General features: G+C 66.2%; 52 protein-coding genes. 31 read left to right on the top strand and 21 right to left on the bottom strand.

The window, feature by feature from the left end; genetic code table 11:
- Positions 1-590 precede the first annotated feature (590 nt).
- From FOZ70_RS04515 to FOZ70_RS04485, 7 genes are all read left to right on the top strand, one after another.
- Positions 591-932 (top strand): hypothetical protein, encoded by a 342-nt coding sequence (locus FOZ70_RS04515; RefSeq protein WP_124842488.1) that lies wholly within the window; start codon positions 591-593, stop codon positions 930-932.
- Between the two features lie 259 nt (positions 933-1,191).
- On the top strand, positions 1,192-1,515 hold the full coding sequence (locus FOZ70_RS04510) for a hypothetical protein (RefSeq protein ID WP_219705014.1): 324 nt from the start codon (positions 1,192-1,194) through the stop codon (positions 1,513-1,515).
- Positions 1,516-1,607: 92 nt separating this feature from the next.
- Positions 1,608-2,384, top strand: coding sequence for a hypothetical protein (locus FOZ70_RS04505; RefSeq protein ID WP_219705013.1), 777 nt, complete (start codon positions 1,608-1,610; stop codon positions 2,382-2,384).
- A gap of 103 nt (positions 2,385-2,487) precedes the next feature.
- On the top strand, positions 2,488-2,976 hold the full coding sequence (locus FOZ70_RS04500; protein WP_219705012.1) for a DUF4265 domain-containing protein: 489 nt from the start codon (positions 2,488-2,490) through the stop codon (positions 2,974-2,976).
- Between the two features lie 52 nt (positions 2,977-3,028).
- Positions 3,029-3,469, top strand: coding sequence for an SMI1/KNR4 family protein (locus FOZ70_RS04495; RefSeq protein WP_219705011.1), 441 nt, complete (start codon positions 3,029-3,031; stop codon positions 3,467-3,469).
- Entirely contained in the window at positions 3,466-3,831 is a 366-nt protein-coding gene (locus FOZ70_RS04490; protein WP_225723153.1) for a hypothetical protein, read from the top strand. Before FOZ70_RS04495 ends, FOZ70_RS04490 begins: the two co-directional genes overlap by 4 nt.
- Entirely contained in the window at positions 3,828-4,523 is a 696-nt protein-coding gene (locus FOZ70_RS04485; protein WP_219705010.1) for a hypothetical protein, read from the top strand. Before FOZ70_RS04490 ends, FOZ70_RS04485 begins: the two co-directional genes overlap by 4 nt.
- Positions 4,524-4,615: 92 nt before the next feature.
- On the opposite strand, the gene icmH is transcribed toward FOZ70_RS04485, so the two are convergent.
- The 3 genes from icmH to tssJ form a co-directional block, all read right to left on the bottom strand.
- Positions 4,616-5,398, bottom strand: a complete 783-nt coding sequence (gene icmH / locus FOZ70_RS04480; RefSeq protein WP_021161821.1) for a type IVB secretion system protein IcmH/DotU — start codon at positions 5,396-5,398, stop codon at positions 4,616-4,618.
- The gene (tssK, locus tag FOZ70_RS04475) at positions 5,395-6,741 is read right to left on the bottom strand and encodes a type VI secretion system baseplate subunit TssK (RefSeq protein WP_011350756.1); all 1,347 of its coding nucleotides are present in this window, start codon (positions 6,739-6,741) and stop codon (positions 5,395-5,397) included. The genes icmH and tssK overlap by 4 nt, the downstream gene beginning before the upstream one ends.
- Before the next feature lie 102 nt (positions 6,742-6,843).
- Positions 6,844-7,455: a type VI secretion system lipoprotein TssJ gene (gene tssJ, locus FOZ70_RS04470; protein WP_042976613.1), complete on the bottom strand. Its 612-nt coding sequence runs from the start codon at positions 7,453-7,455 to the stop codon at positions 6,844-6,846.
- Positions 7,456-7,828: 373 nt separating this feature from the next.
- On the opposite strand from tssJ, the gene FOZ70_RS04465 reads away from it, so the two are divergent.
- The 9 genes from FOZ70_RS04465 (at position 7,829) to tssA (ending at position 18,869) form a co-directional block, all read left to right on the top strand.
- Positions 7,829-8,467: a tetratricopeptide repeat protein gene (locus FOZ70_RS04465; RefSeq protein WP_042976611.1), complete on the top strand. Its 639-nt coding sequence runs from the start codon at positions 7,829-7,831 to the stop codon at positions 8,465-8,467.
- 46 nt (positions 8,468-8,513) lie between these two features.
- A complete protein-coding gene (gene tssB / locus FOZ70_RS04460) occupies positions 8,514-9,029 on the top strand; it encodes a type VI secretion system contractile sheath small subunit (protein ID WP_006484395.1) in 516 nt (171 codons plus the stop codon).
- A 15-nt stretch (positions 9,030-9,044) separates the two neighbouring features.
- Entirely contained in the window at positions 9,045-10,535 is a 1,491-nt protein-coding gene (tssC, locus tag FOZ70_RS04455; RefSeq protein WP_006477094.1) for a type VI secretion system contractile sheath large subunit, read from the top strand.
- A gap of 70 nt (positions 10,536-10,605) precedes the next feature.
- Positions 10,606-11,109, top strand: a complete 504-nt coding sequence (locus FOZ70_RS04450) for a type VI secretion system tube protein Hcp (protein ID WP_006477093.1) — start codon at positions 10,606-10,608, stop codon at positions 11,107-11,109.
- A gap of 62 nt (positions 11,110-11,171) precedes the next feature.
- Entirely contained in the window at positions 11,172-11,657 is a 486-nt protein-coding gene (gene tssE / locus FOZ70_RS04445) for a type VI secretion system baseplate subunit TssE (protein ID WP_021161818.1), read from the top strand.
- Positions 11,658-11,734: 77 nt separating this feature from the next.
- Entirely contained in the window at positions 11,735-13,570 is a 1,836-nt protein-coding gene (gene tssF, locus FOZ70_RS04440) for a type VI secretion system baseplate subunit TssF (RefSeq protein WP_021161817.1), read from the top strand.
- Positions 13,534-14,634 carry a type VI secretion system baseplate subunit TssG gene (gene tssG, locus FOZ70_RS04435; protein WP_021161816.1) on the top strand — a complete coding sequence of 367 codons (1,101 nt, stop codon included), beginning with the start codon at positions 13,534-13,536 and terminating at the stop codon, positions 14,632-14,634. Before tssF ends, tssG begins: the two co-directional genes overlap by 37 nt.
- 404 nt (positions 14,635-15,038) lie before the next feature.
- Positions 15,039-17,708 (top strand): type VI secretion system ATPase TssH, encoded by a 2,670-nt coding sequence (gene tssH, locus FOZ70_RS04430; protein WP_219705009.1) that lies wholly within the window; start codon positions 15,039-15,041, stop codon positions 17,706-17,708.
- A 39-nt stretch (positions 17,709-17,747) separates the two neighbouring features.
- Positions 17,748-18,869: a type VI secretion system protein TssA gene (gene tssA / locus FOZ70_RS04425; protein WP_021161813.1), complete on the top strand. Its 1,122-nt coding sequence runs from the start codon at positions 17,748-17,750 to the stop codon at positions 18,867-18,869.
- Between the two features lie 85 nt (positions 18,870-18,954).
- On the opposite strand, the gene FOZ70_RS04420 is transcribed toward tssA, so the two are convergent.
- The 4 genes from FOZ70_RS04420 to FOZ70_RS04405 form a co-directional block, all read right to left on the bottom strand.
- Positions 18,955-19,884, bottom strand: coding sequence for an OmpA family protein (locus tag FOZ70_RS04420; RefSeq protein WP_048023628.1), 930 nt, complete (start codon positions 19,882-19,884; stop codon positions 18,955-18,957).
- A gap of 4 nt (positions 19,885-19,888) precedes the next feature.
- Positions 19,889-20,878: a type VI secretion system-associated protein TagF gene (gene tagF, locus FOZ70_RS04415; protein WP_021161811.1), complete on the bottom strand. Its 990-nt coding sequence runs from the start codon at positions 20,876-20,878 to the stop codon at positions 19,889-19,891.
- Positions 20,875-24,819 carry a type VI secretion system membrane subunit TssM gene (gene tssM, locus FOZ70_RS04410; protein WP_059486504.1) on the bottom strand — a complete coding sequence of 1,315 codons (3,945 nt, stop codon included), beginning with the start codon at positions 24,817-24,819 and terminating at the stop codon, positions 20,875-20,877. Before tssM ends, tagF begins: the two co-directional genes overlap by 4 nt.
- 301 nt (positions 24,820-25,120) lie before the next feature.
- Positions 25,121-25,966 carry a M15 family metallopeptidase gene (locus FOZ70_RS04405; RefSeq protein WP_021161809.1) on the bottom strand — a complete coding sequence of 282 codons (846 nt, stop codon included), beginning with the start codon at positions 25,964-25,966 and terminating at the stop codon, positions 25,121-25,123.
- A gap of 121 nt (positions 25,967-26,087) precedes the next feature.
- Between FOZ70_RS04405 and FOZ70_RS04400 the strand changes: the two genes are divergently transcribed.
- Together FOZ70_RS04400 and FOZ70_RS04395 are read left to right on the top strand one after the other, a co-directional pair.
- Positions 26,088-27,053, top strand: coding sequence for a hypothetical protein (locus tag FOZ70_RS04400; protein WP_021161808.1), 966 nt, complete (start codon positions 26,088-26,090; stop codon positions 27,051-27,053).
- 206 nt (positions 27,054-27,259) lie between these two features.
- On the top strand, positions 27,260-28,285 hold the full coding sequence (locus FOZ70_RS04395) for a transporter (RefSeq protein ID WP_048023647.1): 1,026 nt from the start codon (positions 27,260-27,262) through the stop codon (positions 28,283-28,285).
- Positions 28,286-28,298: 13 nt separating this feature from the next.
- Here FOZ70_RS04395 and FOZ70_RS04390 read toward each other — a convergent pair whose 3' ends face one another.
- Positions 28,299-28,451 carry a DUF1427 family protein gene (locus FOZ70_RS04390; RefSeq protein ID WP_021161806.1) on the bottom strand — a complete coding sequence of 51 codons (153 nt, stop codon included), beginning with the start codon at positions 28,449-28,451 and terminating at the stop codon, positions 28,299-28,301.
- Positions 28,452-28,475: 24 nt separating this feature from the next.
- Positions 28,476-29,453 carry a zinc-binding alcohol dehydrogenase family protein gene (locus FOZ70_RS04385; protein ID WP_021161805.1) on the bottom strand — a complete coding sequence of 326 codons (978 nt, stop codon included), beginning with the start codon at positions 29,451-29,453 and terminating at the stop codon, positions 28,476-28,478.
- A gap of 161 nt (positions 29,454-29,614) precedes the next feature.
- Between FOZ70_RS04385 and FOZ70_RS04380 the strand changes: the two genes are divergently transcribed.
- Entirely contained in the window at positions 29,615-30,535 is a 921-nt protein-coding gene (locus tag FOZ70_RS04380; RefSeq protein ID WP_021161804.1) for a LysR family transcriptional regulator, read from the top strand.
- Positions 30,536-30,689: 154 nt separating this feature from the next.
- Here the strand turns inward: FOZ70_RS04380 and FOZ70_RS04375 are convergent, their stop codons facing one another.
- Positions 30,690-32,858 (bottom strand): M1 family metallopeptidase, encoded by a 2,169-nt coding sequence (locus tag FOZ70_RS04375; protein ID WP_021161803.1) that lies wholly within the window; start codon positions 32,856-32,858, stop codon positions 30,690-30,692.
- Positions 32,859-33,498: 640 nt separating this feature from the next.
- Between FOZ70_RS04375 and FOZ70_RS04370 the strand changes: the two genes are divergently transcribed.
- The 4 genes from FOZ70_RS04370 (at position 33,499) to FOZ70_RS04355 (ending at position 36,742) form a co-directional block, all read left to right on the top strand.
- A complete protein-coding gene (locus tag FOZ70_RS04370; protein WP_042976607.1) occupies positions 33,499-33,993 on the top strand; it encodes an LEA type 2 family protein in 495 nt (164 codons plus the stop codon).
- A 147-nt stretch (positions 33,994-34,140) separates the two neighbouring features.
- Positions 34,141-34,473 carry a YegP family protein gene (locus FOZ70_RS04365; RefSeq protein WP_021161801.1) on the top strand — a complete coding sequence of 111 codons (333 nt, stop codon included), beginning with the start codon at positions 34,141-34,143 and terminating at the stop codon, positions 34,471-34,473.
- 155 nt (positions 34,474-34,628) lie between these two features.
- Positions 34,629-35,762: a class I SAM-dependent methyltransferase gene (locus tag FOZ70_RS04360; protein WP_219705008.1), complete on the top strand. Its 1,134-nt coding sequence runs from the start codon at positions 34,629-34,631 to the stop codon at positions 35,760-35,762.
- An 89-nt stretch (positions 35,763-35,851) separates the two neighbouring features.
- Entirely contained in the window at positions 35,852-36,742 is an 891-nt protein-coding gene (locus tag FOZ70_RS04355; protein ID WP_219705007.1) for an SAM-dependent methyltransferase, read from the top strand.
- 61 nt (positions 36,743-36,803) lie between these two features.
- Here FOZ70_RS04355 and FOZ70_RS04350 read toward each other — a convergent pair whose 3' ends face one another.
- Complete coding sequence (locus tag FOZ70_RS04350) at positions 36,804-37,376, bottom strand: DUF1415 domain-containing protein (RefSeq protein WP_048023616.1); 573 nt, start codon at positions 37,374-37,376, stop codon at positions 36,804-36,806.
- A gap of 76 nt (positions 37,377-37,452) precedes the next feature.
- Complete coding sequence (locus FOZ70_RS04345) at positions 37,453-38,073, bottom strand: TetR/AcrR family transcriptional regulator (RefSeq protein WP_021161797.1); 621 nt, start codon at positions 38,071-38,073, stop codon at positions 37,453-37,455.
- A gap of 220 nt (positions 38,074-38,293) precedes the next feature.
- On the opposite strand from FOZ70_RS04345, the gene FOZ70_RS04340 reads away from it, so the two are divergent.
- From FOZ70_RS04340 to FOZ70_RS04330, 3 genes are all read left to right on the top strand, one after another.
- Positions 38,294-39,577, top strand: coding sequence for an MFS transporter (locus tag FOZ70_RS04340; protein ID WP_021161796.1), 1,284 nt, complete (start codon positions 38,294-38,296; stop codon positions 39,575-39,577).
- Between the two features lie 165 nt (positions 39,578-39,742).
- Positions 39,743-40,348 (top strand): nitroreductase family protein, encoded by a 606-nt coding sequence (locus FOZ70_RS04335; protein ID WP_021161795.1) that lies wholly within the window; start codon positions 39,743-39,745, stop codon positions 40,346-40,348.
- 186 nt (positions 40,349-40,534) lie between these two features.
- Positions 40,535-41,785, top strand: coding sequence for an Hsp70 family protein (locus tag FOZ70_RS04330; protein ID WP_021161794.1), 1,251 nt, complete (start codon positions 40,535-40,537; stop codon positions 41,783-41,785).
- Between the two features lie 99 nt (positions 41,786-41,884).
- On the opposite strand, the gene FOZ70_RS04325 is transcribed toward FOZ70_RS04330, so the two are convergent.
- Positions 41,885-42,088, bottom strand: coding sequence for a cold-shock protein (locus FOZ70_RS04325; RefSeq protein WP_006477070.1), 204 nt, complete (start codon positions 42,086-42,088; stop codon positions 41,885-41,887).
- Between the two features lie 420 nt (positions 42,089-42,508).
- On the opposite strand from FOZ70_RS04325, the gene FOZ70_RS04320 reads away from it, so the two are divergent.
- Positions 42,509-44,107: an APC family permease gene (locus FOZ70_RS04320; RefSeq protein WP_021161792.1), complete on the top strand. Its 1,599-nt coding sequence runs from the start codon at positions 42,509-42,511 to the stop codon at positions 44,105-44,107.
- A 111-nt stretch (positions 44,108-44,218) separates the two neighbouring features.
- On the opposite strand, the gene FOZ70_RS04315 is transcribed toward FOZ70_RS04320, so the two are convergent.
- From FOZ70_RS04315 to FOZ70_RS04285, 7 genes are all read right to left on the bottom strand, one after another.
- Entirely contained in the window at positions 44,219-45,010 is a 792-nt protein-coding gene (locus FOZ70_RS04315) for a class III extradiol ring-cleavage dioxygenase (RefSeq protein ID WP_042976606.1), read from the bottom strand.
- Positions 45,011-45,229: 219 nt separating this feature from the next.
- A complete protein-coding gene (locus FOZ70_RS04310) occupies positions 45,230-45,826 on the bottom strand; it encodes a UbiX family flavin prenyltransferase (protein WP_048023612.1) in 597 nt (198 codons plus the stop codon).
- A gap of 20 nt (positions 45,827-45,846) precedes the next feature.
- Positions 45,847-46,158 carry a Grx4 family monothiol glutaredoxin gene (gene grxD / locus FOZ70_RS04305; RefSeq protein ID WP_021161789.1) on the bottom strand — a complete coding sequence of 104 codons (312 nt, stop codon included), beginning with the start codon at positions 46,156-46,158 and terminating at the stop codon, positions 45,847-45,849.
- 67 nt (positions 46,159-46,225) lie between these two features.
- The gene (gene prmC / locus FOZ70_RS04300) at positions 46,226-47,068 is read right to left on the bottom strand and encodes a peptide chain release factor N(5)-glutamine methyltransferase (RefSeq protein ID WP_048023610.1); all 843 of its coding nucleotides are present in this window, start codon (positions 47,066-47,068) and stop codon (positions 46,226-46,228) included.
- A gap of 7 nt (positions 47,069-47,075) precedes the next feature.
- On the bottom strand, positions 47,076-48,158 hold the full coding sequence (gene prfA / locus FOZ70_RS04295; RefSeq protein WP_027788492.1) for a peptide chain release factor 1: 1,083 nt from the start codon (positions 48,156-48,158) through the stop codon (positions 47,076-47,078).
- A gap of 93 nt (positions 48,159-48,251) precedes the next feature.
- Positions 48,252-49,550, bottom strand: coding sequence for a glutamyl-tRNA reductase (gene hemA, locus FOZ70_RS04290; RefSeq protein ID WP_021161786.1), 1,299 nt, complete (start codon positions 49,548-49,550; stop codon positions 48,252-48,254).
- Between the two features lie 26 nt (positions 49,551-49,576).
- The gene (locus FOZ70_RS04285) at positions 49,577-50,338 is read right to left on the bottom strand and encodes a response regulator transcription factor (RefSeq protein WP_021161785.1); all 762 of its coding nucleotides are present in this window, start codon (positions 50,336-50,338) and stop codon (positions 49,577-49,579) included.
- Positions 50,339-50,509: 171 nt separating this feature from the next.
- Between FOZ70_RS04285 and FOZ70_RS04280 the strand changes: the two genes are divergently transcribed.
- The 4 genes from FOZ70_RS04280 (at position 50,510) to FOZ70_RS04265 (ending at position 53,846) form a co-directional block, all read left to right on the top strand.
- Positions 50,510-50,764, top strand: coding sequence for a hypothetical protein (locus FOZ70_RS04280; RefSeq protein ID WP_219705006.1), 255 nt, complete (start codon positions 50,510-50,512; stop codon positions 50,762-50,764).
- 18 nt (positions 50,765-50,782) lie between these two features.
- Complete coding sequence (locus FOZ70_RS04275) at positions 50,783-52,597, top strand: aminopeptidase P family protein (protein WP_059486488.1); 1,815 nt, start codon at positions 50,783-50,785, stop codon at positions 52,595-52,597.
- Positions 52,598-52,674: 77 nt separating this feature from the next.
- The gene (locus tag FOZ70_RS04270; protein WP_021161782.1) at positions 52,675-53,226 is read left to right on the top strand and encodes a cysteine hydrolase family protein; all 552 of its coding nucleotides are present in this window, start codon (positions 52,675-52,677) and stop codon (positions 53,224-53,226) included.
- The gene (locus FOZ70_RS04265) at positions 53,223-53,846 is read left to right on the top strand and encodes an HAD-IA family hydrolase (protein WP_021161781.1); all 624 of its coding nucleotides are present in this window, start codon (positions 53,223-53,225) and stop codon (positions 53,844-53,846) included. Before FOZ70_RS04270 ends, FOZ70_RS04265 begins: the two co-directional genes overlap by 4 nt.
- Before the next feature lie 136 nt (positions 53,847-53,982).
- Here FOZ70_RS04265 and ettA read toward each other — a convergent pair whose 3' ends face one another.
- Positions 53,983-55,650 (bottom strand): energy-dependent translational throttle protein EttA, encoded by a 1,668-nt coding sequence (ettA, locus tag FOZ70_RS04260; protein WP_039352138.1) that lies wholly within the window; start codon positions 55,648-55,650, stop codon positions 53,983-53,985.
- Positions 55,651-55,734: the final 84 nt, after the last annotated feature.

Raw genomic sequence — 55,734 nt, 5'->3', positions numbered from 1 at the left:
GCGTCGGACACGTTAACTGGCCGACAGCGCCGAGCCTCGAAGTATTGCCATCGAAGTGCTGCGGATTCCGGGTACCCGCCTGAAGCCGGAACTTAGCGCCGTCGGTCTCCTCGATCCGCAGTGAGTCGAAGGGCAATACCTGATGCATCGCGTCAAGCGGACGGTTCTGCCAACTCAGCGCTTTGGCGATCCCCCCTCAGTAACCGTGTCGATGAAGTCGGGTGATACATCGATGCCATAGTGCTCGGCCAGAGTCCTCTGGACCTCACGTACATTCATGTCGCATGCATACATCGCGAAGAAATTGGAACGCTTTCATTCCAATGAGTGAATTTTCATTTTTAGGCCTATGTGTCGCCTTGGGTCTCGCCGTCGCGTGGTCGATAATTTTTATCGGAAAAATTACGAGGCAAAAGAAAATCGCCTGGGGTGATGTCAAGACGTGGATCAGGAATGTCGTCGATTCGCTCTTTGGGATGGGATAGTGCGACTAGCGTGCCGACGGGGTGCTGCAGACCGTCGGCTTATACACGCCTCGCCTTAACCTGATGGTCGCGATCCGGCATTGCGAGCGCACATCTTTGAGATATATGACGACTCACTACCCATCCCTCGAAGCGGCTTTTCGGTATCGTCCGGTCCGGATTGCAGACTGGGGATACTTCGAATGCCGGGAGACAGACTTGATTGCATCGGGTGTCGAATTCTTCGACGACGTGGAAGACCCGGGGCCTTGTCGGCGCGCAGCGTTCGTGGGAAGCGGTGGGTGCCTCGTCGTGCTGACCGTCTACGGCGATCCCAACGTCAATCAAGTCGTGTTCGCGTGCGATGCAAAAATTGCCGGGAAAAGCGATTTGCTGAACGCGCTGCCGGAGCCATTCCATCGATGGGTCGACATGTTCGAGGTCGTTTATTTCGGTCAACCGGTCTAAGTGGCAGGCCGCAGCGGGCAGCCAACATGTTGTTCAATCGCCCCGGCAAAAAATGGTGGCAGGTTTCGCCTCCCGCATCATTGGCATAATCACGACCTTTTGCGGCATCATGCGCGAGCGCTGATGTCCGATTCCGTGATGCCGACGAACAACGTACGCGCTTTGCAGCGCCCACGTGAATTCATCGAAGCAATCGCACGTGCATGTCACGATGCCGTGCCATCCGCGCCTCCAAACGTTACTCCCACCCCTACAACCGATGCTCGCAACAACCGACCTGACGACCATAGTCAGCCTGAAGCAGATCCTCGAAACGCCCGGCGACTTCTCTGGGTGGCTCCATCTACCGCCGAAGCCGTGGACGCTCGATACAGAGGGCGCATTCTCGGCAGACGCGCAACATGCCGAAGACGATGCATCGTCCTCGATCGCGCTGCAACCCGGCTGGAGCATCACGCTGAACAGTGCGACGATCGAAGATATCGTGATCAACGCCCACGACCAAATCGACGAACCGAGCGTTTCGCAGTTGCTCGACGCATTCGTCTTTTACGTAGAGAACGATGAATTCATCCTGTTCTGACGACGTGGTTTGCCACACGTCGTCTTGAAATCCTGGCGGCACATCCTGATAGCAGCCAATCCGCTCGTTTGATTTCTCGAGGAGATTGCATTTTGGGCACCGCCTATCTCGGCCATCCAGCGGCCCATTACGTTGTCCGGGATGCGATGGTCGCAAGTCGTTTAGCGACCGATGACTCCATCGACGATTTCGGTGAATTCAAGTGCCGGCATGCGGCTGACAGAGAGACCCGAGACCGGTATCGTTCGCAATCGATTCGACAAGGCGCCATGTCGCCGGGAGGCACGATGCACAATCGGGATCTGAAGCAGTTCATCGTCGGAATTCGCGACACGGTGGGCGTGCACGCAAGCATCGGCGCACCTGTGCCCGATCATGTAATGCACGCGAGTTCCCTCTCCGTGAGCGATGAAATTGCCGCATGGTTCAGCGCGCTCGACGATGTCGATCTGTCGATTCCCTGGACCGCTGACGACCTCCTGTTGTACGGCAACCAGGCGAGTCTCGCGCGTGGCCAGGCCGGCTATCGTGTCGACGCATCTGGCCGGCGTCTGTCCGGATGGCACGACGACTGGATCGTGCTGGGTCAGATGGGCGGCGATCCCGTGATCGTCGTCCCGGGAGGCGATGTGCTGTTCGACCGCCACGGCGCGGGCTCCTGGGCACCATCGCGCGTTGCGTCATCCCTCACGCACTTCGCCCACGCGCTGTGTATCTGGTGCGAGTTGTACGTTGGAAGGTACTCACGCGATATCTTCGACGACACGTATGAAATCCGCCCGGCATTCCTTGCTGAAGTCCGGGCGCGGATTGGCGAGGCGCTGCCGGATGCGCAAGCGGCGGTGTTCATGGAGATGGTCGGCGGGTGAGTGCGGGCGAGCAGTCTCGAGCAATGCGCAGGCCAATACGCAGGCAGCCCAGGGTGACACAAGTGATTGACTGAAACACGGTCTTACTTACGGCGAGAACGAAATGCTTGACCCCGACCAGGATGACGACCTGATCCACGTCTACGCAGGCAGCTCCGGAGATGCACCGTTTCATGAAGAACTTCCCGCGCGTCAGATCGAGCCGGGCATCTACGAATTGCTGGCATCGCCCGGCCTGGCGCTGAATCTCGCGAAAGGCGATCTTGTCCGCATGGATGACCCCGATCGTCCTGCCACGGTACTGAAGCGCGGCGGAAACTACTGCATCCAGATCTATGGCGACGCGATTCCGGATCACGAGATCGACCGGCTTGCGAGCGAGGTCGAATCCGAACTGAGCGGTACGCTCGACGGTCGTTACGGCGGATCGCTCGCGCTATCGGTGCCGTCCGGTGCGGGAGGCGAGCGAATCCGTACTGTCTTCGACGGCTTCACGGCAAGAACCGGTCTTGCCTGGTATTACGCGAACATCTACCGGAACTTCGAGGATCCGGACGACGAAACGCTGCTCGACTGGTGGCTCGAGCCGTGACGCGCAACATCGAACACGTGTACGTCGGAGATACCGACAGGAAGATCAACCGATGACCCGCACACCGACCATCGGCACGACCGTGGCCGAAATCGAAGCAGCCGAAGCGTCACTCGGCCGCGCGTTGCCGCATTCGTTCGCGACATGGCTGCTGCTCAACAACGGCAGGTCGCTTGGCGGATTGTCCGTGTTCCCCGTCTTCGATGCGCGCAATCCGCGCAAGACCTGGAATTCGATCGTTCGGCACTACAGTGAAGGTCGGCGCGCGTGGCGAGACAACTTCGACCACACGGATGCCGATTTCTCGAATCTGTTGCCGTTTGCCGAGTTCGGGACGGGTGACTACTATTGCTTCGACTACGACCGGACAGGGGCATCGTGCGAACCGGCCGTCGTCCTTTGGTCGCACGAGACGGGCGAGACGACGCCGGTATCCGACAGTTTCACGGCTTTTCTGTCGATGCAGGACGGCATGGAGGGGAGCGGGAAATGAACCTGACGGATGATCCGGCGGGGTTACGTGAACGTCAGGAGGCCGTGTGTGCGCGATACGCTCTGCGTGCTGCCGAACCCGGGCACAAGGTTGCGGTCGCGATAGCGACGCTCGGGCGGATGCCTGTCTATGGCACGCGCATCGTGCTGTCGGAAGGCGATGACATCGGCTGGTTTTTCCACTGCGGCGAATATTCAGAGGCGCCCGACTTCTACCAGCCGCTGCACGCCGCACATCTGCCCACCTACCTGCCGCTGGTCTTGCCCTATTTGATGCTGCCGCCCGGCGCGCGTTTCATCATCGACGACGCCGGCTACGAAGACGTCTGGATGGATCTCCCCGGCAACGAGGCGTCGCGGTGAGTGCGCGGCAGACCTTTCGCAAGGCGCTGATGCTGCTCGATCATGGCATGACGGATCGGGGCGAAGCCGTGCTGCATCTTGCGCTGACCGGGGCCGAGCAGGAGGGCGATCGCGTTGTACTCGCCCAGTCGCTCGTCGCGCTGGGCGACCTGATGTGCGAGACGTCGCGCAGTGGATCGGCGCGTCCGTTCCTGGAGCGGGCGCTTGCGGCGGCACGAGACCTCGATGCCGGCCTGCTGGCGTGCGAGCGTGGCAGGGCCGAACGATTGCTGGCGCTTATCGAATGCGAGCGCATCGGATTGCAGATTCGCGGCCCGGAAGATTTCAAGAACAGGACATTCACGCTTGCCGACTTCATCGCGGTTGTGCGAGCGAAGGCCGAACGGCCGGAGAGCTACGATCCGGCGTGGCAATACGATGTGTACGGAAATGACGGCGATGCAGACTGGTGTCCTCGGCAGACGATCTATATCGGCGACAAGGTACAGGTCGACGACGACGATCGCGAGCGCTACCCCGAGCGGGTCACCGAGCTCGGTTACGTATTCCGCTACTCGTGCGAGCACTTCCAGGACGTCGTCGATCTGGCCTGTCGTCAGAAACCGGGCGCATCGATCGACGACCTCGTCCGCTGTCTCAACCACTTCGATCGCCATGACGACTTCCTCGATCTGGATTCGAACGGCGAGTAGCCGCGAGCACGACGAACGGGACGTCGCAACAAAAAAGGACCGCCGGGGCGGTCCTTTCTCATCGTGAAGCGAGGCAGAGAAGCCTCCGCTCCTCAAGGCAGCGAAATCGTCAAATTGGCCGATTCCGGCCCGACCTTGATGACCTGCGAATAAGGCGCCAACGCCTGCAGCGTCTTGTCCTTCAGATACGTATTGAGCCCGAGATACCCGAGCAGCGCCACCAGCGCAAAAACCGCCCCGATCGCCCAAACCGGCACTTCGCGTTTGAGTCGATGCGCGATCTGATCCGGCAACGGCCAATGCGGCGCGAACGGCGCCCGCTTGCCCTTCATATGCGCGATCTCGTCCCCCAGCCGCGCGGTGAGGTAAGCCAGTTTCTCCGGCCCTTCGAGCAGGTACTTGCCCTGGAACCCGAGCAGCAGGCACATATGAAACACCTCGAGCGACTGCAGCCGCGCCGCACCCTGCGCGCGGCACTCCTCGAGATACTGAAAGAACTTCTCCCCCGCGAGCTGCTCGCCGAACAGCACGAGCTGCAGCGGCCGGCGTTCCCAGTCCGCACGGATCTTGAACTGCGACGACAGCACCATCTCGTCGATGGCCGCGCAGAACGCGAACTTCGCGCCGTACACATCCTCGGCCGCGATATTCAGCTTCTTCGCGCCACGCTCGAAATCCGACAGGAATTCCTGGATCCGCGTGCTGAACTCGCTCGCGCTATCCGGCTCCCGCCTGTTCTTGAGCAGGAACAGCATGAAGAACCCGTCGTACAGCAGGTCGAGCAGCGAACGGGCCTGGAACGAGGCATCCGTCGACGCCGGGGTATGCAGGGGAGGCGGCGCGTTGTCGCCGAACAGGGAAGGCGCGTAGCTCATGATGTGACCGCGATCAGTTCGAACTTCAGGTCATTGATGCCAGTCGGCGCGTAGATCATCGCGGACTGGGCCTGCAGCATGCGCTCGTACAGCGCGCCGCGCGAATCGAGCGCGAAGTAGCAGGCGCCGGGGCGCACCGGAATCGCGGGCGGTACCTGCGGCGTGTACGACAGCCGCACGCCGGGCATGGCCGACAGCACGAGCTTGTCGACGTCGTCGGGCGCACCGACCTTGAAGCGGGCCGGCACCGCATCGACGAGCTCGACGCTCGGCATGTCCGCGGACACCGCGAGGTAGAACTCGGTCTTGTCGTCGATCTTGCCGGAATCGAGGCGGCCGAGGTGGAACGACGGGCGCACCTCGTCGAGCGTGATCGCGAAGTAGCGCGTCGAGATCACGGTGTCGAGCAGCTCGCGCAGCATCAGGTCGAGACGCGCAAAGCTCGGGCCCGGATCGTCGTGGCGGTACACCGGCAGGTCCGCGAGCGTGTAGCCCTTCGAGAACGTCATCAGCTGGCCCGCGAGGCGCAGCAATTCCTGGAACAGCCGCTCGGGATGCAGCGCCGAATGCTGGTGCAGGTGCGCGAGCGTCGCGAATGCGGCGTTCGCGGTGTGCAGCAGCCAGAACGATGCGATGTCGCCCGAGCGGAATTCGATGATGTTCTTCGACGGCTCGCGGTGAAAGCCGTACAGCGCGTTCACCTTCGCCTGCAGCGCATCGACGAGCTGGCGCAGCCGCTGGTGCAGGATCGGCGACGCATCGATCGCGAGGCACGGCGGCACGAAGCTGTCGTCGATCTCGAAACCGGACGTCGCGGTGCGGCGCACGCGCACGAGCGGCACCGACAGCAGCTGGTCGCGCGGTTCGCTGTGCGCGATCAGCTTGACCTGCGTCTTCAGGAACGTGATGTCGGCTTCGGCCGCGTCGGTGAAGTTGTCGCCGACGCTGGTCTGCTCGCTGACGAAACGCGTCATGAAGCCGGCGGCCGGATCGTCGCTGTAGTTGGTGCCGTTCTCGCGCAGCGGGTGCAGCGCGAGATAGAACACGAATTCGTTGATGCCGTCAGGCAGCGTGTCCAGCGCGATCGGCGGCGGCAGGTCGTCGGCCTGCGGCGCGGCGTACAGCGCGCCGTCCGGGAACACGAGCGCGAGCTCGGCCACCCGCAGCACGTTGCTGCCGAGTGCGTCGCGGTCGATGCGCACCGAGCGCACGCCCCAGTTGTACGGCTGGATCGCCTGGATCGATTCGAACAGGCGCGCTTCGTGGTACGCGTCCTGTCGCTGAAAGTGTTGAGGCCGGAGGAACAGCCCTTCCCCCCACAGCACCTTGGCCGAATAACTCATGTCAAATCCGGTTAATGTCGCGTTGCGATGTAATCGATTCGTTCGTGCCCGAATTAAATCGCCAATTGTTAACTCTTGTTAATTGACATTCGTGCGTCATGTTTAACCGCAGGAGACCGAAGAAAGCAAATTCAGCGGTTGCGAAGGCGCACCCTGTTGCGGTGCGATGACGGTGCCATCGGTGACCGTCATCGCGCAATTATGCAGGCCGATGATTATGCCGGATTTCTCCGACTTCACCGGATCGAACGTCAGTTTCCATCGTTGCAGTGCGGGATCGCGGAACAGCGCGACGATGCCGAACGCTTGCGCTTCGCGCGAAACCTTCTCGGTCGCCGTATAGCGCTGGCCCGGAATCAGCGTGATTTCACGCACGTTCAGCAAATCCGCGCCCAGCGCGGCTTTTTCCTTGGTCGGATCCGTAAATGCGTCGAACGGCGCTTGCTGGAACGACGTCGGGTCCTTCAGCGCATAGAGCCGCACGACGAGCGCGAGCGGCTTGTTGTCGGTCGCGGCGTTCAGGTTCGGCGCCGCGGCGAGCGTGATGCCGAGGTTGCGCGGCGGCTTCTGCGCGTCGGGCACCTCGGGCTTGCCGATGCCGGCCGCGGACATCACGGCGCTCGCGGCCGAGCCGAGCAGCGGGGCGGCCGCGCATCCGGCCAGAAGGGCGCAGGCAACCAGCGGCAGCGCATAGCGAATCATCAACGATCTCATCGTATTTCCGGCGTGCTGCCTTTATCCCTGTCAAATCTGCCGGGTATTTCCGCGCGCGTTGCGTATCCCCGACATTGCACTGTTCAACTATTAAGCACGCCCGCGTCGTGGCGAGCGTCCGGAAATTTTTTCCGCCGCCCCGGCGGCGCGTCGTGCAACCAGTAAAACTTGCCCATTCCGGCCGAAAGAAAAATCGCTGCGAGCCCGCGGCGAGCGGCCATTGGAGGGGGTAGCGCCCGGTTTTAAAAGGAATTACTCTTCACACGACGATTGAATTATGAAAAATTGATCGGTACTATACCCGCGCGCTTCTTGCAAAGCAAAAGAACCAGATTCTCAACGATTTAAAACTCACGCGCCGGTGGATATAACGATGAAAGACCGTCTCTTCGCAAAACTGTCTGGGGTAGTAGTGGCTTGCGGCGTGATCGCCGGCTGTGCGAGCCAGCCTCCCGCGCCGCCGACTGCCGAGGTGTTCAACAAGTCGCTGGCGGATGCGGACGCAGTTGCGAAGGCGGGGGACCAGGACAAGGCCCTCGGCCTGTATCAGCAGCTCGCGAAGTCGGATCCGACGCGCGAGGAGCCGTGGTCGCGCATCGCGCAGATCCAGTTCGCACAGAACCACTACGGTCAGGCAATCGTTGCCGCGCAGGAAGCGCTGCAGCGCGACGCGACCGACCGTCAGGCGAAGAGCGTGCTGGCCGTGGCCGGCCTGCGGATCGCGACGCAGTCGCTCGGCGAGCTGCGTCAGGATTCGTCGCTCGCGGGCGACGCGAAGTCCGATGCGCAGGCGCTCGCGAAGCAACTGCGCGACACGCTGGGCGAATCGGCGTTGTTCCCGCCGGAGACGACTGCCCGCCCCAGCGGCCGAATCAAGAGGACCCGCACGGTCGTGCACAAGAAAGGCACGACGCCGGCCGCCGAAACCACCGCTACGGTGCCGCCGGCGAACACGTCGTCGGGCGGCGCCGCGCCGAAGGGCGGCGATCCGTTCGGCGCACTGCGCAACTGAAACCGCAACTGACGCGATAACCACAACTAACCTGGGAGCCGTCGAGATGGCCAAGAAAGAAAGCATTCAGAAAAGCTTGCAGAAAATACGGCCGCCGCGCGTCCAGCTGACCTATGAGGTCGAGAAGGGCGATGCGATCGAGGTGAAGGAACTGCCGTTCGTCGTCGGGGTCGTCGGCGATCTGGCGGGCCAGTCCGAAATCGAGCAGCCGAAGCTGCGCGACCGCAAGTTCGTCAACATCGACCGCGACAATTTCGACGACGTGATGAAGGCGATCGAGCCGCGTGCCGCGTTCCAGGTGGAAAACCGCCTGAGCCCGGAAGGCGGCAAGTTCGCGGTCGACCTGAAGTTCCGTTCGCTGTCGGATTTCAGCCCGGACGAAGTCGTCGAACAGGTCGAGCCGCTGCGCCGCCTGCTCGAGGCGCGCTCGAAGCTCGCCGACCTGCGCAACAAGCTCGCCGGCAACGACAAGCTCGAGGATCTGCTGTCCGAGGTGCTGAAGAACACGCAGCAGCTGCAGGAGCTCGCGAAGGGCACCGGCGGCGACAAAGACGGCGAATGACGACGGAGTGTTGAGATGAACCAGCAAACGGCTGCGGCCCAAGCGAGCGGTGCGGAATACGCCGCCGGGACTTCGCTGCTCGACGACATCGTCGAGAAGAGCAAGGTCGCGAAATCCGATTCCGAGCATGCGCGTGCGAAGGACCTGATCGGCGAACTCGTGCACCAGGTGCTCGACGGCACGGTGATCGTGTCGGACAACCTGTCGGCCACGATCGACGCGCGCGTCGCGGAACTCGACCGCCTGATTTCCACGCAGCTTTCCGCGGTGATGCACGCGCCGGAATTCCAGCGCCTCGAAAGCACGTGGCGCGGGATGGACTATCTGGTCAAGGAAAGCAACACCGGCCAGACGATCAAGATCAAGGCGCTGCACGCACCGAAACGCGACCTCGTGCGCGATTTCAAGGGCGCGAGCGAATTCGACCAGAGCGCGCTGTTCAAGAAGGTCTACGAAGAGGAATTCGGCACGTTCGGCGGTTCGCCGTTCGGTGCGCTGATCGGCGATTACGAGATCTCGCGCCAGCCCGAAGACATGTACTTCATCGAACAGATGTCGCACGTCGCGGCGGCCGCGCATGCGCCGTTCATCGCGTCGGCGTCGCCCGAGCTGCTCGGCCTCGAGTCGTTCTCCGACCTCGGCAAGCCGCGCGATCTCGGCAAGGTGTTCGATACGGTTGAATATGCGAAGTGGAAGTCGTTCCGCGACGCCGAGGATTCGCGCTACGTCGGCCTGACGCTGCCGCGCTTCCTCGGTCGCCTGCCGTTCAATCCGAAGGACGGCCAGACCGCGGAGAACTTCAACTTCGTCGAAGACGTCGACGGCACCGACCACGACAAGTACCTGTGGTGCAACGCCGCGTGGGCGTTCGCTGCGCGCCTGACGGCCGCATTCGACGACTTCGGCTGGTGCGCGGCGATCCGCGGCGTCGAAGGCGGCGGCCTCGTCGAGGACCTGCCGACCCACACGTTCAAGACCGACGACGGTGAAGTCGCGCTGAAGTGCCCGACCGAAATCGCGATCACCGATCGCCGCGAGAAGGAACTGAGCGACCTCGGCTTCATCCCGCTCGTTCATTGCAAGAACTCGGATTACGCTGCGTTTTTCGCTGCGCAATCGGTGCAGAAACCGAAAAAATACAGCACCGACAGCGCGAATGCGAACGCCGTCCTGTCCGCCCAGCTTCAGTACATCTTCTCGGTGTCGCGCGTGGCGCACTACCTGAAGGCGATGATGCGGGACAAGATCGGCAGCTTCGCATCGGCGCAGAACGTAGAGACTTTCCTCAACCGGTGGATTTCGCAGTACGTCCTGCTCGACGACAACGCGTCGCAGGAACAGAAGGCGCAATTCCCGCTGCGCGAGGCATCCATACAAGTGTCGGAGATTCCGGGCAAGCCGGGCTCGTATCGTTCGGTCGCGTTCCTGCGCCCGCACTTTCAGCTCGACGAACTCTCGATTTCTCTGCGACTTGTCGCTGATCTGCCCAAACCGGCAAATTCATAAGCGAGTAAATCGCCCGGGCGGGCCGCCTGGGTAGGACGTTAAAACCACCTCTTTGGGGAGTCGAAGGGCCATGTTACATATGCACTTGCAGTTTGGTAGTCCCGCGGTGAAGGGCGAGTCCGCGGACAAGGACCACCAGGGCTGGATCGAACTGAAATCGTGGGATCACTCGATCGTTCAGCCGCGTTCGGCAACCGCATCGACCGCTGGCGGTCACACGATGACGCGTTGCGAGCACGGCGACATGATTTTCACGAAGGAAATCGATTCGTCGAGCCCGCTGCTGTACCAACACGCTTCGGGCGGTACCACGTTCGACGAGGTGACGGTTCATTTCTCGCGCGCTGACGGTGAAGGCAAGCGCGTGCAGTATCTGGAAGTCAAGCTCAAGTACGTGATCATCTCGAGCATCGCCCCGAGCGTTCGCGAGGAAGGTCTGCCGCTCGAGACGTTCTCGCTGAAGTACGCAGCCGTGCAGTGGAAGCAAACCCAGCAGAAGATCGGCGGCAACCAGGGCGGCAACACGCAAGGCGCCTGGAGTCTGACGAAGAACGACAAGACCTACGCGGTCTAAGGTCGGTTGCGGCAGCGGGGCGCTCGGCGTCCCGTTGCCGTTTTCGCTGTGAATACCGGCCGATGAAACGATTCGAACCCAGTTTTCTCGACAAGCTGTTCGACGACGAACCGCACCTGCCGGCCTCGGCAGCGATGCGGCAATTGTCGCTGGACGAGCTCAAGAACACGGTCGCCCGCGACGTCGAGGCGATCCTCAACACCCGTATCGCCCACACCGAGAACGAGCTGGCCACGCTGCCGGAGTGCCAGAAGTCGGTGCTGACCTACGGGCTGAACGATTTTGCAGGGCTGAGCCTGGCGAGTCACTACGACCGCGCGTTCATCTGCAAGTCGATCCAGCAGGCCATCGCGCGCCACGAGCCGCGCCTGCAGCAGGTGCAGGTGACGTTCGAGCTGAACGAGCAGGCCACCAACGCGCTTTATTTCGCGATCCAGGCGCTGCTCGTCGTGCACCCGGCCGAGGAGCCGGTGAGTTTCGACGCGATGCTGCAGCCGTCGACGCTGCAGTATTCGGTCACGCGCGCACGTGCCGCCAGAATGCAGTAAATCAAGCCGCCGAGCGGGCCGGACCGCCCGGTGATGGTTCAGGGTCCGGCAGGAAATATTGAGGTTCGGGGTCGTCGATGGAAGAATTGCTGCCGTATTACGAGCGCGAATTATCGTTTTTGCGGCGCTATTCGCGAGATTTCGCCGAACGTTATCCGAAGATCGCGGCGCGGCTCGCGTTGTCCGGCGAGCATTGCGAGGATCCGCACGTCGAGCGGATGATCGAGTCGTTCGCGCTGCTCGGCGCGCGCATCAACAAGAAGCTCGACGACGATTACCCCGAATTCACCGAAGCGCTGCTGGAAGTGCTCTATCCGCACTACCTGCGGCCGTTCCCGTCGTGCTCGATCGCGCAGTTCACGCCGGCCTCGCCCGGCCAGCAGACCGAGCCGGTCGTGATCGATCGCGGGACCGAGCTGAAGAGCCGCCCGATCCGCGGCGTGCAGTGCCGGTTCCGCACCGCCTATGACGTGACGCTCGCGCCGATCCGCATCTCGGAAGCGCGCTACACGCCGGTCGCGCTCGCGCCGAGCGCGACGGTGCTGCCGTCGAACGCGACGGGCGTGATCTCGATCACGTTCGAGTCGCTCGCCGCGCAGCTCGATCTCGGTGCGCTGAAGCTGCCGACGCTGCGCGCGCACCTGCACGGCGAGCAGTCGTTCGTCGCCGCGCTGACCGACTGCCTGTTCGTCAACGTGCTCGGCGCGTATGTCGAGCCCGAACGCAACGGCCGCTGGACCGCGTTGCGCAAGCTGCCGATCGCGCACGCCGGCTTCGACGAGGACGACGCGCTGATCGACTACCCGGCGAAATCGCATCCCGCGTATCGCCTGCTCACCGAATACTTCGCGTTCCCCGACAAGTTCGATTTCGTCGACTTCGACATCGCGGCGATCGCGCGCGCGACAGGCCGCTGCCAGCGGGCGACGCTGCACCTCGTGCTGCAGGACGTGCGCAGCGATTCGCACGTCGCGCGGCTGCTCGAGCTGCTGACGGCGAGCCACTTCCGGCTGTTCTGCACGCCGATCGTCAACCTGTTCCGCCAGCACGGCGAGCCGATCCGCATCACGCACCGCGCGGTGTCGTACCCGGTGATCGCCGAGGCGCGGCGCGCGTTCGCGTACGAGGTGTATTCGATCGATTCGGTGAAGCTCGTCAGGCAGCAGGCGCACGAGGAGTCGGTGATCGAATTCCGGCCGTTCTATTCGCTGCATCACGGCGAATCGGCGCGGATCGGCCATTACTGGTTCGCGCGCCGCAACGACTGGGTCGCGCAGAAGAGCCCCGGTTATGAAACCGAAATCTCGATCGTCGACATCGATTTCGAGCCGACGTCGCCGCAGACCGACACGCTGAGCCTCGACCTCACCTGCACGAACCGCGACCTGCCGGCCATGCTCGCGTTCGGGCTCGAAGGCGGCGACCTGTTCCAGGAAGGCGGCGCGCAGACGAGCGGCATCTCGATGCTGCGCCGCCCGACGCAGAGCGTGCGCTTCGAGCGCGGCCGCGCCGCGCACTGGCGGCTCGTGTCGCACCTCGCGCTCAATCACGTGTCGCTGGTCGCGCACGGCCTCGCGCCGCTGAAGGAAATGCTGACGCTGTACGACCTGCGGCGCACCGCCGTGTCGATGCGCCAGATCGACGGCCTCGCCGGCGTCGAGCAGCGCGGCGCCGTGCAGTGGCTGCCCGGCAAGCCGTTCGCGACCTTCGTGCGCGGCATCGAGATCCGCCTGACGATCGACGAGGAGCACTTCGTCGGCGCGAGCCTGGCCTCGTTCGTGCGCGTGCTCGACAGCTTCTTCGGGCTGTACGTCCACCTCAACAGTTTCGTTCAACTAGTCGTCGTGTCGAAGCGCACCGGCGAGGAGATCATCCGATGCAAGCCCCGGACCGGCGAATCGATCCTGGCGTAGTCGACGCGCTGCTCGACGAACCGCACCGCTTCGAGTTCTTCCAGGCCGTGCGCGTGCTCGAAGGGCTGTTCGCGCGGCAGGCGTCGGATGCGCCCGGCGCGTGGCGGCAGGGCGATGTGGTCGCGCAGCGCATCGAATTCCGCAACACGCTGTCGCTCGGCTTTCCGCCGAGCGAGATCGAAGGCGCGCGCTCGTTCGACGGCGACGGCACGCAACTGAAGACGGACGAGCAGCGCGGCGCCGCGCTCGCGGCCGGCGAGCTCGGCCACGTCGAGCTGACGCCCGCGTTCTTCGGGCTGCTGGGCGGGCAGGGCGCGCTGCCGCTGCATTACACCGAGCAGATCATCGCGCGCGAGCACCTGAAGCGCGACCACGCGGCGCGCGCATTCTTCGACGTGTTCTCGAACCGCGCGACCGCGCTGTTCTATGCCGCGTGGAAGAAATACCGGCTGCCGTTCCATTACGAGCTCGATCGCGACGAACGTTATCTGCCGCTGCTGCTCGCGATCGCGGGCGTGCCGAGCGACGAAGTGCGCGACAGCCTCGCGGCCGGCGTGGGCGGCGTGCTCGACGAGGCCGTTGCCGGTTATGCGCTGGCCGCGCGGCACCGGCCGATGTCGGCTGCATACCTGCAGCGCACGCTGTCGGACTATTTCCGCGTGCCGGTGAAGATCGACCAGTTCGTCGGCAAGTGGTACGACGTGCCGCCCGACCAGCTGAGCGTGCTCGGCGAGGTCAACGCGGTGCTCGGCGCGACGGCGCTCGTCGGCGAACGCGTATGGCAGCGCGACATGCGCGCGCGGATCGTCGTCGGCCCGCTGTCCAAGCGCGACTACGAGGCGTTCCTGCCCGGCGGCGCGCAGGCCGTCGCACTGGAGCGGATGCTGACGCTGCTGGCCGGCGTCACGCTCGAATACGAGGTGAAGCTCGTGCTCAAGCGCACCGAGGTCGGTGCGAGCGTGCTCGGCGCCGGCTCGCGGCTCGGCTGGGACGCGTTCCTGTGCACGCGAGACGCGCTCGAGGATCGCTCCGACGCGCGCTACGAACTGCACGTGATTCACTGATTCCAAGGGTCTGTTTACATATGGAACGCGCATGCGAATGCCCGAAATCGCTCGTCCCCCAAGGGGACTTCCTAACGGGGCGCAGGCAAGAAGTGAGGAGCGCCGTTTGGCCGAGCCAAACGCCCCGCAGGAAGTCCCCTTGGGGGACAAGTGACGAGCGACGCCGCCATTCGGGCGATTTCGGGCATTCCCGTGATATGAATTTTTTGATTTGGGGTTGCCACGAGAACGGCCGCTCGCCGCGTTGCGCTCCTTGCGAATACGTCAGTATTCGCGGCGTCCCACGGGGACTTCCGTTGGTCGTCGCGCGCCTCGCGAGCGGCCGTTCTCGTGGCAACGCATGCGCGTTCCATATGTAAACAGACCCTAACAACAAACACGCAATCGAACCTGAGATCGACGCCATGAGCACGCCTCTGAAGACCCTGATCACGAAACTGAACCCGCTGTGCCGCCACGCGACCGAGCGTGCGGCGAGCGCGTGCCTGGCGCGCGGCCACTACGAAGTCGATCTGGAGCACCTGTTCCTCGCGTTGCTCGAGGAGCCGGCGGGCGACCTGCCGCTCGCGCTGCGCGCGAGCCGTGTCGATCCGCATGCGCTGCGCGCCGATCTGGAGCGCGAACTGACGCGCCTGAAGACCGGCAACACGCGCACGCCGGTGTTTTCCGTGCACCTGATCGCGCTGTTCGAGCAGGCGTGGCTGATCGCGTCGCTCGATTCGCAGCTCGGCCGCATCCGTTCCGGGCACCTGTTGCTCGCGCTGCTGACCGCGCCGGATCTCGCGCAGTTCGCGCAGCGGATGTCGTCGCAGTTCGCGGAAGTGAACGTGACGGACCTGAAGCACAAGTTCGACGAAATCATGGCCGGATCGAGCGAGGCCGAACCGCGCCAGGGCGATACGGAAGACGGCGGCCTCGCGCCGGCAGCCGACGGCGTGGCGCCCGCGGCGGGCCCGTCGAAGACGCCCGCGCTCGACACGTACACGACCAACCTCACGCAGCGCGCACGCGACGGCAAGATCGACCCGGTGATCGGCCGCGAAGCCGAGATCCGCCAGGCGATCGACATCCTGATGCGTCGCCGCCAGAACAACCCGATCATGACCGGCGAGGCCGGCGTCGGCAAAACGGCGGTCGTCGAGGGCCTCGCGCTGCGCATCGCGGCCGACGACGTGCCGCCGCCGTTGCGCGGCGTCGCGCTGCACGTGCTCGACATGGGGCTGCTGCAGGCCGGCGCGAGCGTGAAGGGCGAGTTCGAGAATCGCCTGAAGAGCGTGATCGACGAGGTGAAGAAGAGCGCGCACCCGATCATCCTGTTCATCGACGAGGCGCACACGATCATCGGCGCGGGCGGCCAGGCCGGCCAGAACGACGCGGCGAACCTGCTGAAGCCGGCGCTCGCGCGCGGCGAGCTGCGCACGATCGCCGCGACGACGTGGAGCGAATACAAGAAGTACTTCGAGAAGGACGCGGCGCTTGCGCGGCGCTTCCAGGTCGTGAAGGTCGAGGAGCCGAGCGAGCCGCTCGCGGCCGCGATGCTGCGCGGGATGTCCGGCCTGATGGAAAAGCACTTCAACGTGCGGATCCTCGACGATGCGATCACCGAGGCCGTGCGTCTGTCGCACCGCTACATCAGCGGCCGCCAGCTGCCGGACAAGGCGATCAGCGTGCTCGACACCGCGTGCGCGAAGGTCGCGCTCGCGCACAGCGCGACGCCGGCGGCGATCGACGACACGAAGAAGCGCATCGAGCGGATCGACGCGGAAATCGCGTCGCTGGAGCGCGAGGCGGCGGGCGGCGCGGCGCACGACGAGCGGCTCGGCGAGCTGCGCGGCGCGCGCGACACGGCGCTCGAACAACTGGCGAAGGACGAAGCGCGTTATGAAGCCGAGCGCGTGATCGTCGCCGAAATCACCGAACTGCGCGACACGCTCGACAAGGCACGCGGCCCGTCGGAAGACGGCCAGCCGGTCGACGTGCAGGCGACCCGCGACAAGCTCGCCGAGCGCGTCGCGGCGCTGCACGCGCTGCAGGGCGGCGAGCCGATGGTGCCGCTGCAGGTCGACGGCCATGTCGTCGCCGAGATCGTCGCCGCGTGGACGGGCATTCCGCTCGGCCGGATGGTGAAGGACGAGATCGACACCGTGCTGAACCTGCAGCCGCTGCTCACCGCGCGCGTGATCGGCCAGGACCATGCGCTCGACGCGATCGCGCAGCGCGTGCGCACCGCGACCGCGAACCTCGAGGATCCGAACAAGCCGCGCGGCGTGTTCATGTTCGTCGGGCCGTCGGGTGTCGGCAAGACCGAGACGGCGCTCGCGCTGGCCGACATCCTGTACGGCGGCGAGCGCAAGATGGTCACGATCAACATGAGCGAGTACCAGGAAGCGCACAGCGTGTCGGGCCTGAAGGGCTCGCCGCCGGGATACGTCGGCTACGGTGAAGGCGGCGTGCTGACCGAGGCGGTACGCCGCAACCCGTATTCGGTCGTGCTGCTCGACGAAGTCGAGAAGGCGCACCCCGACGTGCTCGAGATGTTCTTCCAGGTGTTCGACAAGGGCGCGATGGACGATGCGGAAGGGCGCGAGATCGACTTCCGCAACACGCTGATCATCCTGACGTCGAACGTCGGTTCCGCCGCGGTGATGCAGGCGTGCCTGAACAAGCCGGCCGAGGAACTGCCCGATCCGGATGCCCTTGCCGAGACGCTGCGCCCGCAGCTGTACAAGACGTTCAAACCTGCGTTCCTCGGGCGGATGAAGGTCGTGCCGTACTATCCGATTTCCGACGACGTGCTGGCCGAGATCATCGAGCTGAAGCTCGAGCGGATCCGCCGCCGGATCGAGGCGAACCACAAGGCGGCGTTCGAATGGGACGAGTCGCTTGTCGACGCGGTGCTCGCGCGCTGCACCGAAGTCGATTCGGGCGCCCGCAACGTCGACCATATCCTGAACGGTACGCTGCTGCCGGAGATCGCGGGCCACGTGCTCGGCCGGATCGCCGACGGCGCGGCCATCGCGCGCATCGCGGTGCGCGCGGACGAGGCCGGCGAATTCACGTACACCGTCGAATGAGCGCGACCGCGCATCACCCAGCATTGATGAACTGAAACCATGCCGATCAATCTCCCCGAGCTGCTGACGCCGATCAGCGATGCGTCGCCCAGCGGCGACGACCTGCTGTTTTCGAACGAATTCGACGCGATCCAGGACGCGCGGCGCTACGACGATCCGACGCTCGACCAGGGCGAATGGGTGACCGAGATCAAGGAGGCTGACTGGGGCTTCGTCGTCGATCACGCGGGCGAGCTGCTGCGCACGCGCACGAAGGACCTGCGGCTCGCCGTGTGGCTGACCGAGGCGCTCGCGCTCGAGGACGGCATCACCGGCCTCACCGAAGGTTATGCGCTGCTCGAGGGCCTGTGCCGCGACTTCTGGGACACCTTCCACCCGCTGCCCGAAGACGACGACATCGAGCACCGGCTCGGCAACGTCGCGTGGCTGTCCGGCCGCACGGCCGAGCTGCTGCGCGCGGTGCCGTTGACGGACGGCGCGTCGAACGCGTTCAGCACGCTCGACTGGGAAGTGGCGCAGCACGTCGCGCAGGCCATCAAGCGTGACCCCGAACACGCGGACGACATCGCGCGCGGCAAGCCGTCGATCGAGCAGATCGATTCGTCGCGGCGCGTGACGTCGATCGCGTTCTACACGGCGCTGCTCGCGAACCTGAAGGCGTTCGAATTCGCGCTCGATGCGTTCGAGGAGCGGCTCGTCGAGCGCGCGGGCGATTCGGCGCCGAGCTTCCGGCAGGCGCGCGACGCGTTCGAGACCGTGTACCGGCTCGCCGAGCGTTTTGCGCGCGAGCAGGGTTATACGGGCAGCGCGCCGCACACACAGTCGGCACCGCAGGCGCAACCCGAGCGCATCGAGCCGGTGTTCGGCAATCCGATTCAGACCGAGGAGACTCACGTGCAGCCGCAGCCCGTTCCGCGCGCCCCGGTGACGCAGATGATCGCCGGCATCCAGAACCGTGCGCAGGCCGTCGACCAGCTGCGCGCGGTCGCCCGCTATTTCCGCCAGACCGAGCCGCACAGCCCGGTCGCGTATCTCGCCGACAAGGCGGCCGAATGGGCCGACATGCCGCTGCACAAGTGGCTCGAGAGCGTCGTGAAGGACGACGGCTCGCTGTCGCATATTCGCGAACTGCTGGGCGTGAGGCCGGACGAGCAGTCGTAAACGCGAAACGGGCGGCGCATCGCTGCCGCCGCCCGTCGCCTGCCGGGCCGCTTCGCACGAAGCGGCCCGTGACATCCCTCTACGCTTACTGCCCCACCCGGAACTCGATCCGTCGGTTCCGCGCGCGCCCGTCCGCCGTATCGTTCGGCGCGATCGGCTGATCCGGCCCGACACCCGTCGTCGTCATCTGCTGCGGCGGGATGCTCTTCGTGATCAGGTAACCCTTCACCGCATCCGCGCGCGCCTGGCTGAGCGCGATGTTCGACGTGCGGTTCCCCGAGTTGTCGGTGTGGCCGATGATGTCGACCGTGCGGTTCTGCATCTTCGCGAGCGCGGCCGCCATCTGGTCGAGGATCAGCTTGCCCTGCGGCGTGAGCGTCGCGCTGCCCGTCTCGAACTCGATCGTCCGGTTCGCGAGCGTCTGGTCGAGCACGCCCTGTTCGGATGCCGATACGCGCAGCCCGTTCCTGATCGTATACGTCGGGTTCAGCGTGTTCGCCATGTCGCTCGCGAGCTGCTGGCGCTGCGCTTCGTTGTGCACCTCGCCCTTCATCTCGATCTGCGTGCCGTTGATCTTCAGCTGCCCCTTGCTGATCTGCTTGAGCTGCGCGCCGAGCAGCTTCTGCACGTTCGCGCTCCAGTTCGGCGGCGTTGCGACGTCGCCGACCTCGATCTGGTCGACGACGTTCGTCGCGCCGTAGGTGTCGCGCAGCTTCTGCAGCACGGCGGCCTTGGTCGCCTCGTCGGGCACCTTGCCGCCGACGACCACCTGGCCGGGTGTCGCGGCCGCGGGCGGCGGCGTGATGGTGCTCGCGGTGCCGGCCGTGCCGTGCACGACGGCGCCTGACGCCGTCCCCGGTGCGGCACCGGGGTTCGCGGGCAGCGCGGTCGTCGCGACCGTGCCGTTGCCGACCGGCGTGACCGTCGCGCCCGTGTTCTGCGCGAAGGCCGTGCCGCTGCCGATGAACAGGCCGGAGGCGAAGAGGGCGGCGAGGACGTGATTCATGCGATGCATCCCGTCAGCCTCCGATGAACGCTTCACGGAACGCGTCGATGGCGACGCGCAGCGAGAGTTGCGGTTGTTCGAGGTAGCTGACGAGCTTGCTGATCTGGTGATCGTTTTGCGCATGGGCGTCGATCCACTCGGGATCGTCGATGTCGATGTTGTGGGCGGCGTAGGTCTGCGGGTCGACGACGCTCAGCAGCGTCTTGGCCGACGCGCCGTTGAAGCCGATGATGAGCCGTTCGCGTTCGGCGATCGTGCCGATGAAGATCGCGAGCTCGAAATCGGCCTGCGCGACGAACGGCGCGATCAGTTCGAGCCAGAACGCGGCGACGAGGCTGCGGTAGAACGGATCGACCGGCAGCGGCAGCGTGAGGCCGCGCTCGATGTGCGACGAACCGCTCTGCATCACCGGCCGCAGCAGCGAGCCGAGCGCGAGCATCGCGCCGCGCAGCCGCACGGGATGACCGCTGTCGAGCAGCATCTCCTGGAGGCCGTACAGCGACTGGTGTTCGACGAAATCGTTGAAGGTGCCGTCATGCGACGTGCCGGGGCCGCCGACGTCGATCGGCACCTGCGTGTCGCCGAGCGCCTGCAGCGCGCCGGGCGGCTCGTCCTTGCCGAGCAGCGGCGGGATCTGCGTGGCGACGCGCGACCACAGCCGCGCGAACGCCAGCGGGCTGCGCGCGAGGAACGCGAGCGGCCGGTCGACCTCGAGCGCCGTTGCGCCGAGGAACGGGAAGCGGCGCATCGACACGTCGTGGCTCGCGACCATGTGGCCCGCGATCGCGAGCTTGCTGCGCGAGCCGAGGAACGCGAAATGCATCGGCTTCGCATCCTCGTAGACAAGCTTCCAGCGCGGATCTTCCGCGAGCAGTTCGAGCGCCTGCGCGATCCAGCGATCGAGCGTCTGCAGCAACTGCGGATTGTGCGGGCTCTTCACGAAGTCGCCGCGCGACGGAATCTTGCCGAAGTAGGCGATTTGCGCCTGTACGGTTTGCGTCATTGCGCCCCCTGTGCATTCGTTGCGTTGGCGGCCGCGACGGCCGGCGCTGCGCCCGGCGTACCCGTGCCGGACTGGGTCGCGTTCTGCGCGGCGCCCGCGCTCGCGTCGGCGACCGACGACGGCAGCTGCAGGCCGCGCAGGCTCTGCTGCTGCGGCTGGTCGCTGCCCCCGCCGCCGGACGGTTGCGACGTGCTGATGATGCGCATCGTCACCGACACGTTCACGCTGCCCTGCGCCCACGTCAGGTCGAAGGTGCCGTCCGGACGGCGCTTGCGTTGCGCCGAGTTGATCAGCTTCTCGAGGCCGTAGCGGCCCGGCTCGTTGACGAGCTGCACCGTGCGGCCGTCGAAGGTCGTCGCGGACAGCGTCGCGCCCGGCGAGCCCTGCGGGTTCGGCCACACGAAGTTGGTCCACTGCGGCGGCGTGTTGCGGTAGCGCAGTTGCTGGCCGTCGATCGCGATCGTGTATTCCGTCGTGCCCGTGCTCGGCTGCGGCAGGATCTGGAACACCGTCTGCGGCTCGGACGACGCGGCCGCGCCGCCTGCCGCACCGCCCGCGAGCGGCGCGACCCAGCGCGCGAAGCCGTTCGTGAAGTCCGGCGTGAGGCCGATGCCCATGTCGCCCCACGTGCGGGCGGCGAGGGTATCGCCGCGGCGCACCGCGAGCGGCCCGAGCGTCGTGCCGACGAACTTCGCGATCGAGCCGTCCGGACCGAACACCTGCGCGATTTCACCGGCGCCGGCCTCGACCTTCGCGCTCGCCGCGAACGGGTACTTCGTCGCGAGCGAGTTCTGGAACGGCTGGTAGACCTGCGCGTTCCACACCTTGTTGACTTCGGCGCTGGCCGGCTGGATCACGACCGCGAACGCCTGCATCAGCGGCCGCACGAGCAGCGGACGCAGCGACTTGCGTTGCGAATCGGTGAGGCCGGTCAGCATCTGTTCGTCGACGAGCTTCAGCGAATCGGCGAGTTCCGAACCGTTGCCGTCGAGCGTCTGCTGCATCAGCTGGCGCGCGCCCGGTCCCGGGTCGCCCTGGTTCTTGATCACGTTGAAGCGCGTGCGGACCTTCGACAGCGATTCCATGTAGCCCTTGAGCATCGACGTGCCGTCATGCACCGCGACGATCCGCGCGAGCCCGATGAATTCCTGGCCGATCGGACCCATCGGCACCTCGGCCGGATTGCCGTTGATGTCGATGTTGGCGGCCGCCACCTGGCCGGCCGGCGAGCGCGAGAACAGTTGCTTGACCCAGTTCACGACACCCGTCTGCGCCTTCTTGATCGTCACGTTCGCGAGCGACGGGTTGTCCCACGACGTCTGGTCGTACGCGGTCTCGAGGATCTTGCGGATCGGTGAATCCTGCGGGTCGCCGAGGCGGTTCATCCCGTCGACGGCCTGGCCGAAGCTGCTGAAGCCCTGCACGGCGATGCCCTGCATGAACTTCTGCCAGTGCTGCGCATACTCGGTCTTGTACATGCCGACGAGCGTCTTCTGGATCTGCTCGGGGCTGCCCTCGAGCGTCAGGTCGTCCTGCGTCGACGTGTTCAGCACCCAGTCCTTCGCCTGCAGTTCCTTGGTCGCCGCGTCGCGGATCGCCGGCTGCACATAGTCGAACCACGCTTCGCGCGTGAACGTGCCCGGAATCGCGTAGCTGCCTGCCACGAGCCCCTGGTTGCCGTCGCCGACGATGCGCGCGATGGTCATCGGCGCGAAGCGGGTCGACGCGCGTGCCTTGATTTCCTCGTACACGCGCTGGCGGGCCGGCATGCCGCGCACGACGCGGCGCAGGTTCTCGCGGGTCTGGTCGACGAGCGCGAGGTTCGCGTCGATCATCGGCCAGTCGTCGTCGTTCACGCGCGACAGGTAGAACGAGATCATGCGCTCCGCGCTCTTGATCATCTCGTCGCGCGGCATGTTGCCGCGATTCGTCTCGAGCCAGCCGCGCCAGAAGCGGGCGAGCTGGTCGGTCAGGTGCGCCTGCTCGACGTGACGCTTGTCGGACAGCATCAGGTACGTCTTGAGCGCGTTGTACGCGTCCTGCACGTTGGTCGGCGACGCGTCGCTGTAGAGGCCGCCCTGCGGAGCGGCCGGCTGTTGCGCTGCGGCCGGCGCGGTGCCGGACGCGGCCAGTGCGGCGCCGGCCTGCGGCGCGGCGCCTGCCGCGTTCGTCGAGACCGGAATCGCGCCACCCTGCACGGCGCCCGATTCGGGCGGGCGCGTCATCGGCACGAGCTGCTCGGGGTGCGCGTTCACGTCCTTCATGAACGACGCGAGATTCTGCGACACGGGGGCCAGCAGGATCTGGCGCACGCCGTTGTAATACTCGGTCAGCAGGTGCTGCTCGAGACGGTCGCCCTGGTACAGACCGAGCGACACCGAGACCGGCTTGTCGCGGCGGAACTGCTCGAGCTGCTCGATCCGGTCCTCGAGGATGTCCATCGCCTGCAGGCGCGACTGCAGGTCGTTGCGGCCCTGCTGCAGGCGCGTGACGTTGTCGAGGTCGGCCTGCACGTTCGCGACGAGCTGCTGGTTGCCGATCGTCGACCAGGTCCAGCCGCCCAGCGCGAGCGCGAGCGCCGCGACGAAGCCGAAGAAGGTCGCGTAGCGCAACCGGGTCTTGGTCGGGCTCGCGAACTGCCGCACCGTCTGGCGGTCCGCGAAGATCACCTTCGAGAACAGGTCGCGCAGGAAGAAGCCGTTCTTCGAGAACGCGCTGTGCGGCTTCGGCAGCGCGCTGCCGTCGAGGCCGAAGCGCTGCGCGATGCGCTGCGCGGCCGCGCTGTTGGTTTCGCCTTCCTGCAATGCGCTGGTGAAGTAGAAGCCGCGGAAGATCGGCTTGTACTGGAACGGGTTGTTCTCGAACAGCGTCGCGAGGAACGCGCGCAGCGACGGCTTGATCGTCGAGAATTCGAGCGGGAAGCTCAGCTGGCCCGGCGACAGCTGGTTGCCGCGCGACAACGAGAGCTGCGCGACGCTGATCTCCTTCAGCCCTTCGTACAGTTCCTCGAAGTGCGTGTCGAACTGCGCGACCACGTCGCGCTTGTCGTCGGGTTCGTAGGGCAGGGTGGCGCCCCACACGCGGTCGTACTCGTGCTTGTCGCTGCTGCTGAAGAATTCGGTGAAGCCGGTGATCAGGTCGGCCTTCGTGAACATCACGTAGACCGGTGCGAACACCTCGAGCTTCTCCGTCAGCTCCTGAACGCGCTGGCGGAGGTTTTTCGCGAGGTTGATCGCGAATTCGGGGCGGTTGCCGGTGAGTTCGGCGATGCTTGCGGTGACGATGATGCCGTTGATCGGCGCCTTCGGGCGATAGCGCTTGAGCAGGCCGAGGAAACCGAGCCATTCGCTGCGATCTTCCTCGTGCACCGAATAACGGCCGGCCGTGTCGAGCAGGATCCCTTCGGTCGTGAAGAACCAGTCGCAGTTACGCGTGCCGCCGATGCCGTGGATTACCGCGCTGTTCTTGTCCGCGAACGGGAACTGCAGGCCGGAATTGAGCACGGCGCTGCTCTTGCCCGCGGCCGGGTTGCCGATGACGATGTACCACGGCAGTTCGTACAGCGCGGAGCCGCCCGACACCTGGCCGATCTTCGACGTCTTGATCGTCTTCACCGCGTCCGACAGCCGCGTGCGCAGCACGTCGAGGTCGGCCGTCTTCGCGTCGGGGGCGAGCGCGGCGGCGGCGGGCGCGGCGATCTTGCCGGTTTCCGCCTGCTCTTCCAGCACCTGGCCGAGCTGCTGGTTCGCGCGCTTCACGCGCCAGCGGCGCCACAGCGCGACGACGAGCCACAGCGCGAGGATCGCCGCGAACGCGATCGCTGCCCACAGGAGCGGCAGCTGGAGCATGTCGGCGACGATGAAGAGGATGGCCGCTAGCGCGACGATCCCGACGATCGAGAGCGTACGCGGATGAGTCAGCACGTTGAGGATGCGTTGCATAGGACGTTCAGGTTCCGGTGCGATTCGGTGAGGCGACGCAGGCGCGTCGAGCGGCAAGGGTGGCGCCGCGATGTGTCGCCATGCTGTCAAACGGGATGAAGGGGGCTGGCATCAATGCGCCCGCGGCATCGGAGAAGGCGCGCGCATTAACGAAAGGACGCTGTGAGATTTAAAACGGAAGCGGCGGCCGGAAAAAATCGCGCACCGGAATGCATGATTTTTTGCGCCGCCCATATCGTTTCCTGCCGGGATATTAAAAAGCCCCATGCCGCCCTCATTATTTCCTGTCCGGCAGCCCTGGCTAGCTGCCGCGTCCCAGTTTAAAACCGGGTTTATGGTATTCCACGTGCCCGAGATCCATCATTTTCCAGCGGCCCCCCCAGGTCAGGCCAACCTGTTCGGCGACCTGGCCGTACAACTGGTAGCCGCGCATCGCCCACGGATCTTTCTCGGAAATGACCAGCTTGCCGTCGCGCAGGAATGCGTTGTCGGCCGCCAGCCCGAATTGGTGATAACTCTGGAAGGCCGCCGCGTTGGTCACGTTGCCGCCCATTGCCGCCAGCCGGTTTTGCCGTTCCGGGCTCCGGTAACCTTCCAGCAACGCCATTTCATATCCATATTGTTCGTGCATGATCTTGTAGACCAGCAGCAAACGCGTACGGAAATCCGGATCCAGCAGGTTCCAGTCGCGGCTCGCATCCTTCAGCGCCGGACGTACCTGTTCGACTTCCTTGGTGGCGAAGACTTCCGGCGGCAGCGGCGGGGGCGGTACGAGCTGTTCGCCCTGCAGCAGGGCGGCGATCTTCTCGTCGGGCACGCGCGCCGTGTCGTCGTACTGGAACAATTGCCGGCCGCGTAACGCAATGGCGACCAATGGCGGCGTCGCAAGAATACCTGCCGATACCATAATCATCAAGCGCCGTCGAACCAGTAAATTTTGCACATCGTTTAAAGCACCGCGCGTAACGCTTGCCGATTTAACAATCTGACTTCGCGTACGCGCGGCGCGATCGTTCGCACGGCGTGTAAGACGGCCGTGAAACTGGGCGACGGATTCGAAAACGGTCGCGCGGATACCCGGTAAAAGCAACAGTGCCGCAACTGCTACGGCAAGGGCGAAATAGGCGACGAGTGCGACGGCAATCAACGAAATCCCCGGAAATTGGAATTGATTGTGTTTTGCAATGCTTGCTCTTAGAATCAGGCTGCTTCGAGAGGCCGGGCTATATTATCGCGGTGAATTAAACCAGGATTCAATGAGACGCTGAATGAGTGCGCCGGAAAATTCAAATTCGAAATCTCCGCCCAGCCTGCTGTCCGATACCAAACCGGCAGGCGACGGAGCTCAGCAGTCGCGCATTCTCGCGAATCTGGAAGGACGTGTCACGCCGCCGGCCGAACCGCCGCGCCGTTCGCTGAAGGCGCCGATCGCGGCCGTCGTTGCACTGGTGGTTGCCGTCGGTGGCTGGGGCGCATGGCGCATGCAGCATTCGAACGAGCAGGCCGCTGCCGTCACGGCCGAGGCCGCACCCGCGGCCGCCGCGCCGGCGAAGGCCGCAGCGGCCAGCGACGCTGCCGTGCAGGTCGCGCAAAATGCGGCATCCGCCGCGCAGCCGGCCACGATCGTCAACGACGACGCAGCTTCCCGAACCGTTGCTTCCGCATCGTCCGCGTCCGCCGCGGACAACAGCCGCCTGTCGCGCGCGCTCGCCAACGGCGCCGACGATGCATCGGGCACGGCCACGGCCGGTGCGGCCGCCGCTGCCGCTGCTGCTGCGACCAAGACCGCGAAGGCCGACGCAGCAAAGAACGCGAAGGTCGCGGCGCACGGCAAGACCGACACGAAGGCCGAAACCAAGGCTGACGCAAAGGCCGAGGCCCGCAAGCATCGCAAGGAACAGCAGGCCGAGCTCGCGCAGGCGAAGAAGCGTCGCGACGCGACGTCGACCCGCACCGCGAGTGCGAAGGCGGCCGGGAAGGACGATCCGGATGCGGATCTGCTCGCGGCGCTCGTCGCGCGCACGAAGCCCGCCGACAAGAAACTCGCCGCGCAGAAGGCGCAGGCTGTGCCGACCAAGACGGCCGCGACGGCCGGCTCGCTGGCGTCGCGCGTGAAGGAATGTTCGGAGCGCGGTTTCTTCGAGGATCAACTGTGCCGCTGGCGCGTCTGCGAAGGTCACTGGGGCAAGGATCCCGCGTGCCCGAGTGCCGCGCAGTCGGAGACGCGGCAGTAACGCGTCTCGTGTTTGCCGGCCTGCCGCACCTGCGCCGCCCGTTGGGCGGCGCGTTGCTTTTGGGGTGCGGAATCGGCCGGTATGATGCGGCGTGACGCTGTCACCGGCGCGTCATGCCCGTCGGGCATACGTTTCCTTTCCTTTTCCGGCGCGGGCTCGCGACCCGCGATGCGCGGCGCGCCGCGCGCCGCACGACCTTCGACACGATGGACCTGATCGTACAGACTTACGGCGCCGATACGTCCGGCATGGTGTGCGGATTCCGCTTCGATCCGGGCGGATCCGGCGCGACGCTCGACGCCGATACGGCCGCCGCGTGGCTGCGCACGTGCCGCGAGCGCGATGGCGCGTCGGACGATTTCGTCTGGCTGCACTTCAATCTCGCGCACGGCGCGAGCGAGCGCTGGATGCGCACGCACCTCGATCTGCCCGACAGCTTCTTCGAATTCCTCCACGAAGGGTCGCGCTCGACGCGCATCGAGCAGGAGGACGGCGCACTGCGGGCGATCGTCAACGACGTGATGTTCAACCTCGAACTGACGCCGTCGGAGATCGCGACGCTGTTCGTCCACGTCGAGCGGCGCATCATGGTCACCGCGCGGCTCAAGCCGCTGCGCTCGGTCGACACGCTGCGCGCGTGCGTGCGCGACGGCGAGCAGTTCCGGTCGCCGGCGGAGCTGCTCGTGCACCTGCTGCGCGACCAGGCCGACCTGCTGATCCAGATCATGCGGCGCACGAGTGTCGACGTCGATCGCATCGAGGACCGCTTCCTGTCGCAGCGGCTCACGTCGAGCCGCATCGAGCTCGGCGCGATGCGCCGCACGCTGACGCGCCTGCAGCGCATGCTCGCGCCCGAGCCCGGGTCGATCTTCCGGCTGCTCGCGAAACCGCCCGCCTGGCTGCACGTGGAAGACGTGCAGGAGCTGCGCGAGTCGACCGAAGAGTTTTCGCTGGTGCTCGCCGACCTGGCCGGGCTCAACGAGCGGATCAAGCTGCTTCAGGAAGAGATCGGATCGCGTCTCGACGAGCAGAACAACCGGACGCTGTTCACGCTGACGCTCGTGACCGTGATCGCGCTGCCGATCAACATCGTCGCCGGCTTCTTCGGGATGAACGTCGGCGGCGTGCCGTTCTCGGAGAACAAGCACGGCTTCTGGCTGATGGTGCTGCTCGTGGCGGGCTTCACGGCACTCGCCGCGTGGTGGGCATTCCGCCGGCGCGACGACCGCTAGCGGCATCGACCCGTCAGCGCAACAGCGCGATCGCGCGTTCGCCGATCACCATTCCGAGCAGCCCGACGAGCGCGACGAGCGGCGGGGCCGGCGAGCGCACGTGCAGCAGCGCGTACAACACGCCGACGCCGAGGCCCACCGCGAGCGAGGTCACGTAATCCGTCATGGCGGTCTCCCGTGTGATCCGGCGTCAGGGTTTGAGGATGACGCGCTCGCGCGCACCGGCCAGCACCGCGCGATACGCATCGTGCGCGCGCTCGAGCGGATAGACGTAGTCGTCGCCGATCGGGAACGGGCGCAGGGTGCCGTTGCCGAAGCCGGGCGCGAGCGTGTCGAGGATCTGCGCGACCGCGGCGCCGCCGAGCTGCAGCGAATCGATGCCCACGAACGTGTGCTGGCCGCGATAGAACGCGAAGATGTCGAACGGCACGCTGCGCTCGATCGTCGAGATGAAGATCTGCCGCGCACCGATCGCCATCGACGCGTTCGCCGCTTCGAAGTACGGGCTGCCGACCGTGTTGTAGACGATGTCCGCGCCGCGTCCGCCGGTCGCCGCGCGCACCGCGTCGGCCACCGGTTCTTTCGACGCGTCGATCATGTGCACGTCGCTCGATGCGTGGCCACGATAGCCGCCGGCGCTGCGCTCGACGCCGATCACGGTTGCGCCGTGCGCGGTCGCGAGCTGGATCGCGGCCTGGCCCACCTTGCCGTTCGCGCCGAACACGAGCACGACGTCGCCGGCCGTCGGCATGCCGGCGCGGCGCAAGCCCTCGTAGGCTGTGACGAACGGCACGCCGACGCCGGCCGCTTCGTCGAGCGTCAGCACGGCGGGCTTGCGGCGCACCAGCGCCGCGTCGAGCACGAGCCATTGCGCGTGCGAGCCGTCGCGCCCGACGCCGAGATCGCCGCCCGAGCCCCACACCGGCGCGCCGATCCAGCCTTCCGGGCCGCTGCGCACGATGCCGGCCCAGTCGCGCCCGGGCGTGCGCGGCCACACCGCGTGCGGCATGCGGCCGAGCGCGGCCTTCACGTCGCTCGGGTTCACGCCGGCCGCGTGCACCTCGATCAGCATCTGGCCGTCGCCCGGTACGGGCGTGTCGATTTCCCTGACCCGCGCGTCGAGCGACTCGATGTCGGCGGCGGGGGCGTCGAAGCGGATGCTGCGCATGGCGATCTCCGTGGCGGTTGGCTGCCGCGCGGCCCGGTGGGGCGGGGCGTGCAGCGAATGAAATGGATGAACGCAGTCTAGTCGGCCCGGTTTGACGCGGAAACCCGCAAAAGCGGATGATTGTTTTGCGATAAACGCATAGCCAAATCCGAAGGCACCGAATGGACGATTTCCTTTCCCCGCACCTGGCGCTGTTCGTCGACGTGGTCGACCAGCAGAGCTTCTCGGCGGCCGCCCGCCGGCTGGGTGTCGCCGCGTCGTCGGTCACGCGGCGCATCGACCGGCTCGAGACCCAGCTCGGCATCCGCCTCCTGCATCGCACCACGCATGCGCTGCGGCCCACCGAGGCCGGACAGTTGCTGTACGGGCGCGCGACGCGGATGCTTGCCGAGCTGCGTGGCTTGCAGGAAGACCTGCACAGCCAGCACGACGAGCCGAGCGGGCTGCTGCGCGTCGACTGTCCGGCGCCGTTCGGCCGGCGGCACCTGGTGGCCGCGCTGGCCGCGTTCATGCAGCGTCATCCGGCGCTGCAGGTCGACCTCGTGCTGACCGACAGCATGGTCGACCTGCAGGGCGCGCGGCTCGGCTCGGACGTCGATCTCGCGGTGCGTATCGGCCCGCTCGAGGACACGCGCCTCGTCGCAACCGTGCTGGCGCCGCAGCGGCGCGTGCTGTGCGCGAGCGCGGCGTATCTGGCGCGGCGCGGCGAGCCGGATACGCCCGACGCACTCGCCGGACACGACTGCCTCGCCTGGCACGGCGTGCCGCCGCCGGGCGCGTGGCGCTTCGGCGAGCGCCGCCACGCGCCGGCGCAGCCGCGGTTTCGCAGCAATCATTCGGAAGCGTTGCTCGAAGCCGCGATCGACGGGCTCGGGCTCGCGCACCTGCCGACCTGGCTCGCGGGGGACGCGCTGCGCGACGGCCGCTTGCGCGCGGTGCTGCCGCAGTTCGCGGCGGCGCCCGAGCCGGCGACGATCCACGTGTTGCGCCAGCCGGCGCGCGGCACCGCACGCGCGTCGCGGCTCGTCGCGTTCCTCGCGACGTGGTTCGCGCAGCCGGCGTGGGACGCCGCGTGGGCGTGACGACGACGGCGGGCGACGGCCGGCGGCGTGTCGCCGGGCCCGACGCACGCCGGGCATGAAAAAGGGCCTCGCACGCGAGGCCCGTCAAAGGTCGGAGAAACCGGTACGCCGGCCGGCCGCCGCAGGCTGCGCGGCACCGGCCGGGCGCGCACCGTTACTGCGTGACTACCTTGCGCGGCTTGAAGATACCCTGGTATTGCAGTGCCGGGCGTTCCTTCGTCACCGGTTCGATGCCGCCGAAGGTCGGCGTCTGGCGCAGCTTCATCGCAGCCGGCGAAGCGACCGAGCCGATCGACGTCGAGCGCGATGCCGGCGCGAGGTTGTTCGCGACGAGCAGCGCGGCTTCGCTCTTCAGGTTCGCGAGCAGCACCGGATCGGTCGAGCCGTTGACCTGCGTGAGCAGCCCGCTCCAGGCCGCGTCGCTGTAGTTCACGACGTAGTAGTCGAGCCCGCTCGGGTCGGCCACCACGCCCGTGCAGCCGTCGATCCGCGTTTGCGTCTGCGTATCCTTCAGCGCGAGCGTCGTGCGTTTCGCGAGACCCTGGCCGTACGCGAGCGTGATCGGCACCGTCCACTGCAGGCCCGGATACGCGTTCTTGTTCGGGAACGGCTGCTGTTTCAGCGTGACGACCGTCTGGTTCTTCGTCAGGTCGCACTGCGTGTCGAGCGAGATCAGCGGCACGCCGGTCTGGCGGACGTAGCTGTCGCCGATCGCGCCGATCGCCTGGCCGCTTTCCTTCGACAGTGCATCCCACAGGCGCTTCGGTGTGCCGTTGCCGAACGAGTAGTCGACGAGGTACTGCTGCAGGCCCTTGCGCAGCGTCTGTTCGCCGAGATAGTTCTCGAGCGTCTTCAGCACGTGGCCGCCCTTGTCGTACGTGAACGCGCTGGCGCTCAGCACGAAGTCGTTCGAGGCCCAGCCGTTGAAGTTCGGCGCGACCGGGAAGGCGTTCGGGCCGATGTCACGATTGATCACGCGATACTTGTTCTTCACCTGGTCGAGCCAGCTGAACTCGTCGGGGAAGAACTGGATCGTCGTCTTCGTCTCGAAGAACGTCGCGAACGACTCGTTGAGCCACACGTTGTCCCACCAGTCGGTCGTGACGAGATCGCCGAACCACTGGTGCGCGACTTCGTGCGTCAGCACCTCGTTGCCGTAGTGCGACATCGGCTGGCCCGGCTGCGGCAGGATGTCGTCGGCGAACTCGAGGATCGACCCCCAGTTCTCCATCCCGCCGAAGTTCAGGTCCTTCTGCTCCTTGAACGCATCGTTCGCGGCCACCGTGTCGAACTTCGTGAGCGGCAGCGCAATGCCCGTGTAGCGGTAGTAGAAGTCGAGTGCCTGCTTGGTGCGGTCCATCGCCGGCTTCGCCCAGTCGCTCATGCCCGGCGGCGTGAACACGCGCAGGTGCAGGCCGCCCTTGCCGCCCGGCAGCGGGCTCGTGAAGTCGTCTTCATAGGTGTCGAACTGGCCGCCGCCGAAGAACAGCAGGTACGACGGCATCGGCGGGGTCTTCTCGAACTGCACGAGCTTGTAGCCGCCGCCGACGTTGGTCGACGGCTTCTCGGCCGCGTTCGACACGACGCGCCAGTTCGACGGCACTTCGGCCGTCACTTCATAGGTCGGGCGGAACGCCGGCTCGTCCCAGCCGGGGAACCACTGGCGCGACAGGTTGGTTTCGCCCTGCGTGAGGATCGCGCCGCTCGTCTTGCCGTCGGTGCCCTTCAGGTCGACGCGGAACACGCCTTCCGCGGCCGAGCAGCCCGGATACGGATCGTCGCCGCAGCTGCCGCCCGTCTTCGTGCCCGGATCGTCGTACGACTTGAAGTTGATGATCCCCGACCACTCCATGTGCAGCGAATAGTTGCCCGGCGAGATCGTGCCGCTCACGGGGCGCAGCTGGTAGAAGTCGCCCTTGTCCTGCGGCGTCGCGATCAGCTGGATGTTGCCCGGCTGCAGCGTGATGCGGCCGTTCGTGAACTTGATCCGGTGGCCGGCGATCACGATGTTGTTGACCGGCTTCAACACCTTGATCTCGACGTCGGCGCGGCCGTCGAACGCGTTCAGCGCGTCGTTCGGGCGGAACCACAGCCGGTAGTTCACGGGCACCACGGTGTCCGGCAACTCGACAGGCGACACGCTCTTGTCGACGTTGGATGCGCTCGGCGGCGCGTTGACGGTGGGCGACGAGCCCGAGTGCGGCGCGCCGGCGGAGCTGAGCGCGGAAGCGGAGCCTGCACCGCCGTCGTCACCGCCGCACCCGGCGAGTGCGAGCGCGGCGACGAGCGGCAGATAACGCATCTTGCGAATATCGATCGACATGACTGAAACCTCGATTGTTGAAAGAATCGTTCAGTGCTGCGAAAACGCCGGCAAAAACAATCCCCTCGCCGTTAATCAACAGCGATGAAAATGCCAATGACGGATTATTCGAAAACGCGGCGGCTGACTACGTGAAGGTAATCATGGTTTACTGCCCCCTCTGGATTTCCGGATGTCGGTTAACTTGCCGGTTCAAAATGGCCGGGCGCGTGTTGTACTGAGTTGATTTCGCGCGCACGACACGGAGCCGCACGCCCTGCGCGGGCGCGCGATTCCCTTGAACCGACGACCTACGGGGCTGGCCGGGCCGGGCCGCAGGATGGCCGGAAGGCGTGTCGCCGTTCCGTAAAATCGCCGTCATGCGGCTTCAAGCTTTGTCGGCTTGCTCGAAGGATGCGTAAATATACTTGATGGTTTTAGGTAAAGGAAACGAAAAATTTAGAAATTGCATCTATTGAATTCGCCGCGCTTCATTGAATGCTGGAAAGCATTAATGCGCTTTCCGTTTGGCTGGTATTTTCGTAGTTTTAATCTATTAACGATCCGGCGTGGCCGCGAAAACTACGAAATCCGGTGTGCGGGGGCGCACTCGGTACAATGCAGCGACGATCCGCTCACCGATTGCCGCGAGGAGGCCTCCATGCCACGAACCCTGTTCCGAATCGCGCCGCTGCGCGCCGTGCTGCTGCTGTTCGCCGCCGTGCTCCTGCTCGGCGGCTGCGCGGGGCTCACGCGCGATTCCGTGCGCGTGTCGGTCGCCGGGCTCGACCCGCTCGTCGGGCAGGGCCTCGAGATGCGTTTCAACCTGAAGCTGCGCGTGCAGAATCCGAACGACACGCCGATCGAATACGACGGCATCTCGGTGGCGCTCGACCTGAACGGCACGCCGTTCGCGAGCGGCGTGAGCGACCGCTCGGGCGTCGTGCCGCGCTTCGGCGAGGCCGTGCTCGACGTGCCGGTTTCCGTGTCGGCGTTCGCCGCCGCACGGCAGGCGTGGAACCTGCCCGGCGCGGCTGCCAGCGGCGAGTTGCCGTATGCGCTGCGCGGCCGGCTCGCGGGCGGCGTGCTCGGCACCGTGCGCTTCAGCGATGCGGGCACGCTGCGCATGCCGGCGACGCCGGGGTGGGGCGGGTAGACGATGCCGGGCCGGACGAAGCGTCGCGATCGCGGCGCCGTCTGACGATTCCTGACGATCTGGCTTCGAATACCTTACGTTTTGCGCGTCAATCGCGTTTAGACTGCCTCGGTCCGGAGGGCCGGGCGACTTTTTCGAGAGGGCACCATGGCAGCGAAATTCGTCATCAAGAAAGCGAGCGACGGGCAGTTCCTGTTCCACCTGAAGGCCGCCAACGGCGAGATCATTCTGCGCAGCGAGCTGTACAAGACCAAGGCGTCGGCGGAAAACGGCGTCGCGTCGGTGCGCAAGAACGCGCCGGACGATGCGCGCTACGAGCGCAAGACCGCGACCAACGGCCAGTTCATGTTCAACCTGAAGGCCGGCAATCACGAGATCATCGGCACGAGCGAGCTGTACAAGGCCGAAGCGAGCCGCGAGAACGGCATCGCGTCGGTCAAGCAGAACGCGCCGGATGCCGCGCTCGACGACCAGAGCTGACCGGCCCGATAGCGCCAATACGCCGCGAGCATCGCGCGGGTGGCAGTCGGGCGGTCGCCCGCGCTTTGCCGCGCGGGCAAAGCGCGGTATGGTGTGGTCCGCGCGGCGCATGCCTGTAGCGCCGCCTGTCTGAAGCCAACCGTAGCCGAGCTCGCGTGACCGATTTCCCCGTTTTCCACTGGACCGACGCCGACGGCGCCGAACATGCCGTGCGCTGGCGCTCCGAAGCCGGCGTGCAGCCGCCGAAGCGCGCGGTGCCCGCCGACGACCGTCTCACCGCCGACGCGGCCTACCGTCTGGCCTGCGAGGGCATCGCGCTCGTCTGGCAGGGCGACTTCCAGAATGCGCGCCAGCTCGTGCAGGCGATGGCGCGCCGCGTCGAGCGCAAGCCGAAGAAGGCGAAGGCCGCGGTGGGCGTCGACGCATTCAACCTGCATCGTCTTGCGCAATCGCAGCGCGCCCGCACGCTCGGGATGCTGCTGATCCCGCTCGATGCCGACTACACGATCCCGCTGCGCCGCGCGCCCGACGTACGCGCCGCATGCGAGGAAGCGTACGGCCCGGGCGGCGAACCGTCGGTCGTGTCGCTGCGCGAGCTGCTCGGCCTCGTCGGCGCGCACGAATGGCGCAAGAAGGGTGTGCCGATCCCGGCGCTGGGCGGCGCGCCGATTCATCCGCACTACGGCGTGTTCTCGCCGGTACGCGGCGAATATGTCGAACTCGTCGCGCGCGCGCCGCTGCCGGCGACGTCGCTCGCGTTCGACGTCGGCACGGGCACCGGCGTGCTCGCGGCCGTGCTGGCGTCGCGCGGCGTCGAGCGCATCGTCGCGACCGATCAGGATCCGCGGGCGCTCGCCTGTGCGCGCGAGAACGTCGAGCGGCTGGGCCACGCGGGCCGCGTCGAGGTCGTCGAGGCGGATCTGTTTCCGGCCGGCCGCGCGCCGCTCGTCGTCTGCAACCCGCCATGGGTGCCGGCCCGTCCGAGTGCACCGATCGAATACGCGGTCTACGATCCGGACAGCCGCATGCTGCGCGGTTTCCTCGCGGGGCTCACCGACCATCTCGAGCCAGGCGGCGAAGGCTGGCTGATCCTGTCCGATTTCGCCGAGCATCTCGGCCTGCGGCCGCGTGACACCCTGCTGCAGTGGATCGACGAAGCCGGCCTCGTCGTGCTCGGCCGCGAAGACATCCGCCCCGCACACCCGAAGTCCACCGACGCCGACGATCCGCTGCATGCGGCACGCCGCGCCGAGGTCACGTCGCTCTGGCGGCTCGGCGCACGAGCCTGACCGTGCATTTTCGGTAAACTAGCGCCATTCCTCACGAATTCCCGCCGCCGGGCCGTGGTCTGCCGACCGTGGCCCGGCGCCGCTTCACGATGTCGAACAAGACCCACGAAATCCGCCCGGAGCAGTCCGTCGAGCTGCTGAAGGAACTGCACATCCTCACCCGCGACGGGAAGCTGAACCAGGACAGCCGCCGCAAGCTGAAACAGGTCTATCACCTGTTCCAGTTCATCGAGCCGCTGCTTGCCGGCGTGCAGGCCGATCGTGGCAGCGTGACGCTCGTCGACCATGGCGCCGGCAAGTCGTATCTCGGCTTCATCCTGTACGACCTGTTCTTCAAGCAGCAGCCGGGGCACGGCACGGCGGCATTTGCGTCGCACGTGTACGGGATCGAGACCCGCGAGGAGCTGGTCACGCGTTCGGCCGAGCTGGCCGCGCGGCTCGGGTTCGGCGGCATGTCGTTCCTGAACCTGTCGGTCGCCGATTCGATCACTTCGCCGAAGCTGCCCGAAACGGTCGACGTCGTCACCGCGCTGCATGCGTGCGACACGGCGACCGACGACGCGATCCGCTTCGCGCTCGCGAAGCGCGCGCAGCACATCGTGCTCGTGCCGTGCTGCCAGGCGGAAGTCGCGGGCGTGCTGCGCAAGAACAAGGGCAAATCGCTCGCGAACGCGCTGACGGAAGTGTGGCGGCATCCGCTGCATACGCGCGAATTCGGCAGCCAGATCACCAACGTGCTGCGCTGCCTGCAGCTCGAAGCGCACGGCTACCAGGTCAGCGTGACCGAGCTGGTCGGCTGGGAGCATTCGATGAAGAACGAGCTGATCATCGCGCAGTACAAGAACCTGCCGCGTCGGCGGCCAGGCGAGCGGCTGAACGAGATCCTGGGGATGTTCGGGCTTGTCGAGCTGAACGCACGTTTCTTCGTGCCGGAAGCCGCGGCGGCGGGCGGCGAGGTCGCGGAGCCGGCTGAAGGCTGACGCACGGGCGGGCGGGCGGCGGCGCGCGGCGCACGTTGCACGCCGCACGTTGCACGCCGCGTCAGACGTCGTCGCCCGGCCGGCGCATCCATTCGCGCCAGCCGTCGTGGCCGAGGCGGCGCAGTGTTTCCTGATTTCTTTCGTAGATCGCGGACGCGTCCGGGAACGCGTCGACCGCGCGCGCGATGCTGTCTTCGCGCAGCAGGTGCAGGATCGGATACGGCGCGCGGTTCGTGTAGTTCTCGATGTCGTCGGGCTCGCTGCCTTCGAACCGGTAGTGCGGATGGAAGCTCGCGATCTGCAGCACGCCGTCGAGCCGCAGTTGCCGCACCAGGCGGTCGGCAAAGAACAGCGCATCGTTGTAGTCGACGAAGTCGGCGAACGCATCCGGGAAGATCAATAGCGTCGTGTCGACCTGCTGCGGGTCGGCCGCGTCGAGCGCGCGCAGTTCCGTTTCGAGTTCGGCGAGCGCGTCTTCGAGCGTCGTCGCTTCGCTGATCGCGTAGCGCACCTGTTCCTTCACGTAGACGCTTTTCGCGAACGGGCACAGATTGAGCCCGATCACCGCGCGCGCGAGCCAGTGCCGCGTGGCGGCGAGGATGTCGTCGTGCGATTCGGGGCGGGTGTCGGTCATCGTGAAACCAGTCGGGCGGAAGGGCGGCAAGGGCCGCATTGTAGCGGGCGCGCAGGGTGCGGACGCGCGCGGCCCGTCACGCGCACGCGGCTTCGATCAATTGCGTGACGAGCGCGGGTGCGGTGCCGATCGGCGTTTCGCCGTGCCGGTAGGTCTGGCTCGCCGCGTAGATACCCTCGATCACCAGCGCGAGCGCATCGGCGAGCGCCTGCGGTTGCCGCGCGCCGGCGCCTTCGCATAGCGCGACGAGCCGCTTCATCAACTGTTCCTTGTTCTGCGCGACGCGCTCGCGCGCCGGGTGCGATGCATCCGGAAACTCCGCCGCGACGTTGACGAACGGGCAGCCGCGATAGTCCTTCTGCGTCGCGCGCTCGGCCAGGTCGACGAAATACTGGATCAGTTGCGCCTTCGGCTGGCCCGGATGCTTCGCGGTGCTTGTGTCGAGACGCTCGAAGAAACACGCATCCATCCGCTCCAGATACGCGAGGATCAGGTCGTCCTTCGAGGAGAACTGCCGATACAGGCTCATCTTGTTGACGCCCGCGCGTTCCACGACCGCCTCGACGCCCACCGTCCGAACGCCTTCCCTGTAAAACAGCTCCTCGGCGGCGCGCAGCAGGTGCTCCTGCGCGGTGGCGCCGTCGATCGGCCGGCGCGTACGGCGCGCCGGCGGCTTGGCGATCTCGATGCCCGACATGATGACCCTCGACTGCATATTGGATTGCTTGACATGTTACCGATTGGTCACTACGATCGCAACACACTTGTGACCGGTCGGTAACAACGCTGACCGGATCGACAGACAAATGCCAAGCGTCGGCCCGGGTCAGCCGATGCAGCGTGCGGCGGAGGTGGCCTGGCTGGGTGGGGCGGAGCGGGCGCGGAGGTGCCGGCGCCGCCAACTGGAGAACGCGAAGATGAACTGGGCGGTGACACGAATCGGCGGGCGCTTCCACTACGGATGGCTCGCGGCGGCGGTGGTATTCCTGATCCTGCTGGCGGCCGCCGGCACACGCGCGACGCCGAGCGTGCTGATGGTGCCGCTCGAACGCGAGCTCGGCTGGAGCCGCGCGGCGATTTCGCTGGCGATCTCGGTGAACATCGCGCTGTATGGCCTGACCGGCCCGTTCGCGGCCGCCGCGATGCAGCGCTTCGGGCTGCGCCCGACCATCCTCACCGCGCTCGTGACGATGAGCGCGGGCGTCGCGCTGTCGTCGATGATGACGCAGAGCTGGCAGATGGTGGTGATCTGGGGCCTGATGGTCGGCTGCTCGACGGGGGTCGTCGCGCTGACGCTGTCCGCGACCTTCGTCACGCGCTGGTTCCATGCGCGGCGCGGCCTCGTGATGGGGATCCTGACCGCGAGCACGGCCACCGGCCAGCTCGTGTTCCTGCCGATGCTCGCGGCGATCGCGCAGCGCCATGGCTGGCGGCCGGTCGTGCTGGTCGTCGCGGTGGCGGCCGCGATCGTGATTCCGCTCGTTGCGTTCCTGTTGCCCGAGCGGCCGGCCGACGTGCAGCTGCGTCCGTACGGCGAGCCGGCCGATGCGCCGCCCGCGCCCGATGCGACCAAGGAGAACCCGCTCGCGGTCGCGTTCCGTACGCTGCTGACCGCGAGCCGCTCGCGCGATTTCTGGCTGCTGTTCTTCAGCTTCTTCATTTGCGGCGCAAGCACCAACGGTTACGTCGGCACGCACCTGATCGCGATGTGCAGCGACTACGGGATGACGGAAGTGCAGGGCGCATCGCTGCTCGCGGCGATGGGCGTGTTCGACCTGTTCGGCACGACGCTGTCGGGCTGGCTGTCCGACCGCTACGACAATCGCGTGCTGCTGTTCTGGTACTACGGGCTGCGCGGGCTGTCGCTGATCTACCTGCCGCACGCGTTCGGGATCGATTTCTTCGGGCTGCCGCTGTTCGCGATGTTCTACGGGCTCGACTGGATCGCGACCGTGCCGCCGACCGTGCGCCTCGCGACCGACGTGTTCGGCAAGGCCGCGGCGCCGGTCGTGTTCGGCTGGATCGTCGCCGGCCACCAGCTCGGCGCGGCGTTCGCGGCGCTCGGCGCGGGGCTGCTGCGCGCGAGCCTCGGCACCTACACGATCGCGTCGATGATTTCGGGCGGGCTCTGCATCGTCGGCGCGCTGATCGTGCTGCGCATCAACCGCGGCCCGTCGCGCGCGGCTGCGCAGGCGGCCTGATCGCGGCAAGCCGGCAGTCCGGCCGGCCCGCGCGGCGGGCGGCCGGCCATTGCACGCACGGAGATTTGCATAGCGCGGCAGGATCGGGCGCGGATCGGCTCAAGCGGGTATGCTTGCGGTTCGCCAGGCGTTCGCGCCCCTTCATCGATGTCAGCGAGGATCCGCATGTCCGTCAAACCTGCTCCCACCACTGTTTCGATTCACGATCTGATCGCGGGCCGCTGGAGCCCGCGCGCGTATTCGGATGAACCCGTCAGCGCCGGCGATCTGCATGCGGTGCTCGAGGCTGCCCGCTGGGCACCGTCTGCGTACAACGCGCAGCCGTGGCGCTTCATCGTATTCGACCGCACGCAGGACGAAGACGCATTCAAGCGAGCGTTCGCGACGCTGGTGCCGTTCAACCAGGGCTGGAATGCGCCGGCGCCCGTGCTGATCGCCGTGACCGCGCATACGCTCACGCCGAAGGGGGAGCCGGCACCGACCGCGCTGTACGACGCGGGCGCCGCCGCGATGTCGCTGGTGCTGCAGGCGCACGCGCTGGGCCTGGCCGCCCACCAGATGAGCGGCTTCGACGCGAAGGCGTTCCGGGACGCGTTTGCGATCCCGGCCGACGTCGCGATTCCGGCGATCATCTCGCTCGGTCACTACGGCAACGTCGACAAGCTCGATCCCGTGCTGCGCGATCGCGAGAAGGCGCCGCGCACGCGTCATGCGATCGGCGAGGTCGTCTATGCGGGCGCGTGGAAGAAGGGCTTCGACGCGGCGGCCTGACCTGCCCGGAGGGGGCTGCGTCGCGCATCCCGTCCGCCTGTCTTCCCGGCGCGCCCGTCTGCGCGCCGTCGCCACCGGGGCCCGCTGCGCGGCACCGGTGGCCGGCCCCGGTTGTGATCCCGCGGGCTTCATGTTAAAAAGCCCGTCCTTTCCGTTTTCGCGCCGGCCCTGCTGCGGCAATTTCCCATGACTTACTGCGCGATCGATTTCGGCACGTCCAATTCCGCCGTGGCGCTGCCCGACGGCGATGGCATGCGCCTCGCGCCCGTCGAGGGCGACCACCTGACGCTGCCCACCGCGATCTTCTTCAACAACGACGAAGAGACGGTCGAATACGGCCGTGCGGCGCTGGCTTCCTACATCGACGGTTTCGACGGCCGGCTGATGCGCTCGATGAAGAGCATTCTCGGCTCGCCGCTCGCAGAAACGACGACCGACCTCGGCGACGGCAGCGCGATCGCGTACACCGACATCATCGCGCGCTTCCTGACGCACCTGAAGCGCAAGGCCGAAACCCGCGCGGCTGCGCCGATCGGTCGTGCGGTGCTCGGCCGGCCCGTGTTCTTCGTCGACGACGATCCGCGCGCCGACCGCCTTGCACAGGACCAGCTCGAGGCAGCCGCGCGATCGGTCGGCTTCACGGACGTTCAGTTCCAGTACGAACCGATCGCGGCCGCGTTCGACTACGAATCGCGTCAGCAGGCGGAGCGCCTCGTGCTCGTTGCCGACATCGGCGGCGGCACGTCCGACTTCTCGCTGGTGCGCGTCGGACCCGAGCGGATGGCGCGGCTCGAGCGCAAGGACGACGTGCTGGCCCACCACGGCGTGCACGTCGCGGGTACCGACTACGACCGGCGTGTCGAGCTGGCCGCGATCCTGCCCGCATTCGGCTACCGTTCGCTCGATCCCGAAGGGCGCGAGCTGCCGAACAAGATCTACTTCGATCTCGCGACCTGGCACCTGATCAACACGGTCTACACGCCGAAGCGACTCGGCGAGCTGAAGCTGATGAAGCACCTGTACCGCGACGTGCAGCAGTACGACCGGCTCACGACCGTGGTCGAGCAGCGGCTCGGGCATGCGTTGATGGCGCGCGCGGAGGAAGCGAAGATCGGCGTCGCGGCGGGCGGGGAGACGATGATCGACCTGAACGACGTGGAAGAGGATCTGCAGATCGCGTTCGATGCCGAGCGCCTCGTCGATGCGAGCCACGACGACACCGCCCGCATCGTCGATGCCGCGCGCGAGACGGTGCGGCTCGCGGGTGTCGCGCCGCGCGATGTCGGCGCACTGTATTTCACCGGCGGCTCGACGGGGCTCGCATTCCTGTCGGGGGCGCTCGCAGGTGCGTTCCCGGATGCGCAGCCGGTGTTCGGCGACCGCCTCGCGAGTGTCGCGACGGGGCTCGGCATTCACGCGCAGCGATTGTTCGGCTGAATGCGGGCGGCTGAAAGGCCGTCATGCCGGGCGACCGGCGCCGAAAAACAAAAAGCCCCGCCGAAGCGGGGCTTTTTTACACGAATTATCGCGCCAAGCTTAGACCGGACGGATGTTCGCAGCTTGCAGACCCTTCGGGCCCGTCTTCACTTCGAATTCAACCTTCTGGTTTTCTTGCAGCGTCTTGAAGCCTTCGACGCGGATTTCCGAGAAGTGCGCGAACAGATCGTCGCCGCCGCCTTCCGGGGTGATGAAGCCGAAGCCCTTTGCGTCATTGAACCACTTGACGGTACCGGTTGCCATGTTACTTGTTCCTAAAAAGATAAAACGGGGCCGAAGCCCATGGTGTGCGGAAAATCAAGGAAGGGGTAATAGGACCAACCGGAGTACCGTTGATGGGCGAACTACGAAAGAACCAATTCACTCGCCACTTGAAATCCTGCGAAGTCCTTTATACGGCTTATCACCCGCGTGGTCAACCGTATTTCCATGGACTCAGGGTTATTGCGGAGATCAGGTTTACAAAGCTTGCAAACGATGCGAATTTTTTGTAGGGGCCGAACGATTTTGGCGCCACGCCCGAGGTGCAACCGTTAAACTACGCGCCGCGCGGACGGGTTGCCCTGATCGGGTGACGCGTCCCCCCAAGAATGCGTGCGCGGTGCAGTCCGAGCCGATCCCGGACCGCGGGCCGACCATGCTTTTTGAGACACAGGAGAGGATGTGAAGAGTTCTATTCAACGGAACATCGGCCCGTTTGCATTGATGCTGACGGGGCTGGGTTCGATTATCGGCTCGGGCTGGCTGTTCGGCGCCTGGAAAGCCGCAAAGATCGCCGGTCCGGCAGCGATCTGCGCATGGATCATCGGCGCGGTCGTGATTCTCGCGATTGCACTGACGTACGCGGAACTGGGTGCGATGTTCCCCGAGTCGGGCGGCATGGTGCGCTACGCGCGCTACTCGCATGGCTCGCTGGTCGGTTTCATCAGCGCGTGGGCGAACTGGATCGCGATCGTATCCGTGATCCCGATCGAGGCTGAAGCGTCGATCCAGTACATGAGCACGTGGCCGTATCCGTGGGCGCATGCGCTGTTCGTGAACGGCGAGCTGACGACACCCGGCCTGCTGTTGTCGGCCGTGCTAGTCGTCATCTACTTCTTGCTGAACTACTGGGGCGTGAAGGCGTTTGCCCGGGCGAACACCACGATCACGATCTTCAAGTTCCTGATCCCCGGCCTCACGATCCTCGGCCTGATGCTGACGAGCTACCATCCGGAAAACCTCGGCACCGCATCCAATGCAAGCTTTGCGCCGTACGGCTGGTCGGCGGTGCTGACCGCGGTCGCGACGAGCGGCATCGTGTTCGCGTTCAACGGCTTCCAGAGCCCGGTGAACCTCGCGGGCGAGGCGCGCAACCCGTCGCGCAGCGTGCCGTTCGCGGTGATCACGTCGATCCTGATCGCGCTCGTGATCTACGTACTGCTGCAGATGGCGTACATCGGCTCGGTGAATCCGGCTGACGTCGCGCAGGGCTGGTCGCACTTCAACTTCAAGTCGCCGTTCGCCGAACTGGCGATCGCGCTGAACCTGAACTGGCTCGCGATCCTGCTGTACGTCGACGCGTTCGTCAGCCCGAGCGGCACCGGCACGACGTACATGGCGACCACCACCCGCATGATCTACGCGATGGAGCGCAACAACACGATGCCGAAGATGTTCGGCAACGTGCACCCGCTCTACGGCGTGCCGCGCCAGGCGATGTGGTTCAACCTGCTGGTCTCGTTCATCTTCCTGTTCTTCTTCCGCGGCTGGAGCTCGCTCGCGGCGGTGATCTCGGTCGCGACGGTGATCTCGTACCTGACCGGCCCGATCAGCCTGATGGCGCTGCGCCGCTCGGCGACCGACATCGAGCGTCCGCTGTCGATTCCGCTGATGAAGCTGATCGCGCCGTTCGCGTTCGTCTGCGCGTCGCTGATCCTCTACTGGGCGAAGTGGCCGCTGACGGGCGAGATCATCCTGCTGATGATCGTCGCGCTGCCGGTGTACTTCTACTTCCAGGCGAAGTCGGGCTGGACCGGCTGGGGTGCCGACCTGAAGGCCGCATGGTGGCTGGTCGCGTACCTGCCGACGATGGCCGTGCTGTCGCTGATCGGCAGCAAGGAGTTCGGCGGTTACGGCGTGCTGCCGTACGGCTGGGACATGCTGATCGTCGCCGCAATCTCGCTGGTGTTCTACTTCTGGGGCGTGAATACCGGCTACCGGACCCAGTATCTCGACGAGCGTGAATCGCACGACGAGATCCTCGAGGGGGTCGGTGCCTGACGCGTGACCTGTCGCCGGATTCGGCGGCGGCAGCCAGCAGCGGAAAAAAAGCCCGCCCGAGCATCGCTCGGGCGGGCTTTTTATTGGCGGTCGACGGTTGTCGCGCGACGCTCAGGCGGCCGCGCTCGCGAACACGTAGTTCGTCATCGCGAGCACGCGCTGGTACGTGCCGAGCGACTGGATGCCAAGCTGGTAGTCGTCGTCCGCCGCGCCGAGCGCCGTGAACACCGGCAGCAGATGCTCGTCGGTCGGATGCATCAGCGCGGCATGCGGCGCCTGCCGACGGTAGTCGAGCAGCGCGTCGACGTCGCGCGCGGCCAGCTTCGCCTCGAACCAGTCGGTGAATTCCGCGACGCGCGGGTCCGCATCTTCCGGTGCCGCACCGAAATCGGCGGCGCGCAGGTTGTGCGTGATCTGGCCGGAGCCGATCACCATCACGCCTTCGTCGCGCAGCGGTCGCAGCGCGCGGCCGAGCGCGAAGTGGTGCGCCGCATCCGCGCGCGGCTGGATCGACAGCTGTGCCACCGGCACGTCGGCTTCCGGGAACATCAGCAGCATCGGTACCCACGCGCCGTGGTCGAGGCCGTGCTCGGTCGTCGCAGTGGCGATGCCGGCCGCATTCAGCAGTCCGGCCGCGCGCTCGGCGACGTCGGGCGCGCCGGGCGCCGGGTAGCGGATGTCGTACAGCGCCTGCGGAAAGCCGTAGAAGTCGTGGATCGTTTCAGGATGCGCGGCGACGCTGGCGACGGGACGCTGCGTGCCCCAGTGCGCGGACAGCATCAGTACCGCGCGCGGGCGCGGCAATTCGGCGCCAAGGTGGGTGAACGCGCCGGACGGCAGCGTCGGGTCGATCGGCAGCGTCGGGGCGCCGTGGGACAGGTAGAGCGAAGGCAAGCGGTTCATGGTGGTGGCCTGCAAAGGGATTTGCCTGTGACTATAGGCGCGCACCGGGCATTGATAAATCCGTCGCGAGGAATTTGATTGAGTCGTATTGGTTGATAATCGGGCCGATTTCACGAACGCGAGGGCGGACGGGGACTCGAGGTGGTCGATTCAGCACGGAAGGCAGGTGAATCGGCGAAGATGCGCGAAGAACGATGCGGAAGCGCCGCGGCGAGCGGCTTACTGCGCCGGCCGGATGCCGGCCCACGGCGTCGTCATCGGCGCACTGAGCGCGAACAGGTCGAGCACGCGGGTGACGGTCTGGTCGACGAGTTCCTCGATCGTCTTCGGCATCGCGTAGAACGCGGGTAGCGGCGGGAAGACGATGCCGCCCATTTCGGTCACGGCGGTCATGTTGCGCAGATGCGCGAGGTTGAACGGCGTTTCGCGCACCATCAGCACGAGGCGGCGGCGCTCCTTCAACGTGACGTCGGCCGCGCGCGTGATCAGGTTGTCGGACAGCCCGTGCGCGACGCTCGCGAGCGTCTTCATCGAGCAGGGCGCGATCACCATCCCGTCGGTCGCGAACGACCCCGATGCGATCGTCGCGCCGACGTCGCGCACCGAGTGCACGACGTCCGCACGGCTTTCGATTTCGGCCTTCGACAGCTTCAGTTCGTGCTGGATGTTGAGCCAGCCGGCGTTCGAAATCAGCAGGTGCGTTTCGACGCCGCCGGCGGCGCGCAGCAGGTCGAGCAGCCGTACGCCGTAGATCGCGCCGGTGGCGCCGGTGATCGCGACGATCAGCCGGCGTGGCGGCGCGCTGGGAGATGCCATCGAAAAGGGGGCGGGGCGTATTACGCGGCGGCGAACAGTTGCTGCAGTTCGCCCGACTGGTACATCTCCATCATGATGTCCGAGCCGCCGATGAATTCGCCCTTCACGTAGAGCTGCGGGATGGTCGGCCAGTTCGAGAATTCCTTGATGCCCTGGCGGATCTCGTCGTCTTCGAGCACGTTGACCGTCTTGAACTGATCGACGCCGCAGGCCTTCAGCACCTGGATGGCGCGGCCCGAAAAGCCGCACATCGGGAATTGCGCGTTGCCCTTCATGAAGAGCACGACCTGGTTTTCGTCGACGATTTGCTTGATACGTTGTTGGGTGTCCATGACTGACCTTGCGTTTGCGGGGCGTTAGATCGAAATGATAGCGGATTTCAACCGGACGGGCCGGGCATCAGCCCGGCAGGCGGCCGCCTGTCGTGCGTTCGATTGCGGCCAGATCGGCGAGCGATTCGACCGCGACGAAGCCGTGCGATGCGAGTATGGCGCGCACGGCCTCGGCCTGGTCGTAACCGTGCTCGATCCAGAGCGTGCCGCCCGGTTTCAGGTAAGTGCCGGCGCCCGCGACGATCGTCCGGATCGCGCTGAGGCCGTCGGCATCGTCGGTGAGTGCGCCGCGCGGCTCGAAACGCAGGTCGCCCTGCGTGAGGTGCGGATCGTGCTGCGCGATGTACGGCGGATTGCTGACGATCGTGTCGAAGGCGAGCGCAGGATCGAGCGCCGCGTACCAGTCGCTCTGCAGCCAGTGCAGCGGGCCGCCGGGGCGGTGCGCGTCGAGCAGCTTGCTGGCGTTGCGTTGCGCGACCTCGAGTGCGGCTGGCGAACGGTCGAGCGCCCATACGCGGGCGTCGGGCCGCTCGGCGGCGATGGAGACGGCAATCGCGCCGCTGCCCGTGCCGAGATCGAGCACCGCCGGATGCGGCAGCCCGTCGATCGCATCGAGTGCGGCTTCGACGAGCAGTTCGGTTTCAGGGCGCGGGATCAGCACGTCGGGCGTCACGTCGAACGGCCGGCCGAAGAATTCGCGCATCCCGACGAGTTGCGCGACCGGCTCGCCGGCCATGCGGCGCGCCTCGAGCGTGCGGTAGCGTTCGACCGCGGCCGCGTCGAGCGGCGCGTCGCCGCGCGTGATCAGTTGCGTGCGGGTCCAGCCAAGCGCGTGCGCGAGCAGCACGCGCGCATCGACCGCGTCGAGCGCGGACGCGCGCAGCAGTTCGTCGGCGGTCGTGTCGGGCATCGTGACCTCAGTCGGCGTCGCCGAGCGACGCGAGCAGTTCGGCCTGGTGCTCGCTGACCAGCGCGCTGATCAGTTCGTCGAGGTCGCCGTCCATGATCGCCTCGAGCCGGTACAGCGTCAGGTTGATCCGGTGGTCGGTCATCCGGCCCTGCGGGAAGTTGTACGTGCGGATCCGTTCCGAGCGGTCGCCGGAGCCGATCAGGCTCTTGCGCGTCGCGGCTTCCTTCGCGTGCTGCTCGTGATACTGCTTGTCCTTGATGCGCGCGGCGAGCACCTTCAGCGCGCGATCCTTGTTCTTGTGCTGCGAACGGTCGTCCTGGCACTCGACGACGATCCCGGTCGGGATGTGCGTGACGCGCACCGCCGAATCGGTCTTGTTGATGTGCTGGCCGCCCGCGCCGGACGCGCGGAACGTGTCGATCCGCAGGTCGGCCGGATTGATCTCGACCTCGCCGATTTCGTCGGCTTCCGGCATCACCGCGACCGTGCACGCGGACGTGTGGATGCGCCCTTGCGTCTCGGTTGCCGGCACGCGCTGCACGCGATGGCCGCCCGATTCGAACTTCAGGCGCGAGTACGCGCCCTGGCCCGCGATCCGCACGATCACTTCCTTGTAGCCGCCGAGATCCGATGCGCTCTCCGACATCATTTCGACCTGCCAGCGCTGCCGTTCCGCGAAGCGCAGGTACATGCGCAGCAGGTCGCCGGCGAACAGCGCGGATTCGTCGCCGCCCGTGCCCGCACGGATTTCGAGGAAGATGTTGCGGTCGTCGTTCGGATCCTTCGGCAGCAGCATCTTCTGCAGCTCGGTCTCGAGGCGGGTCATGCTCTCGCGCGCGCTGCGGATTTCGTCTTCCGCGAAGTCGCGCATCGACAGATCGCCGAGCAGCTCCTGCGCGGCCGTCTCGTCGCTGCGCGACTGGCGCCACAGCGCGTACTGTTCGACCACCGGGCCGAGTTCCGCATGTTCACGCGTCAGCTTGCGGTACTGGTCGAGGTCGGCCGTGACGTTTTCGCGGCTCAGCAGGTCGTTCAGTTCGGCCAGCCGTGTGGACAGCTGGTCGAGCTTGCGTTGCATGCTCGTCTTCATGGTGTGGAGCGGCGCTCCCGGGCAAGGGGTATTCGGAAAGGATAGGCCGGCGGCGGGACAACGACCGGCCGGCGGCAGGGCGACCGGGCGGCGCTAGTGGCCGGACTGGTCGTTCGAGCGCGGTGCGTGCTGGTAGAAGCCGCGCATCAGGTCGATCAGCGAATCGCGATCGGCGCCGTTCACGCGATTGAGCGCGCTCGTCGGGCCGTGGATCAGCTTGTTGGTCAGCGCTTGCGACAGTGCTTCGAGCACGGCAGCCGGATCGTCGCCGCGCGCGAGCAGCTTCTGCGCTTTCTCGACTTCGGCCCGGCGCAGCGCGTCGGCCTGCGTATGCATGTGACGGATCACCGGCACGACGCTGCGCGTGTCGAGCCATTGCATGAAATTCTGCACGCGCGTTTCGATGATCGATTCGGCCTGCGCGACCGCAGCCTGGCGAGATGCGTTGCCTTCGCGCACGATCGCGCCGAGATCGTCGACGGTATAGAGGAACACGTCCTTCAGCTTGCCGACTTCGGGCTCGATGTCGCGCGGCACCGCGAGGTCGACCATGAAGATCGGCCGGTGGCGGCGTGCCTTCACCGCGCGTTCGACTGCGCCGAGGCCGATGATCGGCAGCGTCGACGCCGTGCACGACACGATGATGTCGAATTCGTGCATGCGGGTCGGCAGATCCGAGAGCGGCATCGCGCGGCCGCTGAAGCGTTCGGCCAGGCGCTGGCCGCGTTCGGCCGTGCGGTTCGCGACGACGAGTTCGCGCGGGCCTTGTGCGGCGAAGTGCGTCGCGCACAGCTCGATCATTTCGCCGGCGCCGATGAACAGCACGCGCTGATCGGACACTTTTTCGAAGATCCGCTGCGCGAGGCGCACCGCGGCGGCGGCCATCGACACCGACTGCGTGCCGATTTCGGTCGTGCCGCGCACTTCCTTCGCCACCGCGAACGTGCGCTGGAACAGCTGGTTCAGGTAGGTGCCGAGCGCGCCGGCTTCCGTCGCGGTGCGGACGGCATCCTTCATCTGGCCCAGAATCTGGGTTTCGCCCAGCACCATCGAATCGAGGCCGGATGCGACGCGGAACGCGTGCCGGACTGCTTCCGACTGCGGCAGCGCATAGACGTGCGGTGCGAGCTCGTCCACCGGAATCCGGTGATACTCCGACAGCCAGCGGACCGCGCCTTCGCGTGCGGCGCGATCATCGGTCGCGCAATACAGTTCGGTGCGGTTGCAGGTGGAGAGGATCGCCGCTTCGGGCGTGTTGGGCGCCTGGGGGCCGAGAAACACGTTCTTGAACGTGACGAGAGCCGGCTTGATCTGCTCGAGCGGAAACGCCACGCGTTCGCGCAAGGCGACAGGCGCAGTGTGGTGATTGATTCCGATCGTGAGGAGTTGCATATCGAGGGCTATCGTTTAGCCCCATATTATAGCGTTTCAGCGATTTCCTCACTCGCGGCATACCGGGCATCGGCGTGGCGGGGCCGGGAATTTGGGGGCTCGATCGGCACGCGGTCGAGCTGATAGCCATAGCCGTAGAGCGGCAGCAGCCGGTAGCCGCGCTCCGGAAGCAGGTGCAGCTTGCTGCGCAGCCGGGACGCGTGGGTATCGAGCGTGCGCGACTTCGTGTCGCGGCGGCGCGCCCACACCGTTTCGAGAATATGGGCGCGCGACACGGGCCGCGACAGGTTCGCGAACAGCAACTGCGCAAAACGGAACTCCTTCGGCGTGAGTGAAACGATTGCGTTGCCGAAGCGAACGAGGCAGTGCGTGGCGTCGAAAGCGTATTCGCCATACATTTCGCGCGAGCGGGCCGGCGGCCGGCGTACGCCGGCGCGCCGGCTCAGCGCGTTGACGCGCGCGAGCAGCTCGGGCCCGCTCACCGGGCGCACGAGGCAATCGTCGGCGCCCGCGTGCAGGCACGATACGATCTCGCTTTCGCGCGGCATCTGCATCACGGCGATCGCCGGCAGCCCGGGCAGGACTGCCTGCGCGCGCGGAATGACTTCCTCGGCCGGCTGGTCGCCGGCCCAGTGGCCGGTGATCAGCATGTCGCAGGTATTGGCGGCGAGCCACTCGAAGAACGCCGTACTGGACGGAAACGCGTGGCATACGTGACCGCCCGCAAAGAGCAGGCGGTTCAGGAGCGCGGCATGGCGCGCGTCCGGATCGATCAGAGCGATTCGCATGAGAATTTCTTCAATACGGCAGCTGGTGCGCGCTTGCCATAACGTCGAGTCGGCCCCTACACTCGAACGTTCGCGGCACCCGGCTGGTCTCGGGTTCGATGGATGAATCGATGCTAGCCGCTGGCAACGTTCACGCCTATGGGACGAATCCGAATTTATCGAAGGCGTTGAATGAACTGGTTTGGAATCCTTGTCCTGGGAGCGGCCGTCGGGCTGTTCGGCCGATGGCTGCATCCGATGCGGCGCACGGCCCGGCCGGCGTGGTGGATCGCGGTGCTCGCCGGTATCGTCGGCGCGGCCGCGGCCCGCATGGCCGGCAATCTCTCTGGACTGTTTTACGATGGCGAGACGCTCGAATGGCCGGTCTGCGCCGGCGTCGCGTTCCTCGCAGTAGCCGTGACGGTTGCGCTGTCGGCCCGTCGCTGAATGCTCTCAGGTGAAATCATGAATGCCCGTCTTCCCGAAGTCTCGCCGGTGCCGGCCCGTCTCGCGCTGCTGCGTGGCGCGATGGTCCGCGAGGACCTGGCCGCCTATCTCGTGCCGTCCGCCGATCCCCATCTGTCCGAGTATCTGCCGGAGCGCTGGCAGGCCCGCCGCTGGCTGTCCGGCTTCACGGGCTCGGTCGGCACGCTGGTCGTAACCGCGGATTTCGCGGGGCTGTGGGTCGACAGTCGCTACTGGGTGCAGGCCGACGCCGAACTGGCCGGCACGGGCGTGCAACTGATGAAGATGACGGGCGGGCAGCAGAGCGCGCCGCACGTCGACTGGCTCGCGCAGAACGTGGCGGCGGGTGCAACCGTCGGCGTCGACGGCGCCGTGCTCGGCGTCGCGGCCGCACGCGGGCTGACGGCCGCGCTGAACGCACGCGGCATCGCGCTGCGCACCGATCTCGACCTGCTCGACGCGATCTGGCCCGAGCGGCCGGGGCTGCCCGGCGATGCGGTGTTCGAGCACGCGGCGCCGCAGGCCGACACGACGCGCGCGAGCAAGCTGGCCGAAGTGCGCCGCGCGATGCGTGCGCAGGGCGCGCAGTGGCATTTCGTCTCGACGCTCGACGATCTCGCATGGCTGTTCAACCTGCGCGGCGCCGACGTCAACTTCAATCCCGTATTCGTTGCGCACGCAATGATCGGCGCCGATCGCGCGACGCTGTTCGTCGCCGACGGCAAGGTGTCGCCGGCACTGGCCGCGTCGCTCGCGCAGGACGGCGTCGACGTTCGCGCCTACGACGCCGCGCGCGCCGCGCTCGCGGCACTCCCCGACGGCGCGACGCTGCTGATCGATCCGCGCCGCGTGACGTTCGGCACGCTCGAGGCCGTGCCGGCCGGCGTGAAGCTCGTCGAGGCCGTGAATCCGTCGACGTTCGCGAAGTCGCGCAAGACATCCACCGAGATCGAGCATGTGCGCGTGACGATGGAGCACGACGGCGCCGCGCTCGCGGAATTCTTCACCTGGTTCGAACAGGCCGTGAACCGCGAGACGATCACCGAGCTGACGATCGACGAGAAGCTCACTGCCGCGCGCGCGCGACGCCCCGGCTACGTGTCGCCGAGCTTCGCGACGATCGCGGGCTTCAACGCGAACGGCGCGATGCCGCATTACCGCGCGACGCCGGAGTCGCACGCGACGATCGCCGGCGACGGGCTGCTGCTGATCGATTCGGGCGGCCAGTACGTGACGGGTACGACCGACATCACGCGCGTCGTGCCGGTCGGCACCGTCAGCGACCTGCAGCGGCGCGATTTCACGATCGTGTTGAAATCGATGATGGCGCTGTCGCGTGCCCGATTCCCGCGCGGTATCCGCTCGCCGATGCTCGACGCGATCGCGCGCGCGCCGATGTGGGCGGCCGGGCTCGACTACGGGCACGGCACGGGGCACGGCGTCGGCTACTTCCTGAACGTGCACGAAGGCCCGCAGGTGATCTCGCACTACGCGCCGGCCGAGCCGTACACGGCGATGGAAGAGGGCATGATCACGTCGATCGAGCCGGGCGTGTACCGTCCCGGCCAGTGGGGCATCCGCATCGAGAACCTGGTCGTGAACCGCGCGGCCGGGCAGACCGAGTTCGGCGATTTCCTCGCGTTCGAGACGCTGACGCTGTGCCCGATCGACACGCGCTGCGTGCTGATCGAGATGCTGCATGAAGAAGAACGCGCGTGGCTGAACGCATATCACGCAACGGTGCGCGAGCGCGTCGGCCGGCACCTGAGCGGCGACGCGAAGGCGTGGCTCGACGCACGCACGCAGCCGATCTGATGCAACGCGCGGTAGCGGCCGAGTAACGATTGGATAGCGGTCGAACGACGGCCGGACAATAACGACGAGGGCAAGCAATGGCGGACACTGCAGTGATCGTGGTCGACATGCAGCGCGGGCTGGTGGAGCGGGCGAGGCCCGCGTACCGGCTCGATGACGTGGTGTCGGGCATCAACCGGTTGACGGCGGCGGCGCGTGCGGCGAACGCGCCCGTGTGCTTCGTGCAGCACGACGGCGACGCGGACGACGACGTCGTGCCCGGCACGCCGGGTTGGGAGCTGCACGCGGGGCTGGTCGTCGGGAACGGCGACTGGCGGGTGCGCAAGCAGATGAGCGATTCGTTTCACGATACGCCGCTCGCGGCGCAACTCGAGCGCCACGGCATCCGTTCGGTGCTGATCTGCGGTTATGCGACCGAGTTCTGCGTCGATTCGGCCGCGCGCCGCGCAGCGCTGCTCGGCTACCGGACGACCGTCGTGTCCGACCTGCACACCACGAACGAGCGCACGCACCTGTCGGCCGCGCAGATCGTCGCGCATCATCACTTCGTATGGGAAAACAATTCGCTGTCGGGCAACCCGGTGACGCCGCGCCCGCTCGCGGACGTCCTTGCGACGGAGTTCGCATGACGATCAAGGCCGTGGTATTCGATTTCGGCGGCGTGCTGATCGACTGGAGCCCCGAGTACCTTTACCGGGAACTGATTCCCGACGACGCCGAGCGTCGCTGGTTCTTCACGCATGTTTGCACGATGGACTGGGTGGTCCGCCAGGACGGCGGGCAGACGATCGAAGAGGGGACGGCCGAGCTCGTCGCGAAGTTTCCGGCGCACGAGGGGCTGATCCGCGCGTTCTATGCGCGCTGGCACGAGATGATCGGCGGCGTGCTCGACGAAGGCGCCGCGCTCGTCGACCGGCTCGACGCGCAGGGGATGCCGCTGTTCGGGCTGACGAACTGGTCCGCGCAGACGTTTCCGTATGCGTGGGACAACTTCCCGGTGCTGCGGCGTTTCAGGGACATCGTCGTGTCGGGCCGTGTGAAGCTCGTGAAACCCGATCCGGCGATCTACCGCGAGATGCATGCGCGGATCGAGCCGCACTTGCCGGGCATCGCGCCGCACGAACTCGTGTTCATCGACGACAATGCGAAGAACGCCGCGGCCGCGACGGCGCTCGGCTGGCACGGCATTCATCACACGAGTGCGGCGGCGACCGAGGCACGGCTGCGCGACCTGGGCGCGCTGGCGTAAGCGGCAAGCGGGCAGCCAGCCGCCGGATAAAAAAACGGGCCAGCGGCCCGTTTTTTGTTGTTCCGCTTCCGGAGCGAGACCAGCCTCGGTGCCCGTTCCTGCGTTGCCGCAGTGCCGGGCGCCGGGGCCGCGCCGCTCAGCGGCTGATCGGCTTGTAGCGCAGACGCTTCGGCTTCGCGGCTTCCTCGCCGAGGCGCGCACGCTTGTCGGCTTCGTATTCCTGGTAGTTGCCGTCGAAGAACGTGACCTGCGAATCGCCTTCGAATGCGAGGATGTGCGTCGCGATCCGGTCGAGGAACCAGCGATCGTGCGAGATCACCATCACCGAGCCCGCGAATTCGAGCAGCGCGTCTTCCAGCGCGCGCAGCGTTTCGACGTCGAGGTCGTTCGACGGTTCGTCCAGCAGCAGCACGTTGCCGCCCGAGATCAGCGTCTTCGCGAGGTGCAGGCGGCCGCGTTCACCGCCGGACAGGTTGCCGACGATCTTCTGCTGGTCGCCGCCCTTGAAGTTGAAGCGGCCGATGTACGCGCGCGACGGCGTTTCGTACTTGCCGACCGTCAGCACGTCGGCGCCGCCCGAGATTTCCTCGAACACCGTCTTCGAACCGTCGAGCGCGTCGCGGCTCTGGTCGACGTACGCGAGCTTCACCGTCGGGCCCATCACGACTTCGCCCGAATCCGGCTGTTCCTTGCCGGTCAGCATCTTGAACAGCGTCGACTTGCCGGCGCCGTTCGGGCCGATGATGCCGACGATCGCGCCGGCCGGGATCTTGAAGCTCAGGTTGTCGATCAGCAGGCGGTCGCCGAACGACTTGCTGACGTTCTTGAACTCGATCACTTCATTGCCGAGGCGTTCGCCGGCCGGAATGAAGATTTCCTGCGTTTCGTTGCGCTTCTGGTATTCCTGGCTGCTCAGTTCCTCGAAGCGCGCGATACGCGCCTTCGACTTCGCCTGGCGGCCCTTCGGGTTCTGGCGCACCCACTCCAGTTCCTTCTTGATCGCCTTCTGACGCGCCGATTCCGACGCTTCTTCCTGCTTCAGCCGCTCTTCCTTCTGGTCGAGCCAGCTGCTGTAGTTGCCCTTCCACGGAATGCCGTGGCCGCGGTCGAGTTCGAGAATCCATTCGGCCGCGTTGTCGAGGAAGTAGCGATCGTGGGTGACCGCGACGACGGTGCCCGGGAAGCGCACCAGGAACTGCTCGAGCCAGTCGACCGATTCCGCGTCGAGGTGGTTGGTCGGTTCGTCGAGCAGCAGCATGTCGGGTTTTTCGAGCAGCAGCTTGCACAGCGCGACGCGGCGCTTCTCACCGCCCGACAGGTGCTCGATCTTTGCGTCCCACGACGGCAGGCGCAGTGCGTCGGCGGCCACTTCGAGCTGCTGCTCGGGGCTGCCGCCGTCGCTCGACGCGAGGATCGCTTCGTACTTTGCCTGCTCGGCGGCGAGCGCGTCGAAGTCGGCGTCCGGCTCCGCGTACGCCGCGTAGATTTCCTCGAGCTTCTTGTTGGCCTGGAACAGGTCGCCGAGGCCTTCCTCGACGGCTTCGCGCACCGTCTTCGTCGGATCGAGCTGCGGCTCCTGCGGCAGATAGCCGATGTTCAGGTTCGGCATCGGCGTCGCTTCGCCTTCGATGTCCTTGTCGACGCCCGCCATGATGCGGATCAGCGTCGACTTGCCCGAGCCGTTCAGGCCGAGCACGCCGATCTTCGCGCCGGGAAAGAACGACAGCGAGATGTCCTTCAGGATCTGGCGCTTGGGCGGCACGATCTTGCCGACCCGGTTCATCGTGAAAACGTATTGGGCCATTTCGGTGTGAAAGTCAGAAGTGGTTGAGACTGCCGCGCAGCGCGCGCGGGCGTGGCGGCGTCGGGATTCGGTACGGAGCGTGCC

The organism is Burkholderia sp. COPS, assembly GCF_019425585.1.
In the GTDB taxonomy this organism is placed as follows: domain Bacteria; phylum Pseudomonadota; class Gammaproteobacteria; order Burkholderiales; family Burkholderiaceae; genus Burkholderia; species Burkholderia cepacia.
The sequence above is the reverse complement of the archived record's forward strand: the minus strand, read 5'-3'. Positions and strand labels throughout refer to the sequence as shown.

What these genes read in the sequence shown, in the direction of transcription:
- FOZ70_RS04265 (WP_021161781.1), top strand. Translation starts at nt 53,223, where the DNA reads ATGACGATCAAGGCCGTGGTATTCGATTTCGGCGGCGTGCTGATCGAC.
- FOZ70_RS04280 (WP_219705006.1), top strand. Translation starts at nt 50,510, where the DNA reads ATGAACTGGTTTGGAATCCTTGTCCTGGGAGCGGCCGTCGGGCTGTTC.
- tagF (WP_021161811.1), bottom strand. Translation starts at nt 20,878, where the DNA reads ATGACGCAAACCGTACAGGCGCAAATCGCCTACTTCGGCAAGATTCCG.
- tssC (WP_006477094.1), top strand. Translation starts at nt 9,045, where the DNA reads ATGAACCAGCAAACGGCTGCGGCCCAAGCGAGCGGTGCGGAATACGCC.
- icmH (WP_021161821.1), bottom strand. Translation starts at nt 5,398, where the DNA reads ATGAGCTACGCGCCTTCCCTGTTCGGCGACAACGCGCCGCCTCCCCTG.
- FOZ70_RS04400 (WP_021161808.1), top strand. Translation starts at nt 26,088, where the DNA reads ATGAGTGCGCCGGAAAATTCAAATTCGAAATCTCCGCCCAGCCTGCTG.
- FOZ70_RS04270 (WP_021161782.1), top strand. Translation starts at nt 52,675, where the DNA reads ATGGCGGACACTGCAGTGATCGTGGTCGACATGCAGCGCGGGCTGGTG.
- FOZ70_RS04510 (WP_219705014.1), top strand. Translation starts at nt 1,192, where the DNA reads ATGCTCGCAACAACCGACCTGACGACCATAGTCAGCCTGAAGCAGATC.
- tssA (WP_021161813.1), top strand. Translation starts at nt 17,748, where the DNA reads ATGCCGATCAATCTCCCCGAGCTGCTGACGCCGATCAGCGATGCGTCG.
- FOZ70_RS04375 (WP_021161803.1), bottom strand. Translation starts at nt 32,858, where the DNA reads ATGTCGATCGATATTCGCAAGATGCGTTATCTGCCGCTCGTCGCCGCG.
- tssF (WP_021161817.1), top strand. Translation starts at nt 11,735, where the DNA reads ATGGAAGAATTGCTGCCGTATTACGAGCGCGAATTATCGTTTTTGCGG.
- tssG (WP_021161816.1), top strand. Translation starts at nt 13,534, where the DNA reads ATGCAAGCCCCGGACCGGCGAATCGATCCTGGCGTAGTCGACGCGCTG.
- FOZ70_RS04275 (WP_059486488.1), top strand. Translation starts at nt 50,783, where the DNA reads ATGAATGCCCGTCTTCCCGAAGTCTCGCCGGTGCCGGCCCGTCTCGCG.
- tssJ (WP_042976613.1), bottom strand. Translation starts at nt 7,455, where the DNA reads ATGAGATCGTTGATGATTCGCTATGCGCTGCCGCTGGTTGCCTGCGCC.
- tssM (WP_059486504.1), bottom strand. Translation starts at nt 24,819, where the DNA reads ATGCAACGCATCCTCAACGTGCTGACTCATCCGCGTACGCTCTCGATC.
- FOZ70_RS04355 (WP_219705007.1), top strand. Translation starts at nt 35,852, where the DNA reads ATGTCGAACAAGACCCACGAAATCCGCCCGGAGCAGTCCGTCGAGCTG.
- FOZ70_RS04490 (WP_225723153.1), top strand. Translation starts at nt 3,466, where the DNA reads ATGAACCTGACGGATGATCCGGCGGGGTTACGTGAACGTCAGGAGGCC.
- grxD (WP_021161789.1), bottom strand. Translation starts at nt 46,158, where the DNA reads ATGGACACCCAACAACGTATCAAGCAAATCGTCGACGAAAACCAGGTC.
- hemA (WP_021161786.1), bottom strand. Translation starts at nt 49,550, where the DNA reads ATGCAACTCCTCACGATCGGAATCAATCACCACACTGCGCCTGTCGCC.
- FOZ70_RS04330 (WP_021161794.1), top strand. Translation starts at nt 40,535, where the DNA reads ATGACTTACTGCGCGATCGATTTCGGCACGTCCAATTCCGCCGTGGCG.
- FOZ70_RS04450 (WP_006477093.1), top strand. Translation starts at nt 10,606, where the DNA reads ATGTTACATATGCACTTGCAGTTTGGTAGTCCCGCGGTGAAGGGCGAG.
- prfA (WP_027788492.1), bottom strand. Translation starts at nt 48,158, where the DNA reads ATGAAGACGAGCATGCAACGCAAGCTCGACCAGCTGTCCACACGGCTG.
- tssE (WP_021161818.1), top strand. Translation starts at nt 11,172, where the DNA reads ATGAAACGATTCGAACCCAGTTTTCTCGACAAGCTGTTCGACGACGAA.
- FOZ70_RS04345 (WP_021161797.1), bottom strand. Translation starts at nt 38,073, where the DNA reads ATGTCGGGCATCGAGATCGCCAAGCCGCCGGCGCGCCGTACGCGCCGG.
- FOZ70_RS04390 (WP_021161806.1), bottom strand. Translation starts at nt 28,451, where the DNA reads ATGACGGATTACGTGACCTCGCTCGCGGTGGGCCTCGGCGTCGGCGTG.
- FOZ70_RS04385 (WP_021161805.1), bottom strand. Translation starts at nt 29,453, where the DNA reads ATGCGCAGCATCCGCTTCGACGCCCCCGCCGCCGACATCGAGTCGCTC.
- FOZ70_RS04495 (WP_219705011.1), top strand. Translation starts at nt 3,029, where the DNA reads ATGACCCGCACACCGACCATCGGCACGACCGTGGCCGAAATCGAAGCA.
- prmC (WP_048023610.1), bottom strand. Translation starts at nt 47,068, where the DNA reads ATGCCCGACACGACCGCCGACGAACTGCTGCGCGCGTCCGCGCTCGAC.
- tssB (WP_006484395.1), top strand. Translation starts at nt 8,514, where the DNA reads ATGGCCAAGAAAGAAAGCATTCAGAAAAGCTTGCAGAAAATACGGCCG.
- FOZ70_RS04365 (WP_021161801.1), top strand. Translation starts at nt 34,141, where the DNA reads ATGGCAGCGAAATTCGTCATCAAGAAAGCGAGCGACGGGCAGTTCCTG.
- FOZ70_RS04465 (WP_042976611.1), top strand. Translation starts at nt 7,829, where the DNA reads ATGAAAGACCGTCTCTTCGCAAAACTGTCTGGGGTAGTAGTGGCTTGC.
- FOZ70_RS04285 (WP_021161785.1), bottom strand. Translation starts at nt 50,338, where the DNA reads ATGCGAATCGCTCTGATCGATCCGGACGCGCGCCATGCCGCGCTCCTG.
- tssH (WP_219705009.1), top strand. Translation starts at nt 15,039, where the DNA reads ATGAGCACGCCTCTGAAGACCCTGATCACGAAACTGAACCCGCTGTGC.
- FOZ70_RS04500 (WP_219705012.1), top strand. Translation starts at nt 2,488, where the DNA reads ATGCTTGACCCCGACCAGGATGACGACCTGATCCACGTCTACGCAGGC.
- FOZ70_RS04335 (WP_021161795.1), top strand. Translation starts at nt 39,743, where the DNA reads ATGTCCGTCAAACCTGCTCCCACCACTGTTTCGATTCACGATCTGATC.
- FOZ70_RS04515 (WP_124842488.1), top strand. Translation starts at nt 591, where the DNA reads ATGACGACTCACTACCCATCCCTCGAAGCGGCTTTTCGGTATCGTCCG.
- tssK (WP_011350756.1), bottom strand. Translation starts at nt 6,741, where the DNA reads ATGAGTTATTCGGCCAAGGTGCTGTGGGGGGAAGGGCTGTTCCTCCGG.
- FOZ70_RS04315 (WP_042976606.1), bottom strand. Translation starts at nt 45,010, where the DNA reads ATGAACCGCTTGCCTTCGCTCTACCTGTCCCACGGCGCCCCGACGCTG.
- ettA (WP_039352138.1), bottom strand. Translation starts at nt 55,650, where the DNA reads ATGGCCCAATACGTTTTCACGATGAACCGGGTCGGCAAGATCGTGCCG.
- FOZ70_RS04370 (WP_042976607.1), top strand. Translation starts at nt 33,499, where the DNA reads ATGCCACGAACCCTGTTCCGAATCGCGCCGCTGCGCGCCGTGCTGCTG.
- FOZ70_RS04340 (WP_021161796.1), top strand. Translation starts at nt 38,294, where the DNA reads ATGAACTGGGCGGTGACACGAATCGGCGGGCGCTTCCACTACGGATGG.
- FOZ70_RS04380 (WP_021161804.1), top strand. Translation starts at nt 29,615, where the DNA reads ATGGACGATTTCCTTTCCCCGCACCTGGCGCTGTTCGTCGACGTGGTC.
- FOZ70_RS04395 (WP_048023647.1), top strand. Translation starts at nt 27,260, where the DNA reads ATGGACCTGATCGTACAGACTTACGGCGCCGATACGTCCGGCATGGTG.
- FOZ70_RS04310 (WP_048023612.1), bottom strand. Translation starts at nt 45,826, where the DNA reads ATGGCATCTCCCAGCGCGCCGCCACGCCGGCTGATCGTCGCGATCACC.
- FOZ70_RS04325 (WP_006477070.1), bottom strand. Translation starts at nt 42,088, where the DNA reads ATGGCAACCGGTACCGTCAAGTGGTTCAATGACGCAAAGGGCTTCGGC.
- FOZ70_RS04420 (WP_048023628.1), bottom strand. Translation starts at nt 19,884, where the DNA reads ATGCATCGCATGAATCACGTCCTCGCCGCCCTCTTCGCCTCCGGCCTG.
- FOZ70_RS04350 (WP_048023616.1), bottom strand. Translation starts at nt 37,376, where the DNA reads ATGACCGACACCCGCCCCGAATCGCACGACGACATCCTCGCCGCCACG.